Source organism: Streptomyces sp. NBC_00989, assembly GCF_045162655.1.
Lineage (GTDB): Bacteria > Actinomycetota > Actinomycetes > Streptomycetales > Streptomycetaceae > Streptomyces.
In genome coordinates, this window is record NZ_CP108728.1 from 286,946 (window position 1) to 343,861 (window position 56,916).

Sequence of the window (56,916 nt, forward strand, 5' to 3'; positions counted from 1 at the left end):
GCAGGCGCTGCTCGTGATGGATGTTCAGCAGGGCGTGGTCGCACGGGTTCCTGAGCGAGCCGAAGCGATCCTCGCCCGACTGGCCCAGGCGGTCGCCGCGGCCCGGGCTGCGGAAGTTCCCGTGATTCACGTGGTGGTCCGGTTCCGGGACGGTCACCCGGAGATAAGCCCCGCCAACAAGGCGTTCGGGCCGCTGATCGGCACGGACGCACTGACCGAATCGAACCCGCTGTCGCGAATCCACCCGGCGGTGGCGCCGCTGCCGGGCGAGCCGGTCGTCGCTAAGCGCTTCTTCGGCGCGTTCTCCGGGACCGATCTGGATGCCTTGTTGTGCGCCCGTGGCATCAACACGCTGGTGCTGGCCGGCCTTGGGACCAGCGGCGTCGTGTTCGGCACGCTGCGGGAGGCAACCGAGCGCCAATACCGGCAGATCGTCCTGTCCGACGGCTGCGACGACCTGGACCCGGAGGTCAGCAGCTTCCTGCTGGAGAGGGTCTTTCCTCGGGAAGCCGAGGTAATGACGATCGACGAATGGGCGAAGACCCTCCGTTAGCGTCGCCAGGCAGACTGCGTCAGCCAGTCCGACGGAACGGATGGCCACCGAAGGACCGGGTGCGAGGACAGGCGATTTCCACTCGGAGCGGAAGCAGGACAGGCACTGGCTTCCAAGATCATGGAGTTCTCAACGCCCCGTGACCTGCCAGGAAGACCGTGTCTGCCGACGCATCATCCCCGATCCCGCGCGCCCTAGACCAACTCCGCGAGCAGCACGCGGTCGCGCCCGGGGAGGTTCCGGGTCTGCTGGAGCGGCTGGCCCAGGTGCCGGACCCCCGCGATCCTCGCGGCGTGCGACATGCGCTGGCCGTTGTGCTCGCGCTGACCGCGTGTGTGGTGCTGGCCGGGGCGACCTCGCTGCTGGCGGTCGGCGAGTGGATCGCGGACGCGCCAGCGCAGGTTCTGGAGCAGCTCGGCGTGCGCCCCGATCCGGTGCTGCCCAGGCGGCTGGTGCCCGCCGAGGCGACGGTCCGTCGGTTGCTCGCCCGCATCGACGGCGACGCCCTGGACCGGACGGTGAGCGGCTGGCTCGCCGACCGCCGGCCGGCCGCGGCCGGATTGCGCGGCCTGTCCGTGGACGGCAAGTCCCTGCGCGGCGCGGCGAGGGCCCGCGGACGGAAGATTCACCTGCTCGCCGCGGTGGAGCACACCACCGGGCTGGTCCAGGCCCAGCTCGACGTCGGCGAGAAGACCGGTGAGACCACCTGCCTCCAGCCGCTGCTGGACACCGTCGCCGACCTCGCCGGGACGGTCGTCACCAGCGACGCGCTCCACACTCAGCGCGAGCACGCCAGCTACCTCCTCGGTCGCCGGGCCCAATACATCGCGATCGTCAAGGGCAACCAGTGCGCCACGAGGCGCTCTGACACATCCCCGCCGAAGGCGGGACAGACTCGAAGGGAGGTCTGCTGGGTCCGATGGCTTACCTGGATCCGAAAGGTGAAGGGGACCAGAGCATGCCAGGAAACCGGCGACCGGGCCCAGGTGCCTGGGGCGGTGCGCTGGGGGACCCGCGCGGTATGGCGAAAGCTTGACTGCCTGAACCCCAATCTCCAGCGGCAGCAATTTACTGCGACCGGAACGGCACCTGAAACCGGTGCCCGTCGTGACCGGGGACGTACTGGTTCGCCCTGGTCAACCTTCGCGGCGGGAGCGATGCCCAACGAGGGCATTGAAGGAGATGAATGGGGCGCCTGGGCCGCACTGATCGTGTGTCAGAGACGAACGTGGGATCACCGTCCCAGTACGGCTGGCGGTGACGGAGTGCCCGTAGTAGTCGCCGGAGTCACGCCCGGCCGGGGAGAGCGGGAAAGCCGCTCGCAGGGCGAAGGGGCACAGGCGGTACGGACACCGGCGACACCGGGGAGGTATGCGAAATGCAGAGCGCTGACACAGTGCTCGGTGTCCTGAGCGACAGGGGCAGACGCGGTCTGTCTCTGGAACGGTTGTATCGGCAGCTGTTCAGCGAACAGCTGTTCCTGATGGCCTACGGGCGCATCTACGCCAACGGCGGAGCGATGACGCCCGGGGTCGACGGGAAGACACCCGACGGGATGAGCCTGGGAAGAATCCGGGAGGTTATCGGCCTGTTGAAGGCCGAGCGCTACCGGTTCTCTCCGGTCCGGAGGGTGCACATCCCGAAGAAGAACGGAAGTCTGCGGCCCCTGGGGCTGCCGACCTGGTCGGACAAACTGGTCGGGGAGGTGGTGCGTCTCCTGCTGGAGGCGTACTACGAACCGCAGTTCTCGTCTAGGTCGCACGGTTTCCGCCCCGGCCGGGGCTGCCACACCGCGCTCGACGAGATCGCTTCGACATGGACGGGCACCACCTGGTTCATCGAGGGCGACATCGCCGACTGCTTCGGCAGTCTCGACCACGAGGTCATGCTCGCGATCCTGGCCGAACGCATCCATGACGGACGCTTCCTGGCCCTGGTCTCGGACATGCTGCGGGCGGGATATATGGAGGACTGGATCTGGCACGCTACCTACTCCGGTGCACCACAAGGAGGAGTGGTCTCGCCGATCCTGTCCAACATCTACCTCGACCGTCTCGACAGGTTCGTGGAAGAGGAACTGGCACCGGCCTTCACTCGGGGCGCCACGCGCCGCAGGAACCGGGAGCACGCGAACGTCACTGCGACGATCGGCTACTGGAGACGCAAAGGCGACCGCGCCAAGGTGCGGTCGCTGCGCAAGATCCAGCAGTCGATTCCGAGCATCGACGTGAACGACCCCGGCTACCGGCGGCTGAGGTATGTCCGATACGCCGACGATCACCTGCTGGGGTTCGTCGGTCCGAAGACCGAAGCCGAGGAGATCAAGGACAAGCTCGCCGTGTTCCTGCACGACGAGTTGAAACTCCGGCTCTCCGCCGAGAAGACCTTGATCACACACGCCCGCACCCACAAGGCGCGGTTCCTCGGCTACGACATCTGGACCAAGCACAACGACACCTGGCGGACGAAGGGACGACGAGTCCTCAACGGATCCATCGCCCTCGGCATCCCGCCTGAGACCGTCAACACCAGATGCCGGGCCTACCAGCGCGGACAGGGCAAACCTCTGATCCGCAACGACCTGATCCGCACCAGCGACCACAACATCGTCGCCACGTTCGGGATGGAATACCGCGGCTACGTCCAGTACTTCCAGATGGCAGGGAACATCAACTGGCTGAACAAGCTCCGCCAGTACATGGAACGGTCGATGTTCTCGACCCTGGCTGCCAAGCACCGCCGCCCACCCTGGGTCATGCGCAACCGCCTCAAGAGCACCGTCGAGACCCCGTTCGGGAAACGCCGGTGCTTCGAAGCGGTCCAACGCGCGCCCTCGGGCGCGGTGTTCACCGCTAGGTTCGGCGGCATCCCTCTGCGCCGGCGCACACACGCCCGCCCGATCATCGACGGAGCGTGGCCGACCAGAAAGGGACGCCAGCTCACCGCCCGGCTGACCGCCGGCATCTGTGAACTGTGCGAGTCGCACGACGGGATCACCGTCCACCACGTCAGGCGACTCTCCGACCTCAACCGATACAGCTCCACGGCCGCACCCCGATGGGTCGAGACCATGCGGACCAGACGACGGAAGACCCTGATCGTCTGCGACCGCTGCCACGCCGAGATCCATCAGCAGCCGATCGCTCAGTAGCACCGCTGGAGAGCCGGATGCGGGGAAAGCTCGCACGTCCGGTTCGGAGGGAGGCCACGCGGAAAAGGGCCAGCTCGAAACCGGTACCTCGCCGCGTGGCCGACCCTACGAAGAAGCTGCGCAAGCAGCTGAACTCCCTGCACTGGAAGGAAATCCCCCTCCAGGGGCGCACCCGGGGAACCGGCCACGGCCGCGCCGAGATCCGCCGCATCAAGGTCGCCACCGTCAACAACCTGCTCTTCCCCGGAGCCCGCCAGGCCGTCCAGATCAAGCGCCGCCGCACCGACCGCAAGACCGGCAAGACCACGATCACCACCGTCTACGCGGTGACCAGCCTGACCGCCGAGCAAGCCACCCCCGCCCAGCTCGCACAACTGATCCGGGACCACTGGAAGATCGAGGCCCTGCACCAGGTGCGGCGGTGGCTGTCCGCGGCCCACTCCTGGGGCAGGAACAGTCTCCACTGCAGGGGGCAGGAGGCAGTGTCACTGGCAGCGTGGACACTGACCGCGACCTGGCAGTTCGCGCGTTTGCCCAGGGCTCCGCAGTACTGCGGAGCCACACCGACCGACATCCGGCCGTCCTTGGGCATCGACACATCGTCGATCACCCAGGCCACCGGGTCGACCAGGGGCAGCAGCCGTTCGTTGACCCGCAGCTGCACAGGCTCCGGATCCCAGGTCGACTGGTTCACGAACTGCTGCAGGTTTTGTTCGTTGCCGTCCGGCAGTCGCGCAGCCATCGCCTGGATCGACTTGCGGCGGCCGTCCAGCATGAGTCCGCGCAGATACCAGTCGCCCTTGGCCCGCTAATCCTTCCGCGGAACCGAAGCGAACACATCGGCCACGAACAACGCCAACGTCGCCCGAACACGCCTCACTTCATGTAAGTCCACCAACCCAACATGCTCTTGATCAGCGCCAACAGGAAGACCTAACGGAGTCCTACTACGGCCAGTGCTCCGCTCCAGAGCGCAGTGCTCGCGATAGCCGTCGGGCACGGCACCGAGAGCGACGCGTGCGCGACGACCGGTTCCCATACTCTTGGCCGGGTCGACAGGTGTCACCGGAGGCTGAACCGTGCCGCCTCGGCGACTGACCGGCCAGGTCGGATCCTGGGACGTCAGGCGACGCCTGTGTCCGCCAGTTTTTCGAAAAAGAACTCATGCTTGAGGAACGACACGTCGTACTCGTGCCCCGGATACGGAGGAATCAGCTGAGCTGCCTGGAACAGTCTCCAGCCGTCCTCCAGCGCGTGGACGCCCGAGGTGTACGGGGGCTTGTCGCTGTCGCCGGTCGTCGGTGTCGTGAGGCCCGTGCCGTCGTAGAGAGACCAGCCCACCACATCCGCGTCCAGTGCGGAGGTGGCCAGGTAGAGCACCAAGACCTGCTGACGCATGCTCATGCGGCCTGCCTCTCGGGACGGTTGGAGACACGAGACACCCAGTGGTCCAAGTCGAAGGTGTCGTCACCCGTGAGCGAGCGCCACAGGAGGACGCGGTTGTAGATCTCCAGGCGTCCGGTGGCCTGCTCGTACCACGGGAACATCGTCGACAGCTCCGCGGTGACGCGAGGATCTCCCAGGTCCGACGTGTCCCACAACCGGAGTTGACGCACAGTGGGATTGAAGCGGATCTTGAACATGTACCGGACGGCATCACTGTCGTTGCGCCGGCCTCCGTGCCACAGCCCATGGTGCAGAAACACCACGGTGCCGGCGGGGCAGACAAGCCGACTCTGCCCTCTCAGGTTCTGGTAGCGACCTGTGTCCGACTCGTTCGTACGCCGCAGATGACTCCCCGGCACGCTGAGGGTGCCACCCATGTCGAGCGTCACGTCCTGCGGGTAGTACATCAACTGTATGTCGAACGCGTCGGTGCGCACGTCGATGATCGCGTCCCCGTGCAGCGGCTGCGCCTGCCCCTCACGAGGCTCCCGGATGTGGACGGCATGGTGGTCGACGCTGGGTTCGGGCCCGACGAGACTGCGCAACGCCCCTGCAATCTGGGGGATTTCGAGCAAGGTTCGGGCAAAGGACCCCTCAAGGTAGGCGTCCGGCACACTGCTGCCGTAGGGGACCCCCGGTACGCCCTTGCGCAGGGTCTCGATCCCCACGACGTTCAGCTCGGGTGGCACCACGGAGTCCAGCCGCAGGGATCCATGGGACACGAAGTGCGCCATCTGCACCGAACTCAGGAGCTTGGTGTTGGTCATGCGCTCCAACGTAGGACCACCGCCCCAGTCGGGGCGTTGGCTCCGCTCACCACTGCTGGTAATTTTCCACCATGCATGAGACAGAGATCCATCTCGGCGAACCACCCGTCGTGGTGAACATCGGAGTCGGCGTGCATGGAGTCGCCAACCGGACGGATATCTTCAGACTCCCTGAACTGTGGCAACTCCACCTCTACGGATACGAAGCAGAACTGACTGTCGAGGGCACAACGCACGCCATCAGACCCGGCCGGGTGAGCCTGGTGCCGCCCGGCACCACGGTCAGGTACCACTACAAGGGCCGCTCGGAACATCTCTACGCCCACCTGCGCATCGCGCCTGTCGGCCCACCACACCCAGTCGCCGTCATTCAGAACGCAGGCCTTGAATTCCCCGTGCTGACCCGCCTGTTGTTACAGGGGATCGCCGGGTTCCCCGGCGAACCCGAACACAGCCGTGCCGAACTGTGGACTGCACTGTGGCGCATCGTGCGACTAGCGCCGGCCCCGAGAACCGGCCCTCACCCCGCGGTCACGACCGCAATCGCCCACATCGAGGCGCACCTGGCCGCCCCGCTGACGGTGCCCGACATCGCCCGGAACGCCGATGTGTCACACAACCACCTCACCCGCCTCTTCCGGGCCGAGACGGGCACCACGGTCATCGCCCACATCCGCCACCGAAGGATGGAACGGGCACATCACCTGCTGCGCGCCTCCACCCTGTCCATCCCGGCGATTGCCGCCTCGGTCGGGATCCCCGACCTCCAGGCATTCAACAAGGCCTGCCACCGCGAACTGGGTGCTTCGCCACGTGCACTGCGCAACGGGAGACCGCCCGTCGAAACGCAGGAGGGGGCTCCGATCACCTCCGTCACGGACGCGCGTTCCGGCCGAGTACACCCGTAGCAGACACCGAGGTACCCCACGCCCCTGTCGTGAAGGTGACCGCCGCATTCGGGACGGTCGCCAGTAGGGGGTGTCGTGCGGCAGCTTGCCGGAGACCCCGGCCACACATGCCGAACGTCGCGATGAGCAACCCCATGACAAATCTGAACACCACGTTGGCCATGCCGAAGTCGAGGATGTTCGCGAGGCGGTCCAGTACGAAGAGATGGAAAAGCCCGCTCAGCACGAACAGCCCGCCCACCGCCATGTTGAGGGTCGAGGCGAAGTTGCCGCTGATCACAGCTCCGGCGAGCAGCGCCGGCCCCACCACGGTGGAGATGACGCTGAGCGCGACGTTGGTGGTCATGCCCGCGATCGTGTTGCCCGCCGTGCCGAAAGGGCTTAGGACGTCGGCGAAGCCCAGGCCCGCGAAGGCGAGCAGGACGAGGCCGCACAAGGCGGCACCACAGCAGTAGACGGTCGCCAGGTGGTGATCGACGGGAAGTTCACCTCGTAGCTTCACGCACGTTTTTCACGTCACATGACGGACTTCGAAGCATTTCTCCGTTATGTTCACCCGTCCGTCCGGACCGGCGGCGCCTCCCGACGCGACCGGGCCACGCAGGCCGGAGAGGGCGTGCGGGAGCAGCCGTTCAGCGGCTCAGTCGGGCGAGTTCCTGGTTCATCTCGGCGAGGAAGCGGACGACGACCGCCAGTTCGTCGGGGGTGAAGCGCTCGCATGCGGCTGCGGTGCTGTGGGCCAGCGGCCGGAAGTACTCACTGGCGACGCGTCGGCCCGCCGCCGCATAGCACAGGTGCACCACTCGGCGGTCGTCGACCGCTCGGACGCGTTGGATGTGCCCCGCCTTCTCCAGCCGGTCGATGCAAGCGGTCACCGCACCGGACGTGAGGCTGAGCCGCTCGCGCAGTCGGCCGGGCGTCATGGGCCCCTCGTCGGTGTCGGCGTCGAGGATCGCGATCAGGGCCAGTACGTCGGTGAGATGCAGTCCCTGCGCCTGGGCGAACTTGTGCGCGATGCGATTGAACTCGGCGTTCATTCCGCGCAGGAGCACAGCGAAGGACTGCAATCCCGTCGGGTCGTCTCCGGGCAGGGGCGACGAGGAGTTGTTGACGGGCATGACCCCAGTATATGTTCTCTCAATCATTGAGATACTTGATGATTGACTTAATTCCGCAGTAGCTTGAGGATGCTCATGGGAACCACACAGCGCCGGGCCCGGTGGCTCGTACCGCTCGTCCTGCTCCTCGTCTGGCTGGGCACGGGCTCATCGCTCGGTCCTTACGCTGGGAAACTGGGCGAGGTGGCCACCAACGACCAGGCCGCGTTTCTGCCGCAGAGCGCCGAGTCGACCCGGGTGCTCAAGGCTCGTGAGGCGTTCGACCAGTCCGAGACCCTGCCGGCCATCGTGATCTGGACGGCGCGCGGGTACCGGATCAGCGAGGCCCAGCAGACCGCCGCCACCCGCGCGATCGGCGCACTCGCCGGAGAGCCTGGAGTGGTCGGCCCTCCCTCGCCCGCCCTCCTGTCCGATGACGGACAGGCGTTGCAGGCCGTCGTACAGCTGAAGTCCGACCTCGGGGAGACCCTTCCGGATGTCCTCGGCACGGTGCGTGAGGCGGCCCGAAGTGTGCCGGGCACCACGGCACAGGTGGCGGGCCCCGCGGCGAACCAGGCAGATCTGGCCGATGCGTTCGGGGGCATCGACGGGCTGCTGCTGGGGGTGGCGCTCGGCGCCGTTCTGCTGATTCTGCTGCTCGTCTACCGGAGCGTCCTGCTGCCCTTCCTGATCATTCTCGGAGCGGTGTTCGCCCTGGGACTGGCCTGCGCTGTCGTCTACGCGCTCGCGGACCGCGGCATCGTCCGGGTCGACGGGCAGGTGCAGGGCATCCTGTCCATCCTCGTGATCGGCGCCGCCACCGACTACGCGCTCCTACTGACCGCCCGCTTCCGCGAGGAACTCGCCGTGCGCGAGGACCGGAGGGCCGCTGCTGTGGCCGCGGTACGGCGCTCGTTCGGCGCGATCACGGCGAGCGCCGCCACCGTGGCGCTCGGGCTGCTGGCCCTCCTCGCCAGCGACCTCACGAACAACCGTGCCCTCGGCCCGGTCGGCGCCATCGGCATCGTCTGCGCCGCGCTCTCCGCACTCACCTTCCTGCCGGCCGTGCTGGCGCTGCTGGGCGGTGCCGCCTTCTGGCCTTCCCGGCCGAAGGCGTCGGACGCGTCCGTGGAAGCGCACGGTGTGTGGGGGCGGGTCGGCGCGGCCGTGGACGCGCGACCACGTCGGACCTGGGTGGTGACCGCTCTCGTCCTGGCGGTCTTCGCGGCCTTCGCACCCTCCCTGTCCGCCAGGGGCGTCCCCCTCGACCAGATCTTCGTGCGCGACGCACCCTCGGTCGCCGCCCAGAAGGCGCTCGAACAGCACTTCCCCGGCGGATCCGGCAACCCGGCTGTCGTAGTCGCCGATGCCGACCGGACAGCTCAGGTGACTGCCGTGGCCAGGAACACCAAGGGCGTGGCATCAGCCGGCACCGTCTCCGCCTCGGGACGGCCCGACGCCGATGCGCCGCTCGTCGTCGACGGCCGGGTGCGGATCGACGCCGTCCTGGAGGCGGCGGCCGACAGCGACGCCGCCAAGGAGACCGTCGCCCGGCTGCGCACGAACCTGCACGCCGTGTCCGGGGCCGACGCCCTGGTCGGCGGGTACACGGCACAGCAGTACGACACCCAGCGGACCGCCGCACGCGACCGCACCGTCATCGTGCCCATCGTTCTCGGCATCATCCTGCTGATCCTGATGCTCCTGTTGCGCTCGCTGCTGGTACCGCTGCTGCTGGTGGCCACCGTCGGGCTCAACTTCCTGGCGACGCTCGGGGTGTCGGCGCTCGTCTTCGAGCACGTTCTCGGCTTCAGCGGCACGGACGCCTCGGTGCCGTTGTACGGGTTCGTGTTCCTGGTGGCACTCGGCGTCGACTACAACATCTTCCTGATGTCCCGGGTACGGGAGGAGGCCCTCGTACACGGCACACGGCGGGGCGTGCTGCGCGGGCTGACCACGACCGGCGGAGTGATCACCTCGGCCGGCGTGGTGCTCGCCGCGACGTTCGCGGCCCTGATGGTCATCCCGCTCGCCTTCCTGGTCCAGATCGCGTTCATCGTGGCCTTCGGCGTCCTCCTGGACACTTTCGTGGTCCGTTCGCTGCTTGTGCCCGCCCTCGTGATCGACATCGGCCCCCGGGCGTGGTGGCCGAGTTCCCTGCCCCGGGATACCACCGGACACGGGACCGGGCCGAAGCCTCCAGCGTGAAGACGGCGCTGTCCGTCGTACCGCCGTCGTAACCGGGGCAACGCGCTGCCTGGGCGGTGCGCCGACCCCGGATCCGGCCCGCAGTAATCCGAACCCATCGGCAGCGCGGTCACCTCCGGGCGTTCCGGGGAGGGGACCTGTGCCTGATACCGACGGATTTTTTCGGACGTACGGTGCATCCGCCGACCTGTGCCCGTACGAAGAGGTTGTAGAGGCGACCGACGCCGACCCGGACGATGCACGACCCGGACACCGTGCCTCCGGACCCCGTGCCTGTGGACACGTATTCGGCCGTGACGCCGCAGACAGCGGGCCGGCCCGTCGGGCCGCGACGCCCCCGACGGGCACGGTCACCCCGTTGCGGAGATGATTCGGACGACGAGGCAACAGCGTCTGAGCAAGCGCGTGGAGGCAGGATCGTGAGCGCGGACGGACAGCGGAACGCGACCGACGCCGCCGAGGGACACGGCGGCCGCGGGCCCGAGCGGCTGCACTGCCTGGTCACCGGAGCGTCCGGCTACGTCGGCGGACGCCTGGTACCGGAGCTGCTGGAGGCCGGTCACCGGGTACGCTGCCTGGCCCGTTCACCGGACAGACTCCGTGACCATCCCTGGACCGGCGACGCCGAGACGGTTCGCGGGGACGTCACGGACCCCGCGTCGGTCGCCGCAGCCATGCGCGGCATCGACGTCGCCTACTACCTGGTGCACGCCCTCGGATCCGGCGCCGATTTCGAGGACACCGACCGCCGCGCCGCGCACGTCTTCGCCGAGCAGGCACGGGCCGCTGGTGTACGACGGGTCGTCTATCTCGGCGGACTCACCCCGAAGGGCGTGCCCGAGAGCTCGCTTTCCCCCCACTTGCGTTCCCGGGCGGAGGTGGGACGGATCTTCCTGGAGTCGCCGGTGCCCGCCACCGTACTGCGGGCAGCAGTCGTCATCGGCTCCGGATCGGCCTCCTTCGAGATGCTGCGCTACCTCACCGAGCGACTGCCGGTGATGGTCACCCCGAGCTGGGTGAACACACGCACCCAGCCCATCGCAGTGCGCGACGTGCTGCGCTACCTGGTCGGCTCGGCGACCATGCCGGACGACGTCAACCGGACGTTCGACATCGGCGGACCGGACATCCTCACCTACCGCGAGATGATGCGCCGCTACGCCCTCGTCGCCGGACTGCGCCGACGGCTCATCGTGCCCGTTCCGATCCTGACGCCCAGGCTGTCCAGCCACTGGGTCGGTCTCGTCACGCCCGTGCCCGCTTCCATCGCCCGACCCCTCACGGAGTCCCTGCGCCACGAGGTCATCTGCCACGAGCACGACATCGCCCGGTACCTGCCCGACCAGCCGGGCCGGCCACTGCCCTTCGATCAGGCGCTCGCCCTGGCGCTCCAGCGCGTACGGGAGGCACAGGTGGTGACCCGCTGGTCGTCGGCCTCCGTGCCGGGGGCGCCCAGTGACCCGCTGCCCACGGACCCGGACTGGGCGGGCGGCAGCCTCTACGAGGACGAGCGGCAGACGTCGGTCGACGCGTCCGGCCAGGCGTTGTGGAGAGTGATCGAGGGCATCGGCGGCGACAACGGCTGGTACTCCTTCCCGCTGGCCTGGGCGGTCCGGGGCTGGATGGACCGGTTCGTCGGCGGGGTCGGCCTGCGTCGCGGCCGGCGTGACGCCGAGCGCCTTCGGGTCGGCGACTCACTGGACTTCTGGCGGGTCGAGGAGATCGAGCGCGGACGGCTCCTGCGACTGCGTGCGGAGATGCGGCTGCCGGGCCTGGCCTGGCTGGAGATGTACGCCGAGACGGATGCCGAGGGCCGCACCCGTTACCGTCAGCGCGCCCTGTTCCACCCCCGCGGTCTGCTCGGCCACGTCTACTGGTGGTCCGTCTCGCCCTTCCACGCAGTCGTCTTCGGCGGCATGGCCCGCAACATCACCCGAGCCGCCGCCAAGGACACCGACGGGCCCAGGCGTGCCCGTCGCGCAGCCGAGTGACGAGGAGATCAGCGACGGTCGAGCCCACGGTGCGGTGCCAGTGGTCACAGTGGCGGAGCATTGCATGCCCACCGCCCGCCACCAGCGTGGCCTCGGTCCGCGCGCCGACGGCGCGGACTCCGGTTCAGAGGTGATCCGTCGCTGCGCGCCCGACGGCTCGGTCTCCTGACGGCTCGGTCGATGCTCGTCGTCCGCGCTGCCCGACGACGAACGCGCCCTGTTCGAAGCACATCTGCAGCACTGTCGAGCCTGCACGGAGGAGGCCGAGGAACTCGCTGCGACCGCCGCCAAGCTCGCCGCCGCCACAGCCATCACGCCTCCTCCCGCCATGAGACGGCACGTACTCACGCACGCGTCTGCGATCCGGCAGAAACCAGATCGCATGTGGCTGCCGCGCGTGGCCATGGCCGCCTGTCTGATCGTCGCAGCCGTGCTCGGCGCCGACACCGCGCGCACACCACCGGGCCCAGGAGGCCACCGCTGCCGTCCGGCGGGTCCAGCGGCAGACGGACCGGCTCATCGCCATCCTGACCGCACCCGACGCCGGCATACGCAGGGCCCAGCTGCCCGACGGCACCCACATCACGCTCACCATCTCCCACGACCGCGACCAGGCCGCCCTGACCGTGACAGACCTGCCCGCACCGCCTCCAGGCAAGATCTACGAAGTCTGGTACGCCGTCGGCCAGAGCATGCGGCCGGCGGCTCTGCTGAACCTCCACCACACCGTCCACGCCCTCGTCCTGACCGGTTCCACTGCCGCCGCCTCGGCCGTCTGCCTCATCCTCGAACCCGCCGGGGGATCCTCACACCCCACCTCCCGCCCTCTCACGCTGTTCACCCTGCCCGCATGACCGCACCTGCCGACCGGAGGTAAAGGATCATGCCCGTGCTCTTCCGCATCCGTGTCCTCGCCCTCTGCGGCACCCGGCTGTGGTGCGCCCGAGCGGGGCCGGTGACCGCTGGCACCAGCTCGGCCCTGCACGACGAGCTGACCGAACGGTGCGCCGGAATGTCCGTGGTCGGACTCGACCTGCGCGAACTCCGCCTGCCCACCCAGGCGTTCCTGCCCAGCTCCCCCTGGCCTGACGGCCCCGACACCATCCACCTGCTGGCCCCGGACGTGCTGCGCTCCCGCACCGCCGACGATCACCGCGTGCGGTGGCATGCAGATCTGCACACCGCCTGGCAGGCGTGGTCAGCCCTGATGCCCTGACCGCTACCCACCGGGGCCGGGCCCTCCTCCTCGCACACCCCCGACGAAGTGACCCGTCAGCCGCTCTGCACGACGACGGGAACCGGACTGACCCACGCCTGGTGGGGCCCCTGCGCCTGCGGCTGCGGCATCGGATGTACGGCCGCTGCCGCGATGCGGTGCCAGGTACCGGCCCGTCGTATCGTCCACAGACCACCACGCCGGACGACTACCGTCCCGGCCCGGGCGCCCGCTGAGCGCGCGCTCGACATAGCCCGCCGCCCGCGCCCAGGCAGCCGTGCCGTCGTCCCCCTGAACCAGCAGAACGCTCCGGCCGGCCAGCTGCGCGACAGGCTCCCCGACCGGCAGCCACGGCGCCAGCGCCACCACTCCCCGCACATGAGGGTGCACGGCGGCCCGCAACGCCGCACGGCCACCTGTCGCATGCCCCAGCAAAACCACCGGGACATCACCGGCCAGCCGTTCCAACTCGCTCAGCGCCCGCAGCACCTCCTCCAACGACACAGCCGACGCCGCGGACCGCAGCACGGGCCGCATCTGCAAGGCCGCCAACTGCCAAGGGTGCGCGGGGCGATGTCCGAGAACCGGTCCGCCATGCAGGACGATCACGGCAGCGCGTGTCCGGTGCGGCAAGTGGCGCACCCACAGCGCCGAGTCCCACGCCTGCTCCCACCACACCGGCATGACGCCTCTCCCCTCGGCATACGAAGGTCCTGCTCCCTGGGGAATCCGTCGCCGCAGCCGTGTCTGCTTGCCCGCGTCCCGAACTCGATCGGGTGAACCGCGTGAGCGAGGCGACGGCTCCCGCCCCAAGGCCCGTCGGCAAGCGACCGGGAGGAGACTGCGCGTCTGGTGGCCATCTGCCCGGAACCGCCAAGTCCGGTCCCTCATCGACCCGTTGCCCGGCGCGGGCCGTTCGGGCCTTCCCCGGGACCGACCGGCCCTATACGCCACCGTGGCGAACGCTCACCCTGGGAGGGCGAAGGAGATCAGTCTCGATCCCGCGCTCCCCGGTCACCGCCCCACCCGGCGCCGTGCCGGGAGTCATCATGACCAGCCGGCCTCCAGGGGCACCAGCACCCGGATGACCGAACCGAGCCGGGAGGAGTCCCTGTCCCTGCCGGCCGGCATCCCCTTGGCCCGCGTCGGCTTCACCCGCCAGGAACTCCCCGTGATCCGCCCGGTCAACCACATCGTCGACGGCGACACGATCGTCATCCGCACCCACACGGGTTCAGCCCTGATCGGCAGCTCCACCGTCGCCGAGGTGGTCGTGTACGAGGCCGACCACCTGGATCTCCTCTCCCCTACCGGGTGGAGCGTCATGGTGACCGGGCGCGCCGGCCGCGTCACGGCACCCCTCGAAGTGTCCCGCCATCAGAAACTGCCCACGCCCTGGATCGACAAGGAAACGGACCACATCACCTCCATCGCGTCCGCAACCGCACACCCGGCTGGCACAAAGCCCCTTTCGCCTACACGCCGCAGGGGAACAAGCACAGCAGAGTGCGTCCGAGGGCGGTCCGGCTGAGCATCGACAGCCTCCTCGGCCCGCCGCTTCCGCGGCCCAGAAACCACGCCCGTTCCGGCCAGGAAATGTAACGAAAGGACACTTCGCCACAAGGCGCCCCAACATGACCCCTGTGGCTGAGGAACCGTTTCGCGCCCTGCTGGAGGCGGCCCCCGACGCGATGGTCATCGTGGACGACACCGGCATCATCCGCCTGGTCAACGCCCAGACCGAAGCCCTGTTCGGCCATCCCCGCAACGAACTGCTCGGCCACCCCATCGAGATGCTGGTCCCAGAGCGTTTCCGCGCTCAGCACCCCGGTCACCGACTGGGCTACTCCGCCAACCAGCAGGTCCGTCCGATGGGCGCCAACCTGGACCTGTACGGGCTGCGCCAGAACGGGGTCGAGTTCCCTGTCGAGATCAGCCTCAGCCCCCTGGAAACCCCGGACGGCACCCTGGTCTCCGCCGCCATCCGCGACGTCAGCGAACGCAAGAAGGCCAAAGCCCAACTCGCCGAACTCTACGAACAGCAGCGCCACGTTGCCCTGACGCTCCAGCGCAGCCTGATGGGCTCACCCGTCCCCTGCCCGGCATGGACACCTCCAGCCGCTACTTCCCCGCACACCAGGGACCCGGCGTGGGCGGCGAACGTGCGTCCGGACGGGCCGGTACGCCCGACTGTCACTATGCGTCAGCTGGTGACAGGCCAGGTGCGCAGGAGCGCGGCGATCCTTGCGGTGCTGCAGGTGGGGTCGCGTAGCAGGTCGCGCAGACCGCGGGCGTCCTCGCGAGCAGGTTTGACCTGGATCCCGGACGCTTCGAGGTACATCACGCCGGTTGCCGCAGCGACAGCCATGTTGGAACGCTCCAGCCAGCGGCACCGGCCGAGGATGTGAACCAGGGCCGCCGCGCGGGCGTAGGGGCCGTCGTAGACGGGCTGTTCCAGTAGTTCGGCCTTGTGGCAGGCGACGGCGGCGACCGGTACTCCGTAGTCGTCGGGGGCCGGGTCTCCGGCGCCCGCGAGTTCTGCGACTTGGAGGATCCAGGGGACGTCGATGTGCAGGTCCATTAGGCGGCGTGGGCTCCCTGCGTGCCACGGCCTACGTCCTGGTCCTCGGTCTCGTCGAAGAGGGCCTGGTGCTCGTCGAGGAAGCGGGCCGCGGCGTCGAGGCCGCGCCGGCGCAGGCCGTCGGCGTCCTCGATGACGAGGCGCGCGATGTACTCACCCAGGTCCATACCGCGGTCCTTGGCGCGGGCCTGCGCGAGTTCCTTGATGTCAGGGTCGACACGAACGCCGAGTTGAGTCTTCACCCCCACATGGTAACAGCTGTTACCACTCTGATGGAAGTGGAGTCCGGCACGCACGAGGGGGTCCAGCGCGGCGACGAACGCGTTGCGCGGCCCGGGCAGCGCAACGGCGCCGGTCGCGCTCCCTCCTGTCGGGGGCCTCATGGGGGCTGAAGTACGCCGGCGAGGACTGCGGCTCGGGGAACGTCCGCCGGCTGAGCTCGTCCATCGCCCGGCTCTACCGTACGGCCGCGCCCGTGATCGCCGGGTCGACCAGGGAAGGCAGGCGCCAGCGCATCGGGAATCGGCATAAGGGACGAAGGGCAGGGGCTGCTCCTGCCATGTCCAACTGGATCGATACGGGCGATCCCGGCCGTCGTGTCCAGGCCCGACGTTGACCCAGACGACCGACGAAGGGGCCAGCGCGATCACAGCATCCGCGCAGTCCGAGAGGGTGGACACCGGCAACGCCGCCTCGACGCTCTTCGAAAGCCCCAGGATGCTGACCCGTTCAGCACCACGCTCACGCAACAGCCCGGTCGCCTCAACAAGAATCTCCAGCGGAACCTCACAGATGCCCGGCGGCTGCCCGGGCCCGCCGAACCACCGAACCGTCGCCGCGGTCACGCCAGCACGGGCGAAGAGCCGACAACGTTCACGCTCGATGCGGCCACTCGATCCAGACAGCACAAGGCCACCCGCATTGCTGCCATCCACGAGCGGCTCAGCGATGAAACCCGTCCAAGGCTCGGCCAGTCCGAACTCAACGACTTCGGCGGCCATGCCGGCAACCTGGCCGAGGCCACGATGGGCGGATCAGCAACCCCAAGCGCATGTCGGGAACTTGAGCAACAGGAACTCGTCCACCGCGACGGTGCCGGTGACCACCGTGAAGTACCCGGCCTTCGTGGAGACCCGCAGGACCCGGTGAGCGGCCAGGGCCGGGGCCAGCAGCGTCTGCGCCTGCCCGGTCTCGTAGTTGGGGCGGCATCGACTCCGCCTTCGGCTATCCTCCGAAGGATTCCTCAGGGCTGTGCAGGGCCCGCCCGAGCTGGCTTCGCCCCAGAGCCGGGCGACAACTCGCCGGGCGGAGTCCCGTGTTCTCCTCCCCGTCTCGCCGATCGTGCCCAACGGCCTTCCGCCTTCTCGAAGGAGCATGAGTTGCGTGTGCATGTGCGTGTTCGACGGCGCCCGCACCTGACGGGGTTTCGCGCAGTAGCAACAGTTGCGGTGTCCGCGGCCCTCGTCGTACCCCTCGCTGCGACCCCGTCGCGTGCGAACACGGTCCACGAGAGTGCGGCGGTCCGACAGGACGGCACTGCGCAGACACGCGCTCACCTGCGGGAGTTGGCGCGGAAGTTAGTGGAAGAAGGCGTGCCTGGAGTGATCGTGCGGGTGGACGACGGTCACGACAGGCCCATCGAGATCTCCGAGCAGGCCGCCTGGACGAAGAAGGACCATCGGCTCAGGGCGGACGACGAGGTGCGAGAAGCGTCCAACACCAAGACGGTGATGGCCACCCTCGTCCTGCAACTGGTCGCTGAGCACAGACTCGCCCTCACCGACCCGGTCGACAAGTGGCTGCCCGGCCAGGTGCGCAACGGCAGAGCGATCACCCTGCGCATGCTGCTCAACCACACCAGTGGGTTGTTCGACTACACCGAGGACCCCGCCCTCGCACCGGCCCTCACCGGCCGGGACACCCACGTATGGACGTCGACGGAAATCCTGCGCCTGGTGAGCAGACACCCGGCACTGTTCGAGCCCGGCACCGAATGGTCGTACAGCAACACCAACTACATCGCGATCGGCGCCGTCCTGGAGAAGGCCACCGGTAAGAACCTCGCGGCGCTGGTGCGGGACCGGATCGCCCGGCCGCTGGGGCTCCGGCACACCTTCTACGCCACCGGTTCCGCCTGGCACGACCGGCACGCGCACGGCTACGAGCCCGACGCCGCCCACATGCCACCGGACGTCCCCGACGAGTTCAGGACCTACGCCGGACCGCAGCACGACGACCACGTGGACGTGACCGGCGACTACGTCACGGCCGATGGAGCGGATGCCGCGATCGTGTCCACCGCTGGTGACTGGTCCCGTTTCTACAGCGCGCTGATGTCGGGCCGCCTGCTGCCCGCCGCCCAACTGGCCCAGATGCGCACCACCGTGCCGGAGGATGGGCCGGGAGACCCGGACGAACTCGGCTACGGGCTGGGCATCGAGACGGCGAAGACCGGCTGCGGCACGGTCTGGGACCACGTCGGCATCGTCCCGGGCTACGCGACCTACAACGTCACCGACACCACCGGCCAGCGCACGGCCGCCTTCTTCTTTGCCACGTCCACTCTCACCAGAGAGGCGCACCAGACCGGCGCAGCCCTGATGGACGCGGTCAACTGCGCCCTCTTCGACTGACCAGCGCCTTCCGCAGGAGCCGCTTGCTGACCACGATGTGAAACGCTTAACCGAGCGGTTTCAACCTGGTTGATTGGGCGGCGAGTTGGCGTGGGGGCCGGGACCAGGTGAAGCTCCTGGTAGATGGGTTGTTGACCAAGGTCAACCTGTCCTCCTGGATGTGGTCACCAGCGGCGGACAGATCGTGCTGTCGTCTGCGAACCTGTGCGGTCTGGGAGCCCAGGTGTTTGAGGCTTTGTGCGTGATTGACCGTGAGCAAGGCGACGCCGATGCCGTCGCGGCCCAGGGCATCGGGCTGTTGTCGCTGCTGACGGCCGGAGATTCGCGGGCTGCTGCCACCTGACCGGCGGGCGGTCAGTCCGGGGCGTGGGTTTCGGTGATGGCGAGGCCGGGCTGCTGCTCGATCCGGGACAGGGTCGCTGCGGCCTCGTTGGAGTTGCGCGCCGCCTTCCAGGACCCGACAGCGGCAACAGCAGCGACGATCGCCACGGCCAGAGCCAAGGCCGTGATCGTGTCGGTGGTGGTCATGAAGCAGGACGGTATCCGTACCCCGAGCATGCAATTGGCTGCTCGCGGCGCCCGCCCCGCGCCGGGCCCAGTGGCCGTTGCCGTCGCCTGCGACGAAGAAGTGCCGTCGTGCACCCCGCAGGAGGCGGGCGCACTCTGTGGACATGAGCGGAAACAGACCCGCAGGCCCGCCACCTGGACCGACGTCGGATCACACGCCATCCCCTGCCGTCCGTGCCTCATCTCTCCGCGAATGGATCGCTCACACCCCGTCGCCCTCGGCGTACTGCTGATGGGAGTCCTGATCGGCATCGTCGGGTCTGGAGGAGGCAACGACTCTCCTTCCGCAACGGTGACCGTGACCGCCACCGCGACGGGCGCAGACGTACAGGCGGGTGCCGCTTCCCCCAACGCCACTGCCGGGCCGCAGCAGGAAGCCGCGCCCAAGGGAGGGATTCCCGGCGATGGAACCTTCCTGGTAGGCAACGACATCCAGGCCGACACCTAACGCAGCAGAGGCAAGAACACGTACGGCTGCTACTGGGCACGCTTGAGCGACACGACTGGTGAGAACGGCGCCATCATCGCCAACGGCAACGCCCAGGGCCCGGCCATCGTCAAGATCGCCGCAGGTGACAAGGCGTTCCAGACCACCGACTGCAAGCCCTGGAAGAAGATCGGCTAGCCATCAGTCAGCGGAGCTCCGGCCGCCGCGATCAGCGGCGGCCGGTGGCCAGGATGACGAGGAACTGGCCGCCGCCCGCCTCGATATCCGCGGTCACCGGCAGCCCCGGTACCAGTCGAGAGAACCTGTCCACCAACCAATCCGCCGCCTCTTGGGCGTCCCGCCGAGTCGGACAACGGCCCACCATCTCGCGGCCCCCCTTACGCTCCAGCCTCCCCGCAACGGTGATCAACGGCGCGGGTTCGACCACATACAGGCTGTCCGGCCAGGCGATGACCACCTTGACCGCGCCCTTACGAGTGTTGCACCCACGGTGCGCGAGCCGCTCGGCGACCTTGGCCTTCCGGTCGGCCGTCCGGCTATCGACGCTTGGCCCCCGCGGGTCGTTCACCGACTCGTCAGGGTCGACCGCTTCGTCACACACCCAACAGCGCCAGCCGTCACGCTCGGCCACATCATCAAGGAGACTCACCCCAGCAAACTAGCCTGCCCGGCCACCACCCCGCACACCAGGCGCTCGAGGAACGCGGCAACCTGCCAGCACCCGGCACCACGCCCAGATCTCTCGGCTGCCCACTCCACGACGATGACACCCAGGCCAGGACACCGCCGGACCGGCCGCACGGGGCCGGCAAGCGCCGCCCGGCGGGCCTTCACGCCGTGAACGCCGCGCCACAGCAGGGCGGGTGCCCGTGGCCGTCATGATCCGTATCGGCGACGGTGGGGCCGCTCCCCCTTGACGGCCCCACCGGGCGCTCGGCCCGTGCCGCGCTCACCCTCTCCGGGCGTCCGGACTCAACAGCTGGCGAGCCACTTGTGGGACAGCACCTTGAGGCCGGGGCCGCCGCTGACGCCAGGGCCCTTCACGCCCTGTCCTATGCAGCCGAGATACCCCGAGTAGCCCGCTCCGGAATAGAGGCCGACCCCCTCGTACGAGGAAGAAGTGCCGTGGTTGTAGACCGACTTGACGTTGCGGTCGTCGGCCCATGAACACGTCACGGTCCCGCTGGTCCAGTCACTGTCGGCGTTGCTCCAACTGCAGCGGTTTCCCGTGTAGTTGATTTGGTCCCAGACGCACAGGCTGCCGGAAGGGCAGTCGCTCGCGGCGGCTTCGGCCGAACTCGGTGCCAACAGGCCCAGAGCCGCCACTGTCGCGGCGACGACGGTCGCGCTCAGAGTCCTGCGGACTGTAGGTGTTGTGACGTTCATTCATGGTCCTTTCCCGTGGTGATCTTTCCGGCGGAGAACACGTCTCGGGCCGGCCCTTCGGCGGTGCATGCACGGATTGTGGAATACCGACCTTGCCTAAATCTTGTCCGCCCTCTACGCGCCTGCAGACGGCTCCGGGGCGGCGTGGTCCTCACGTTCCGGAAGCACCCGGTACGGCGGCGGTGACACGTCGTGTTCGGCTTGTTCGTGGGTGCTGCTTCGAGCCCGTCCGTGACAACACTCGCGCTATGGACGTGGTCAGTACCGCCGAGGTGCCGGTCGGGGAGCGGTTCGCCTTCTGGCGCGAGGTGAACTCGAAGCTGTGGGTGCCCTACGAGCTGCGGTGCGAGACGGAGGCCGAGCGTGACTTCCGGGCGCAGGTCCACAGCAGCGAGTTCGGATCCGTGCGCGTGGCGCTGATGACCACGATGCCGTACTCGGTCGAGCGCACGCCCAGGCTCATCCGCCAGGCCGATCCAGAGGTGTTCCAGCTCAACTGCATGGTGCGCGGCACCGGCTCGCTGACCCAGAGCGGCAGGCGCGCGGCCGCGGGAGTCGGGGATCTGGTCCTGTTCGACACCTCCCGCCCCTGCCTGGCGGACTTCGCACCGGATACATCGGCGAGCAGGCAACTGCTGCTGCTGAGCTTCCCGCGCTCCTTGCTGCCGCTGCCCGCCCGGGCTCTGCAGTCCCTGAGCGCGGTGCGCATCCCCGGCGATGAGGCCATCGGCGCACCGTCGTCGCAGTTCCTTCTGCAACTCGCCCACCGTATGAACTAGTTCAGCCCTTACAGACCGCCCACCTGTCCACCCTCACCCTCGACGTACTGACCACCGCGCTCGCCGACGCGCTGGAAGCACACAGCACGGTGCCGCCCCACACCCGGCAGCGCGCACTAGAGGGCGTCTGAAAAGCCTGTCAGTGGGCAAGTTGCCTGGTAGCGGGGTGGTGGCGCACTTTCGGGGGTTTGGGTGTGCGGGCTGCGTACCCGTTACTCGACGGATCTGTCTGATGCGGAGTGGGAGATCCTCCGTCCGTTGGTTCCGGCGGTCAAGCCCGGTGGACGACCGGCGAAACACATGCGGCGGGAGATCCTCAACGCGTTGGCGTACTGGCTGCGGGCCGGCTGCGCTTGGAGACTTTTGCCGCATGACCTGCCGCCGTGGCAGACGGTCTACCACTACTGGCGGCGGTGGCAGCAAGAGGGCGTGTGGGAGCGGATGTTGACGGCGCTGCGTGAACGCGAGCGGGTGCAGCTCGGCCGTGATCCCACTCCCAGTGCGGCCATTGTGGACAGCCAGAGCGTGCGGGCCAGTGAGCGCGGTGGCCTGCACGGTTACGACGGTGGCAAGAAGGTCAGCGGCATCAAGCGTCACCTGCTCGTCGACACCCGCGGCACCGTCCTGGTCACCTGCGTGAGCCCGGCCAGCGTCGGCGACCGCGACGGTGCCGCGGTGCTGTTCTCCCTGGCCGCCGATGCCTTCCCACGCCTTCAGCACGTGTGGGCGGACCAGGGCTACCGCGGTGCCGACTTCCACGCCTGGGCCCGGGAAGCCACCGGCATCGCCGTGGAGGTCGTGCAGCGCCGCGACGGAGGATTCCGCTCAACCTGGGCTCGGGTGGGAGCACCGCCTCCGGCAGTGCCCCTCTTCGCAGTGGTCCCTCGCCGTTGGGTGGTGGAGCGGACGTTCGCCTGGCTGGGACGGTGCCGCCGCCTGTCGAAGGACTACGAGTACCTGCGCGTCTGCTCGGAGAACGCCATCTACCTCACCATGGCCATGCTCCTCGTGCGCCGCCTCGCAAGACCAGCCAACTGACAGGCTTTTCAGACGCCCTCTAGTGGCCCAGATCCACGCCTTCGTCCAGGACCACCTCGGCAAAGCGGACCTCACTCCGGACACGATCGCCGCAGCCCACCACACCTCCCTGCGCTACCTGCACAAGCTGTTCCAGCAGGAGGAAGGCCACACCGTCGCGTGCTGGATCCGGTCGCGCCGGCTGGAGGCGTGCCGACGCGATCTCGCCGACCCGCGGCTGGCCGCACGCCCGATCCACACGATCGCCGCCCGCCGGGGGTTCTCCAGCCCCGCCCACTTCAGTCAGGCCTTCCGCGCCGCATACGGAACCGCGCCCCGTGAATTCCGACGGCAGTCCGCGACCGTGCACGGAGACTAAAGACCTGGGCTCACCGCCACCGCGGCCCTGCCTGAACCAGGCCTGTACCGAGTCACAGTGACCACACGCGACAGACGCCGCATCTCCCAGATGCTTCTGGCAGCCGACCACACCTGACACACCCCACCAACGACTCCCGCAATGAGCCGAAGCATCCGTAGACCACCAGGCAACCGTCCCCAGCACGCATCCGCTGCGGCCACCGACATCCCACAAGCCCAGTATGACTTACCGGCTGCGCGGGTGAGGCGGAGGTTGGCCAGCGGACAGTCGCGACGTCATCCCACTACGAAGATCAAAACCACCTGTGATCTTCGAGAGGGAAAAGTTACGTGGGAGTGGAGGTGGGGTGCATGACGGCTCGCGGCCGACCCGACCTGCGACGGTTACTGCGCAGAAGAACTACGCGCCGGCTGTTCGGTGCCGTTCTCTGATCCCGTTGATTAGTTCGGGACGGGGACCGGGGAGGTGGACGGGTGCCAAGTGAGAATCCAGCCGGCGGTAAGCGCCACCGCGCCTCCTGCCAGAGCGATTGCGCCGCCTGTTCCCATACTTGCGGCCACCGAGCCCAAGCAGACCGGCCCAACGCCCTGTAGCGTCATGCTGCCGGAGCCGAGCAAGCCGAAGGCCTGGCCTTGGCCATCGTGCGGCAGGGCGTCCAGGAACGGCCGTTGCAGGCCGAGACCGTAGGCGAATCCGAAGCCACAGAGCAGCAGCAGACAGGACGAGACGCCCACTCCGGGCTCGGCAGCAAAGCCGATCAGCGGCAGCCCCGCCAGCGCAATCAACGGGACTACCAGTCGCTCCCGGGCGCGTGGCCGTAGCAGTCGACCCACCAGCAGGTCACCGACAAGCATGCCCACCGGCAGACAGCCCATCAGCACCGCGTACCAGCCGGGCGCGAAGTGGCGTTCTCCCACGTAGGCGACGATGAGGCCTTCCGCGCCCGCTACGAATGCGGGCGGTAGCCACTGGGCCAGCATCAGTCGTCGCACTGTGCGTCGGCGCAGCAGCAGGCCTGCACCATGGAGGCTTGCACGGACGGCCCCGCTATCGCCCCCAGCGCCGCCGGGTGTGCCGCCGAACTCTCCCGGCTGCAGCCGGGGTAGCCGGATGCGGATAGCAAACGCGCAGCCGAGATAAAGGACGGCGCTGACCGCGAGCGCCCGGCGTGGGCCGAGTGCCGCGACGACCGCACCTCCCAGCGCCAGGCCGAACAATTGCGCGCCGGAGCCAGCGATGTTGTTCAGTGAACGGCCCAGCACATAGGCGTCGCCCTCCAACGACTGCACGACCAGCCGACTCGATGCCCCGTGAAACACCGGTGTGGCGAGAGAAACCATCGCCACGACACCGAGGCTTGCCGCGATCGGCATCCGCACCAGGGCGAGCACCAGGGCGGCGGCGCACTCCAAGGTGTAGCCGCCGGTAATGAGCGCGCGGGGCGGCAGTCGGTCGGCCAGCGAGCCCAGCAACAGTGAGCCGAACAACTGCGGGAGAAAGCCGATGCCGAAGGCCACTGCGCTCAGCAGCGGGGAGCCGGTGGTCGAGAAGACCAGAACCGAGAACGTGGTGATCCGCAGCGCGTCCGCAGTGATCGCGACGGCGCGGGTTGAGAAGAGCAGCCGGAATCGCGGCTCGGCCAGCACCTCCCGGTAGGTGGCACGGTGGTGGCCCTGCGCGGGCTCGGCGGTTGGGGTCATGACGCGCAGCCTCGCCTTGCGTCCACGCCACTCACCAATGATTCGTCGCTGGACGAATCAGAACAATGTCCCGCGGTAGCATGGCGGGGTGCTGCGCTTCGAAGTCTCCGTCGAGGACCTGCTGCGCAGCCGCTTCGCACTGTCGCCCGCGCTGGACCTCTGCCTACTGCTGCGCTCGCTCATCGGCCAGGGCCAGCCGCTGCCGCGAGCCTGGGCCGCCCGGCTCATGCCGGCCTTTGAACGGCTTCGCCGCGAGACCGAACTGAACGCCGCCCTCGCCCTCCAGACCCCGCAAGGCGGACCGAACTTCGTCGCCCCGCCTCCGCGCGGCCTCAACCAGACCTGGGCAGACGACCTGGCCATCATCCGGGCCACACCGTTGGAAGCGGCCCGCCACGAAGTCGCGACCACCGCGACCGGCCCGTCCGCCCGCGATCCCCGCGTACGCGCGGTCCTGGATTCGCCGGACGCCGTCTCCAGGATCGCCGAGGCGATGGACCGGGCATGGCACGAGCTGCTCGCCGCGGACTGGCCACAACTGCGCGCGATCTGTGAGCGCGACGTGGTGCACCGGGTGGGTGTGATCGGCGAACACGGATGGGCCACGACCATCGAGAGCCTGCACCCGAGCATCGCCTGGCGCGTCGGCGGTATCGAGGTCGACTTCTTCCGAGGCGGAACAGTCCGCCTCACCGGCGACGGGCTGCTGCTGATCCCTTCGGTCTTCGTCGGGCATATCGCCGCCCACCTGGAAGACCCGTGGCCCAGGACCCTGGTCTATCCTGCCCGCGGCACCGCCGCCCTGTGGGGCGAACAGGAGACCATCCCCCAACCGGACGCGCTGACTGCTCTGGTCGGCCGGGCCCGAGCCCGGTTGCTGTTGGCGCTGGACGCCCCGGCCAGTACCAGCCACCTCGCCCGCAGCCTCGCCATGGCACCCGGCGCGGTAGGAGACCACCTCGCCATCCTGCGAGGCGCGGGCCTGCTCGTCCGCGCCCGGTCCGGACGGTCGGTGCTCTACCGGCGCACCCCGCTCGGCGAGGCACTGGTCGCCGGTTCGGGCTGAGGGCTCGGGTCAGCACAGCCGCTCTACGACCAACGGTTCGCCCGACTCCCAGGCGTCATGCCTCATGTGCCTCTGCACTGCTCATACCTATGACCTGCAAGGGTCAGGGCCAGGCCGCAGTACCTGGGCGGCGCAGCCAGGACGAGCGATGGGCCACCCACCTCACCGCCGCCCGCCAGTACCACGACGGCGAAGGCCACCTCCATGTCCCCCGCAAACACACCGAAACGATCAAGGTGGGTGGAGCCTGCGATAGCGGCCAGGAGACGGTCGTCAGGCTCGGCACCTGGACCGACAACACCGCGCGACCAGGTTGAACGCGGAACGCCGCGCCGCGCTGGACGAGTTAGGCATGCACTGGTGAGCATGGCCTGGCCGCGCTTGCAGTCGTCGTGCGGGGCGCGCAGTTGATGCCCGTTCCCCTGCGGACTTCCGCCACCCCGCAGGGCCCGCTGGTCAAGTGGTCCGCTGATGGAAGCGACAGTCGTGTGTGAGCGGAGGCTGTGGAGGACGTTTCGATGGTGTTCGAAAGGGTGGCTGGTATCCACGGGCGATACCTACGGTGTGAAGCAAATTCGATAGCTTTGTGGGGGAATGCATGACGACCGAGGCGGATATAGACCGAAACAGCAGACGGGACGGAGGGGGCAGACGGCGTCTGTGGGCGCTCGTCCTGGCCCTTCTGTCCGCCTCCGCGCTGGCCATGAACCTGGGCAGCGCGCCGGCGGCACACGCGGACTACCCTGGCCCCAATCCGCCGCAGGCGCCCGCGGACTGCGCCAAACCGTGGGTGATCCTTTCCGCGTACGGGACAGGCGAGAGCACGGACGACGGGCACCCCAACGGCACCGTGGGCGTCAACAGCACCTACATCACGGCCCTGAAAAACTCACTGTCCAGGGCCGGTGTCGCAGACGGCGACATCGCCGTGCGGAATCTGTACTACCCGGCGTCCGCGGTGGACTGGCCCTGGCTTTACGGCCCTGACGACTACTGGACGTCCATGGGCAAAGGCCGGGACAAACTCGTCGAGGAGATTGCCTTCTACGCCTCCTGCCCGAACCGCCCGACACTGATCCTGCTCGGCTACTCGCAGGGCGCCCAGGTGATCAAAAACGCCATCGCGCAGGGCGCAGTGAAGGGGAACAAAACCAATTCCGACGAGGTCGGCGCCATTGTCAACATCGGTGACGCCTCACGCTACAACGGCCAGATCGGGATGGGGCAGAACGGGCAGATGCTCACCCTCAACCCCGACTACTCGGACGGCGCGGCCGAGGTGGCGCGCGGGGGGCTGATGCAGCGTCTGGCCGTGCCCGACGTGTTCGCGGGGTTCCTCGGCGACGGACGGTACTTCGACGTGTGCCGGACCGACGACGCGGTCTGCAACGAGCAGGCATATCCGGGTTCCGACGAGTGGCTGGACCGCTGGGCGGGAGACTTCGGCGACAGCGCGATCGGGAGCAACGCCCCGCACGTCATGTACCGCAACAACGGCCTGGACCAGAGCCCCGAGGACAAGACGAAGGCCACGGCCGTGGCAGCCCGGGTGGCCGACCGGGCGGTCAGCGCGGCGGTGGCACAGCGCAACGTGGTGCATCCGCCGCCGGACACCCCCGAGCACGTGTGGGCCACCAACGTCAATGTCCGTGCCGAGCCGACAACTGAGTCCGGCATCGTCACCGTGATCCCGGCGCCGACCACCGTGTATGTGCGGTGCCAGAAGCACGGGCAGTCGGTGACCTACGGCGGCATCACCAACGACGCCTGGTCATATCTGCCACAGCAACAGGGCTGGATCAGCAACATCTTCCTGTCCGGGCCAGCCTGGATGCCCGGCGTGCCGGAGTGCCACTGAGTCGTGTACCGGTAACCGCTGGTCCCCGCCACAGTGTGCGGCGGGGACCAGCGCGGTGTGCGGCGAGGACCAACGCGTCGAACGCCGCAAAGGGCAGCTCGGCACATGGACCGTAGACTCGCCCTCTGCGCCGATCCCGAGGCCGACACCCCCCATCCCCGGCACCACCACCCGCCCTCCACTGCGCCAGCACACCGACGACATGGTCACAGGCAAGGTGAGCGGCGCAGTGGCCGCCGCCGAGGGCGAGGTCGCCACTTGTGCTGCCTTGCGCCCGCGTCACGCCCACTACCGGGTGGTCACCTCAGGAGCATCGGCGCATACGCCCCGAGCCACCCCGTCTCCACCCGGCCCCCGCGCGTGAAGACGACCACTCCGCAGCGACCCAGACGCCGAATGTGCGGTCGCGAGCTGACCGTACTTCTTCGCCCCCGGGTCCGCAGAGCTGACAGCGGTGGGGTAGCGGGACAAAGCCCACTCCGGTGGTCGCCCCGCCCCGCGGTCACGGTACGAGGGCGTCGAGATCAATATCGAGGGGGAAGGGTGCAGACACCTTCAACCGACCTCGGTGGATGCCTGTAGGCACATAGGTACTGGTCATGACGTCGAGTTCGTACGTGTGGATAGTAGGGGCACCCGCCTCGTCCTCGATGCGCCAGAAGTGCACGATCTTGGCCTGACCATACTTGAAGGGTTTCAAAGACCGGTCACGGTCCGCCGACTCCTCCGAAACGACCTCGACAACCAGAGCGACATCCTCGGGCGCGTACCAGGTGCGGTCAGGATCATATGCGGCGGTCGAGACCAGGATGTCAGGCTCGGGCCGGCTCTTCCTGTCCAGACGGACCGTCATCTCCCGCTCCGCCTCAAAGCCCGCAGGGGCCGCCTGCCGCAAAGCGAACGTCAGATTCTCCACGAGCCGGGAGTGCCAGGACCTCTGCGGCGACATCATGAAGATCAACGCTCCGTCGATGAGTTCGGTATGCCGCGGCGCCTGCGGAAGATGATCAAGATCCTCCGCCTCCCAGCCACTCGGCCTGGGCGGGATCATCCAGTCAGGAAGTCCGGCTGTCACAGCTGCCTCCAAGCGCCTTTGAAAGTGGTCAAGGGGCCTTGATCCCGGAACACGGACACGGGCCACGCGATCCCTCACAGCCTAGTAGACGAAGCCACCCACCGAACTCCCACGAGTCCGCCGTCGACCTGGCCCCGTAGAGGTCCCAACAGAAGCTGTTGATCATGTAACTGTCGGTCTGGTTGCGCGTTGGTGTTGTCGTGGGAAAGAGGGAGTCGCGGCCGTGGATCGTGTCGGACGAACTGTGGTCGCTGATCGAGCCGTTGCTACCGGAGCCGGGTCCGAAGCTGACGGAGGGCCGACCGCGGATTCTGGACCGGCAGGCGTTGTGCGGGATCTTGTTCGTGCTGCATACCGGCATCCAGTGGGAGTACCTGCCGCAGGAGCTGGGCTTCGATCGGGGATGACGTGCTGGCGGCGCCTGGCCGCGTGGAACGAGGCCGGCGTCTGGGACCAGCTCCACCAGCTGCTGCTGAACAAGCTGCGCTCGAAGAACCATTCTCGAACCCTGACAACACGACGACCATCGCGAGACGCCAAGGCACAAGGGCGCATCAGCACCAACCTCCGATGTCCGCACTTCCGCGCCCCAGAAACCGCGTCCGTTCCGGCCGGGAAATGTCATGAAAGGACACTTCGCCACAAGGCGCCTGCCCTCGGTGCAGTCAATGCTGAGATATGCCATGGAACCAGGCAGGCTCGAGAGGCACCCCAACATGATCCCTGTGGCTGAGGAACCGTTTCGCGCCCTGCTGGAGGCCGCTCCCGACGCGATGGTCATCGTGGACGACACCGGCATCATCCGCCTGGTCAACGCCCAGACCGAAGCCCTGTTCGGCCATCCCCGCAACGAACTGCTCGGCCACCCCATCGAGATGCTGGTCCCGGAACGCTTCCGCGCTCAGCACCCCGGTCACCGACTGGGCTACTCCGCCAACCAGCAGGTCCGTCCGATGGGCGCCAACCTGGACCTGTACGGGCTGCGCCGCGACGGAGCCGAGTTCCCTGTCGAGATCAGCATCAGCCCGCTCCAGACCCCCGACGGACTGCTGATCTCCGCCGCCGTACGGGACGTCAGCGAACGCAAGGCCGCCGAAGCGCGCTTCCGCGCCCTGCTGGAAGCCGCCCCCGACGCCATCGTCATCGTGGACGACACCGGTACCATCCAGCTGGTCAACGCACAGACCGAGGCCCTGTTCGGCTACCGGCGCGAAGAACTCCTGGGACAGCAGGTGGAGATCCTGGTCCCCCAGCGGTTCCACCATCACCACCCCGCCCACCGGCACGGCTATGTCGACAACCGACGGGTGCGTCCCATGGGCGCCGGACTGGAGCTGTACGGGCTGCGCCGCGACGGAGGCGAGTTCCCGGTCGAGATCAGCCTCAGCCCTCTGGAGACCCCGGACGGCACTCTGGTCTCCGCCGCCATCCGCGATGTCACCGAACGCAAGAAGGCCGAGGTCCAGCTCGCCGAACTCTACGAACAGCAGCGCCATGTCGCCCTGACCCTGCAGCGCAGCCTGATGGGCTCACCTGCCCCACTGCCCGGCATGGACACCTCCAGCCGCTACTTCCCCGCACGCCAGGGACCCGGCGTGGGCGGGGACTGGTTCGACCTGATCGCGCTCGGCGGCGGCCGCATGGGCGTCCTGATCGGGGACGTCATGGGCCGCGGCCTGGAGGCCGCCGCCGTCATGGGCCAGCTCCGCTCGGCCTCTCATGCCCTGGCCAAGACCGGCATGCCGCCCTGGCAGCTGATGCGGGCCCTGGACGCGGTCGTCAGCGAACTGCCCGACCAGCTCGTCACCTGCTGTTACCTGGTCCTGGACCCCGACGAGAGCGCCCTGACCCTGTGCTCGGCCGGTCATCTGCCGGTGCTGGTGGTGGATCCCACCGGACAGGTGCGCAGGCTCCCGGTCGATGTCAGTGTGCCGCTCGGCGTCGGCGACGTACCCCACCAGGAGACCCGACTTACCGTGCCGCCGGGCTCGGTTCTGGCCCTCTACACCGACGGCCTGGTGGAAACCCCCACCAGTGACATCGAGTTGCAGATCGACGCCCTCGCCATCGCCCTGGAAAAAGCCATTGCCGACACTCCGTGCCTGGAGCGGGCAGCCGACTGCGTTCTCACCACCCTGCTGCCCGACCCCCAGGACTACAGCGACGACGTGACCCTGCTCCTGGCCCGTATCCCGCCCGCTCCGGTGACCGCCGTGTCCGCGCTCCTTCCGGCACAGCCCATCAGTGTGCGGGAAGGACGCCAATTCCTGCGCCGCACCCTGCAGGACTGGCACTGCGAGACCCTCACCGACACGGCATGCCTACTGGCCTCCGAACTATTGTCCAACTCGGTGCGCCACGCCTGCGACCCCCTGCGGCTGCGCCTGCGACGCACCCGGGACGAACTCCACATCGAAGTCTGCGACGGCAGCCCCGTCCTGCCCCGCGCCCGGACCGCGGGCCCCGACGAGGAATCGGGCCGCGGACTGGCCCTCCTCGACCAACTGGCCTCCACCTGGGGCACCCTGCTCGCCGAGGAAGGCAAAGCCGTGTGGTTCTCGCTCCCCCTGCCCAGCTCTCCTCACCGCCAGGGCGAGAGCACGTCAGGAGACGCGAGCGGCCCCCCGGAATAACCACTCCCCTGCCCCAGGCAGCTCCCCCTATCCCTTCGGAGCTGCTCTGTCGCACGCCGAATCCGGCGAAGTGAGCGCCCGTCGCCGTCCTTTGGAGGGTGGACCAAACCCTTCACGGATCCGAGGCTCTGTGCAGCGATCGTGGACCGGTTGACGTTCGGTGGCAACATCATCGAGACCGGCACCGACTCCTACCGTCTGGCTGTCACCCGCGCCGAAGCAGCTGGCGCGAGTTGACTGCGCGCCCTGAAAAGCCGCCGTAGCAGCGGCCTCTGCCGTCTGTCGGCCCCTGACGCGTCTCAGTCCTCCGCGCCGTCATCATCGTCATCGAGGTCGACTGTGTCCGGGTCACGCAGGGGCCGCAGCCCCTGGCCCCAGAACTTCACGATCGGCACCTGCGCCTGGGCCTCGATGAGGGCGGCGTTCGCCGCGGCGATGGTGTCGCTACGCAGGTAGTACTGGTCGACGTGGACCAGCCGGGAGCGGGTGAGCGCCTCGACGCAAGTCCCCGGGCAGCGCCGCATCCGCCCGCCGGACCTCCTTGGCGACCGTGGCGTGCAGCCGCTGCTCCGCAATCCGGCGAACCTCCGCGACCTCCCGGGCCAGCACACTCACCCCGGGCAGCAGTACCCGGTTCCGGCGCAGCCAGCCCACCGAATGATCGAACAAAGCCTTCGGCCCCTCAGCATGCGCCGTCCACGCCCGTCCGTGCAGGAACGCGCGGAACTTCGGGCCCTGATCATGGTCCTCGTACAGGTGATAGCCGTAAGACTTCCGTATCTCCCACGCGTGGTCATATACCGTCTGACGCCGGTCCGTGTACCGCTTCACACACGACGCGTCCTCGATCCCCAACTGCTCGGCCAGGTGTTGCACCACCGGCCACGGCACGTCCCGCGGATCCTCGCCCAGGAACAGGCCCACATACCGAACCGTGCACATCTGGAGCGCGAACCCGACTTGGTGATGCTGCGTACGCCGCAGCGCGATCAGAGCCCGGTCCACGTCATCTAGGAAGAAGAAGCGTTCCCGTTCGGGCTTCGTCGGCTCCTCGGCGAACTTCCCCCGCACGCCTCGGCCTGCTCGTCAGTCAAAAATTCCACCGGCAGGCGGCGGACGTAACCACCCGGCCACGAGCGGCCGTGAATCTCACCGTCACCAGCACCGACGTCAAGGACGGCGAGCCGCTGGCCCCGCCGCAGCACTCCGCCCGCACCGGCATCCCCACCGCCGCCGACGTCTCACCCCAGCTGTACTGGACCGGCTTCCCCGAGGCCACCAAGAGCTTCGTGGTCACCATGTACGACGCCGACGCCCCCGTCTCTGCCGGTTTCTGGCACTGGGCCCTGGCCGACATCTCCGCCGGGGTCACCGAGCTGGCCACCGGCGCGGGCGCGCCCGGCGGCCAGGGCCTGCCGGACGGTGCGTTCCAGGTCCCCGACGACGCCCGCCTGGCCTTCTATGCCGGCACCATGCCCCCGCCGGGCACCGGTAAGCACCGCTACTTCATCGCCGTCAACGCCCTCGACGTACCCTCCGTCAAGGACCTCGGAGTCACCGACGATCCACCCCCACCCTGCTGTACTTGAGCATCCTCCAGCACACCATCGCCCGCGCCTTGATCACGCCCCGGGGCGGCGAAGGCTGACACCGCCCCCTCAACGACCCGTCGGGGGTCCGCAGCCACACGGCCGCGGACCCCGCACCATTCCCGGCCGAACCATCATGAACGTGTTGCATGCGGCCCGGGTGCGCTCCCATGCGCGTATCGCCCGGAAGACGGGATGCACCTGGACACCGTGCGCCGCTGGCGCAGCTGGTTCGCAGACTGCCGCCTGTCCGCTTCGGCCGGCCGCGAGGTCGGCTGCTGCCGCCACCAGGAGTGTGTCGCGGTCGTTCGACTGCAGGTACACCACCAGCCCGCGCACGTGGATCGGTGACGGAGATCGCGGTGCTCTCACGCTCGGACACCTGCCGTACCACGCCGGCCGTCAGAGCCGGGCGCGAGCGCAGTACACGGCGGTCGCGGTCCTGGCTGCGAGCACAGGTGCCCTCCGAAGGATTCCTACGGCTGATACCGGAAGTCACCCCCGCCGGAGCCGCTGCGCTCAGTGGACATCGGCCGGCGTGTTCAGCACCCGGTCGTGGCCGGCCTCGCGGACCGGTCCGGTCAGGTGGATGGTGCCGGTGAGACGGATGTCGGTGCTGGATGCTCCGATCATGACGGTGATCTCGCCGGGTTCGACGATGCGGTGCAGGTCGGGTCCGGTGTAGGCGAGGCGGTCGGTGTGCAGGCGGAAGGTGACCCTGCGTTGTTCACCGGGGGCCAGCCGGACGCGCGCGAAGCCGGTCAACTGGGTGACTGGGCGCGGGAGCTGGGCGATGGGATCGGCCGTGTAGAGCTGGACCACCTCGGAGCCGGGGACTTCCCCCGTGTTGCGGACCAGGCAGCTGATCTCGGCCTCGCCGTCCGTGCGGATCTCCTGGGCGCTCAGCTCGAACCCGTCGTAGGCGAACGTCGTGTACGACAGCCCGTGTCCGAAGGGGTAGGCCGGGGTGGGGTCGAGGTTGCTGACGCCCTCGGTGTTCCCGCCGAGCGGGGCGTGCAGGTAGGTGCCGGGCTGGCCGCCCGGGGTGCGCGGTATCTGGACGGGCAGTTTCCCCGAAGGCGTGGTCCGCCCGGAGAACACTCCGGCCAGGGCGGGGCCGCCCTCCTCACCGGGGAAGAACGCCTGGACGACGGCGGCCGCACGGTCGGCGTAGGCGCCGAGCGCGTACGGGCGGCCGGAGACGACGAGAAGCACGACCGGGGTGCCGGTGGCGAGCAGGGCCTCCACCAGTTCGCCCTGAACCCCCGGCAGCGAAAGGTCCTCGGCGTCGCAGCCCTCGCCCGAGGTGCCGAGGCCGAAGAGGCCGGCGCGGTCACCGACGACGGCGACGCACACCTGCGCCTGCCGGGCTGCTTCCACCGCCGCGGCGAAGCCGTCACGGTCGGTGTCCTTGACGGGGCAGCCCTGCTCGTAGCGGATCAGGGCGCGGGGCAGTTCCGTTGCCAGGGCGTCGAGCAGGGAGAGCGTCTCGATGCCCTTGTCGTGGCCGGGGTGGTGGGGCAGGACGTGGTTGGGGAAGGAGTAGCAGCCGAAGAACGCGTTGGCGTCGTCGGCGCAGGGGCCGACCAGGGCGATGGACGCCGTGTCCGCGGCGAGCGGCAGGAGGCCCTCGCGGTTGTCGAGCAGGATGATGCTCTGCTCGGCGAGTTCGCGGGCCAGGGCGCGGTGCGCGGGCGGGTCGAGGTCGATCGGTCCCTCGATGTCGATCTCCGGGGTGAAGTCGGCGTCGAGAAGCCCGAGTTCGGCCTTCTGGTGCAGGACGCGGCGTACGGCCCGGTCGACCAGGTCCTCGGAGACGGTTCCCGCGCGGACGAGTTCGGCGAGTGGTTCGCCGTAGCAGAGGGTGTCGGGCAGTTCGACGTCGATGCCCGCCGCGAGGGCGCGGGCGCCGGCCTCGCCGTAGTCGGCGGCGATGCGGTGCATGGTGCGCAGGAACGCGACGGACCAGTAGTCGGAGACGACCGTGCCCTCGAATTGCCAGTCCTCGCGCAGGAGTCGGGTCAGGAGCCCGGCGTCGGCGCCGGCGGGCATGCCGTCGACGTCGGCGTAGGAGTTCATCACAGAGCGGGCACCGCCCTCGCGTATCGCCGTCTCGAACGGCGGCAGGATGACGTCGGCGAACTCGCGGGGTCCCATGGAGACGGGGGCGTGGTTACGGGCGGCCTTGGAGGCCGAGTACCCGGCGAAGTGCTTGAGCGTGGCGACGATCCCCGCACTCTCCAGGCCGCGTACATAGGCGGCGCCGCTGGTGGCGACCAGGTACGGGTCCTCGCCGAGGGTCTCCTCGACCCGGCCCCAGCGGTAGTCGCGTACGACGTCCAGGACGGGTGAGAGGCCCTGGTGGACGCCGACCTGGCGCATGCTCGTGCCGATGGCGTGGGCCATGCGTTCGACGAGGTCGGGGTTGAAGGCGGCGGCCCAGGCGAGGGGGGTGGGGAAGACGCTCGCGTGGTAGGCGGTGAAGCCGGTCAGGCATTCCTCGTGGGCGATGGCGGGGATGCCGAGCCGGGTGCTCTCCATCAACTCGCGCTGGAGGGCGGCGAGTTTACGCGTTCCTTCGGCGGGATCGACCGGCTTGGTGCCGAACGGGCGGGTGATGTGGCCCAGGCCGTCCTTGCTGGCCTGTTCGAAGTCGGTGTGGCGGGCGAACACGTCCTGCATCGGGGCCACGTTGCCGCTGACGCGCTCGACGCCGGGCCAGGCGCTGCCGAGCTGGGCCAGCTTCTCCTCCAGGGTCATCTCCGCGAGCAGGGCCTCGACCCTGTCGGTACGGGGGCAGGCCGGATCGGCCCAAGGTGTGGTCATGGTGCATTCCTCGGGGTGGTGGCGCAGGACGGCGCGTGTGATTCAGGAAGAAGAAGGAGAAGGGGTGGGTGGTGGTGCGGTGGAGGACCGGACGACGAGCTGGGTGGCCAGTTCCACCCGGTGGCTGTCCAGGGGTTCGCCCGCGGCGAGCCGAAGCAGGGTGCGCAGTGCGGCGCGGCCGATCTCGGCGAAAGGCTGCCGGACGGTGGTCAGGGGCGGGGCCGAGGTGCTGGCGGCGGCGGTGTCGTCGAAGCCGACGACGCTGACGTCCTCCGGCACGCGCAGTCCCTGGATCCGGGCGGCCTCGATGACACCGAACGCCTCCAGGTCATTGCCGGCGAAGACGGCCGTGGGCGGCTCGTCGAGGGCGAAGAGCTCCTGGGCGGCCTGGTAGGCGGGTTCGAACCGGAAGGCTCCCCGCTTGATGAGGAGGGGATCGGGGGTGAGGCCGGCACCGCTGAGCGCGGCCTGGTAGCCGTGCAGGCGGGCGGTGTTGCACACGGCGTCATGCCGTCCCTCGATCATCGCGATCCGGCGGTGGCCGAGTTTCAGCAGGTGTTCGGTCGCGGCCATGCCGCCGCTGAAGTTCGTCGCGCCGATGCTGGGCACGGAGTCGTCGGGCACGTTCATCGGGTCGATCAGCACCAGCGGGATGCCGTGCTGCGCGAACTGCGCTCGCTGGCGGGCGGTCACCTCGGACGTCACCAGGATGACTCCCTCCCGCCCCGCGTTGATGACTTTCCGGGCCCAGGCGGCGCCCAGGGGGTCGTCGGGCGCCGTGCCGATGACGACGTCGACGCCGACCTCGGCCGCGGCCTGCGTCACTCCCTGGGTGATCACCAGGTTGTTGGGGTTGACCAGCTGGTCGAAGGTCAGATCGATGGCCCGTACTGGCGACTGCGCGCCGCCCGGGCCACGGGCCACGTAGTCGCGTTCGACCAACAACTGCTCGACGCGTGCCCGGGTCTCGGGCGAGACGTCACTGCGGCCGTTGACCACCTTCGACACGGTGGCCACCGAGACCCCGGCTGCCTCGGCGATGCCGGTCAAGGTCGTCCGCTCGACGGCTCTCTTCGCCATGCTGGTCCTTTCGAAGGTTTACGGCGAAGGTAGCGCAAGGTTTCGGAGCGGTCCAGAGCAGGCCTGGAGCAGAAATTTATTTCGTCCGGCATCTTGACCTGCCACAAACCGGCCCCTAATTTATCGGCCAGAAAACGCAGAGGTTTCGAAAAGTTTCGAGCCGCGTATCGCGCTGCTGGCGAGCCCTACGAGCCGTCCGGCGCGTTCGGACCTCTGAAGAGCCGAAGGAGCTCCCCATGCCCGCGAGAATCCCCTCCCGCGTCCTGATCACCGCCTCGGCGGCGGTCCTGGCCCTGACCCTCACCGCCTGCGGCAGCAGCGGCCGGACCGCCGGCGGCAGCTCCGGTGACGGCGCGCTGGCCTGGGCACTGACCCAGGGCTCCGAAGCGACCTTCCGGGCCTCCGCCACGGAGTGGAACAAGGAGCACCTCAACAGCAAGATCAACTACCAGTACTTCCAGAACGACCCCTACAAGCAGAAGCTGCGCACCGCCGTGGGCGCCGGAAACGGGCCGGTCCTGTTCGAGAACTGGGGCGGCGGCGGCCTGAAGACCTATGTGGACGCGGGCAAGGTCGCCGACCTCACCGCCGATCTGAACGCCGACCCCGAGTGGAAGAACCGCATCTTCCCCTCGGTGCTGAAGTCCACCACCTTCGACGGCAAGACCTACGGCGTCCCGGTCAACGGCGTACAGCCCGTGGTCCTGTACTTCAACAAGCAGCTGTTCGAGAAGGTGGGCGCCGAGCCGCCGAAGACCTGGGACGACCTTCTCGCCCTGGTGAAGAAGTTCAAGGCGAAGGGCATCGCGCCGATCTCCATGGGCGGCGCCTCCAAGTGGCCCGACCTGATGTGGCTGGAGTACCTCGTCGACCGCGTCGGCGGACCCGAGACCTTCGCGAACATCGCCGCCGGCAAGAAGGGCGCCTGGTCGGACCCGGCCGTCCTCAGGGCCGCGGAGATGATCAAGCAGCTCGTGGACGCCGGCGGCTTCGCCAAGGGCTTCACCTCCGTCTCCGCCGACACCGGCCAGGCCGAGGCCCAGCTCTACACCGGCAAGGCCGCGATGATCCTCCAGGGCAGCTGGGCCTACGGCACGATGGCGACCGGCTCGCCGAAGTTCGTCTCAGCCGGCAACCTCGGCTGGTCCGGCTTCCCGGCCGTCTCCGGCGGCAAGGGCGACGCGAGCAACATCGTCGGCAACACGGCCAACTTCTTCTCGGTGTCGGCGCAGGCCAGCGCCAAGGAGAAGAAGACCGCGGTGGCCTACCTCAAGGACGGCGTCTACAACGACACCTACATCGACAGCCTCCTCAAGAACGGCGACGTCCCGCCGGTGAAGGACCTCGACGCCAAGCTCAAGACCACCGACAACGCGGACTGGACGACGTACGTCTACGGCCTCGCCCGCGACGCCAAGAGCTTCCAGCTCTCCTGGGACCAGGCGCTCACCCCCGAGCTCGGCAACGACCTGCTCACCCACCTCGACCAGCTCTTCCTCGGCGAGATCAGCCCGCAGCAGTTCTGCGCCCAGATGGACAAGGCGGCGCAGGGGTGAGCGCCTCCACCGCCGCCAAGGCCCCGTCGGCGCGTTCCGGTGCCGGCGGCCCGCCGTTCCTCATGGCCCTGCCCGCCCTGCTGCTGTTCGCCCTGTTCGCCCTCGTGCCGATGGCGATCGTGATCTACCTGAGCTTCACCCGCTGGGACGGTCTGGGCAGCCCCGCGTGGGCAGGAGCAGACAACTGGCGCGAGGCACTGACCAGTGAGGTCACCCGGCACGCCCTGTGGCTCACCGTCAAGATGATGGTGTTCTCCTGGATCGTGCAGACCCCGATCAGTCTCCTGCTGGGCGTCTTCGTCGCCGGAAAACAGCGCTACCGCGCCCTGTTCGCCGTCTTCTACTTCGTCCCGCTGCTGATCTCCACGGCCGCGATCGCCGTCATCTTCAAGAACCTCCTCGACCCCAACTTCGGCCTCGGCGCGGCCCTGAACCTGCCCGTCCTCGGCCAGGACTGGCTCGGCGACCCCCAACTGGCCTTCTACGCGGTGGTGTTCGTCATCACCTGGCAGTTCGTGCCCTTCCACACCCTGCTCTACCAAGCCGGAGCCCGGCAGATCCCCGCCTCGCTCTACGAGGCCGCGTCGATCGACGGCGCGGGCCGCCTCGCCCAGTTCTGGCACATCACCCTGCCCCAGATGCGCTACACCATCGTCACGTCCTCGACGCTGATGGTCGTCGGCTCGCTCACCTACTTCGACCTGGTCTTCGTCCTCACCGGCGGCGGCCCCGGCTATGCCACCCGCATCCTGCCGCTCGACATGTACATCACGGGCTTCCAGAGCAACGAGATGGGCCTCGCCAGCGCCATCTCCGTGGTGCTCGTCGTGGCAGGACTCGTCGTCTCCCTCGCCCTCACCCGGTTCTCCGGTTTCAACCGGATGCGCAGCCAGCAGGCAGGTATGTGATGTCCGTGCTCTCCCAAGCCCCCTCCACCCCGTCCCCCGGCACACCGCCCCAGGACGAACCGCCGCCGGCACACACGCGGCGCAACCCCCTCACCGGCCTGCGCCGCGCCAACCCGCTCGGTGCAGTGGGCGGACTGCTCTGGCTGGTGATCGTCCTCGTGCCGGTCTACTGGGTCCTCGTCACCAGCCTGCGCACCCGCGAGGGCTTCTTCGATGCCAACCCGCTCTCCGTCCCCTCACACCCCACCCTGGACAACTACCGTCAGGTCCTCGACAACGGCTTCACGCACTACCTCCTCAACAGCACACTGGTCACGGTCGGCGCGACGCTACTGACCGTCGTCGTCTCCCTCCTGGCGGCCTACGCGATCGTGCGCGGCACCAGCCGGGCCCTGCGCTGGGCGTTCAGCGTCTTCCTGCTGGGCCTCGCCATCCCGCTGCAGGCGACGATCATCCCGGTCTACTACCTGATCGCCAAGGCGCAGATGTACGACACCCTGGGCGCGATCGTGCTCCCGTCGGCGGCGTTCGCGATCCCGCTGACCGTGATCATCCTGGTCAACTTCCTGCGCGACATCCCCGACGAACTGTACGAGTCGATGCGCGCCGACGGCGCCGGCCACTGGCGCATGCTGTGGAGCCTCGCACTTCCCCTGTCCCGCCCCGCTCTGATCACGGTCGTCATCTACGACGCCCTGAACGTCTGGAACGGCTTCCTCTTCCCGCTGATCCTCACCCAGAGCCCGGACAAGAGGACACTGCCCCTGTTCGTGTGGAGCTTCCAGGGCGAGTTCACCATCAACGTCCCGGCGATCCTGGCCGCAGTGGTCCTCTCCACGCTGCCCATCCTCGTGCTCTACGTCCTGGGCCGCCGCCAGCTCATCGGCGGACTCACCGCCGGCTTCGGCAAATGAGCGGCAACAGGCCGACAACGCGGAGTGACTCGGCTCCGCCCGACCCGGGACAGGGGACAGGGGACAGCAAGACGTTCAGTGCACCTCCCTGTCGTGGAAGAAGGGACAGCCTCCGCCCCGGATGGCCCGACGAATATCGTCGACTCAGAGGACTCGCGGCGGTCAGGGCTGCCCTGAGCCTCTGGCCAACGGGCTTTCCTGGCGTTCAGGGATGGCTAGCCAAGGTCGGTCGCGTCGATACGTGAGGCGAGGTCGCGCGCGTATTCCTCAAGGAGGCGTCTGAGCCCGATGTAGGGGCTGCTGGTCCTGGACAGTTTGGTATGTGACAGCTGCCGCCAACTCCATGCCGCCCTCCCGCCCCTCCCGGTCTGTGCAGTGTACGGAGCAAGGCGCCGCTCACTGCCTGTGACGCGAGTCCAGTTGAAGTCGGACGCGGCCATACGTTTGTACTCGTCGAGTTCTATGCCTCCCCGTACACCTCGGACTGGGTGCTGGTCGTGGATCGTCCACCACTCGTCCTCGGTGAGGATCCAGTCGGTGAGGCCGAGCGGACCACGCCAGCGAACTCCAGGCCGAGACCGACCGCTCTCCGCCTGTTCCTGCGGCTCAGCGAACGCGGGTCGTCGTTCTGGACGAACCCCTTCTCCCACGCACTCAGGGCCACGGCCTTCACCTCGACGAGCACCTCACCGTCGGAGGGCCGTGGGGTGGGTACCGTACCGAGGTAGAACTTCTCGGCGCCCTTCTCGGCGGGGAGACTACGGCGACGAAGACCGCTTCCGGGAACTCTTCCCCGCCCTGCACCGCCTCGGCCTGCGCTCCCGCTACCTCATCGGCGTACCCCTGCCACCCGAGCTGTGGTGGGGCTACTGGGCCGTCCACGTCGACGACATCCGTTTCTCCCCGGACCCCAACCCCCTTTACCAGCGCCTGAGTTCCCTCGTCGACGGCACGGACCACTGGGTGATGACATCCAACGTGGACGCCCTCTTCGCCCGCAACGGCTTCGCCCCCGACCGGATATTCACCCCCAAGGCGACTACGGCCGCTACCAGTGCACGACCCCCTGCACCCCGACCACCTGGGACACCCACCCCCCTCGTCGCACAGCTCCTCGCCACGTACGACCGGGCCACCGGCGCCGTGACCGGCCCCCTGCCCAGCTGCCCGAACTGCGGCGGCGAGGTCGAGATCAACGTCCGCATCGGCCCCGAGTTCATCGACGCCCCCTACCTCCCCGCAGGCCGCCGCCTCCAGGACTGGCTGGGATCCACCGCCGGTGCCCGTCTGCTCATCCTCGAATTCGGCGCGGGATTCAACACCCCCGGCGTCATCCGATGGCCGGGTGAACACCTCACCCGGCAGATCCCCCACGCACGCCTCGTACGTGTCAACCCCACCCACCCCGAGGCCCCCGTCGACATCGCCGACCGGACCCTGTCCGTCCCCGCCGACGCCGATCACCTGCTCGACGCACTCAACGTGCCGCAACCGGCACCCGACCCCACGGTGGCATCATGAGCGACCCCGAGAAGAACAAAGCCACGGCTCAGGCGTTCTACGACCTGATGTTCAACCAGTGCCGCCCCGCGGAGGCCATCGACCGGTACACGGGCGACACCTACATCCAGCACAATCCGCACGTCGGCGACGGCAAGCAGGCCTTCGTCGACTACTTCGAGCGCATGGCCGCCGAGTACCCGGGCAAGCGGGTGGAGGTCAAGCGCGCCTTCGCCGAAGGCGATCACGTGATCCTGCACTGCCACCAGACCTGGCCTGCCGAGGAATACGCCGGCATCGACATCTTCCGTTTCGACGCGGACGGCAAGATCGTCGAACACTGGGACGTCCTCCAGGTGATCCCACCCACCTCCAACAACGACAACACCATGTTCTGACCCCCGCCCCGCGCACTCCACACCGGCCATGAGCCCTGGTCTCCGCCAACTGCCGCCCCGGAGCGACCCGTTCGCGCGGGGCCGGCAGGGCGGTCGGGTCAGTGTCGGGCGAACTGGACCCGCGTGGGCTGCACGACGTCAGGCCGCACCGCGATCCCGTTGACGGTCAGTTGTTCTCCGTAGATGTCGGTGAGCCTGATGGCGCCGCCGCATCCGCTGCCGTCCGGGGAGAGGAAGTAGTTGTAGTCGGTGCGGGCCAGCTGGCGCCAGCCGCCGCTGGTACGGACCTCCAGCCGAGCCAGCGGGTTGCGGTGGCCGATCGCCTGGATGCCGCACCAGTAGGGGCTGGACCCGGTCTTGTAACGGATCGAGATCGTGCCCACCGCGTCAGGGCTCAGCAGGCTCCAGGTGATCGCGAGCCGGCCGGTCGAGACAGGGGCCAGCTTGGCGAAGGCCTGTTCACTGAGATCGAGTTGCCCCGGTGCACAGGGCAGCGGGCACTCGTTGGTGATCCGGACCGTGACGGAGGCGCCGTTCGCCGCGCGGACGCGTATGTACGCCCCGCACGCCCTGGACGTCTCGTAGTCGGTGGTGTTCATCGCCGCGATCATCATGTCGCTGCTCGGGCCGTACGAGCAGGCGCCATCCCCGACCCCGGCCTTGTAGACCGTGGCGACCCCCGGGTAGGTGACCTTGGGCCGGATCCGCCCGGCCAGCGAAGTCGTGACGGGAGCCTTCCGCGGGGAGACCTTTGACGCCGCCGCCGACCTGGGCGGGGAAGCCTTCGCAAGCGTCCCACTGGCCGACGGTGTCGCGGAGGTCGCAGATGGGGACGGGGATGCCGAGGAGGGCTCGTGCCCCGGTGAGGCCGACGGGAGAGTCTCCTGGGCGTTGGTGACGGCCGTGGCCGTCGCCTGCCCTGCATCCTCCTTACGGTCTGGTTGCATCGTCATGACCAGGCAGACGAGAAGTCCTGTGACGATCACCCCCGTGGTGGTGCCCACCAGCAGCCGGCGTCTGCGCCTGCGCTGCCGCGCCGCCTGACGTGTTGTCTCGTGCATGTCCATCCGTTCGAAAGAGCGAGTCGGTGTTGCACTGCTCAGTGGTCACAGGCGGCGAAAAGGTTGCCGCCTATTTTTCGGCGGGCTGGTTCCCGGAGCACGAGCAGCCGGACAGAAGTGCCGGGCACGGTCTTTGTGGTTCCCGTGCTCCCGCCCTTGGATCCTCAGACGGGAGCACGGCCTGCTCCTCGGGCGCGGGTCACTGACTTAGCAGGTTGGTGAGGCGGGGTGAGCGGGCAGCCTGGTGGGACGGCGCCGTGACGGACGGCCCCTGGCCCCGGAAGAGGATCCGCTCGCCGTCGACGCGGTCCTGGTGACCGGTCAGCCGATCGCATCCAGCGCTGTCACCGCCAAGGACTCTTCCGCACGTATCCGCTGAACTCCGCTGACCGCACCGACCGCTGTCACTCTCGGTCCTGACGGAGGGTCGCACCCTCCATACGCGCGGGATCAGCGGCGTTCCTGGCCGGAGTCGGCTGCGGGCAGAACCAGGCGGAAGGTACAGCCGCGGCCGGGGGTCGTATCGAGTTCGAGGCGGCCGCCGTGGCCCTCGGCGATGGTCGCGGCGATGGCCAGGCCGAGGCCGCTGCCGCCGTGGATGCGGGAGCGCGCGGGGTCGGCGCGGTAGAAGCGCTCGAAGACGAGCTCGGCGTCGACGGGTTCGAGGCCCTGCCCTTCGTCCGCCACCTCGATCACACCGATCGGCAGGCCCTCCGGCAGCGGGGGTGAAGCGGTGGTGCGTCCGAGCCGGTCAGTGCCGCCGGTTCCGGGACCCGCCTCGGTCGTGCCGACACGAACATGGACCCGGGTGCCCGGCGGGGTGTGGGTGCGGGCGTTGGAAAGCAGGTTCTCCACGATCTGCTGCAACCGGTGCGGGTCGCCGAGCGTCTCCGCGACATCGAGTTCCTCCCCTCCGGTGGGATCGGCCAGGGTGTGCAGCGGGCCGAGGTCGACGGGATGGGACTCGCTGTGGACGGCGGCGGCGCTGACGGCGTCCGCCGCGAGGGACACCAGGTCGACCCGCTCCCTGCGGTAGGAAGGTTCTTTGTCCAGGGTCGCGAGCAACTGGAGATCGTCGACGAGCAGACTCATGCGTTCCGCGTTCTGTGCGATGAACCGGTTGGCCTCGTTTCGTTCGAGGGCCGAACGCGGTTCAGGGCGAAGGGCGAGCTGGGCGTAGCCCTGGATGGCGGTGAGCGGAGTGCGCAGCTCGTGCCCGGCGTCGGCGACGAACCGGCGAAGGCGGGCCTCCGAGGCCTCTCGGGCAAGCAGCGCCTTCTGCAGGCGGTCGAGCATGGAGTTCAGGACCCGGCCGAGTCGTCCGATCTCGGTACGCGCATCGGTGTCTGCCAGGCGCAGATCGAGTCGGCCCGCGGTGACGTCCTGAGCCGTCCGTTCCATTCTGGTCAGGGGCAGCAGCCCCAGACGAACCACCCACCGGCCCAGGGCGATCAAAGCGACGACCGTGACGGCGAGCAGTACGGCGTTCAACCACAGGAGCTTCGATGTGGCGCCGTCGACGGTGTCGAGCGGAAGGGCGACCACCGCGCTCATGCCGTCCGGACCGGGGTTCAGCAACACCCGCCAGCGGCCGTCACCACTGACGGCGGACACGGTTCCGGGGTGCCCGTCCTGCAGCCCGAGGCCCTCCGCTTGACCAGCCAACCGAGGTCCTGGCTTGGCCTCGGAGCCCAGGGAGTTGTTCAGGCGGCTCCCGGAGGAGTCGTAGAAGTAGATGTGGAAGTCCGAGGGAAGCACATCCTGTTGTCCTCCCGGATCCGGGAGCCTGCCTTGGAGCGCGTCGTAGTAGACGAGAGCCGGTGGATGGAACTCGACGAGCTGCTCGTCGACGCGGTCCAGCAGCCAGGAGCGGAGCACTACATAGCCGATCGCCTGGGAGGTCAGCACTGCCGCGGTGGCGAGCAGAGTGGCGCCGAGGACTAGGCGCCGGCGCAGCGACTTGGGCGGCCGGGGCAGGAACCGGGTCACTGGTCCGGCGTCCCTGCGTGGTCGCGGGGAAGCCTGAGGCAGTAGCCGACGCCGCGCACGGTGTGGATCAGCGGCGGCTCGAAGCGGTCGATCTTCCTGCGCAGGTACCTGACGTACGTTTCGATGATCCGGGCGTCGCCCGCGAAGTCGTAGCTCCAGACGTGGTCGAGGATCTGGACCTTGCTCACCACCTGTCCCGCGTTCGACAGAAGGTAGGCCAGGAACTTGAACTCCGTTGGCGACAGGGCGATGTACTGTCCGGCGCGGTGCACCTCGTGGGCGCCCTCGTCGAGTTCGAGGTCGGCGTAGCGCAGCACACTCGGCGCCGCCCGCCATTCGGCGGCCGGCGCCGTGCGGCGCAGAATGGCCTCGATGCGCAGCAGCACCTCCTCGATGCTGAAGGGTTTGGCAACGTAGTCGTCCCCTCCGGCGCTGAGGCCGGTGATGCGATCGTCGGTGCCGGTGCGGGCGGTCAGGAACAGGACCGGACAGTCGTCGCCTGCCTCCCGCAGCCTGCGGGTCACCTCGAAGCCGTCCAGGTCGGGCAGCATCACGTCCAGCAGCACCAGATGCGGTTGAAAGCGTTCGACCTCCAGGAGGGCCGCCCGGCCGGTGTCGGTGCCGCTCACCTCGTATCCGGTCAGGCGAAGCGTCGCCTCCAGCAGGTTGCGAATGCTGGGCTCGTCCTCGACCACGAGGAGCCGATGCCGCGGCCGTGCGACTGCGGGCTGCTCGGTCATGCGTCTGCTGGTCCATTCTGCCGTGTCGCGACCGGCGTTCGGGCGTCGGTTACTTGGTGGCGCAGTCGTAGAGCACGTTGCCTCCTCCCGATCCCATCGCACCGCCGCCGTTGTTCTGTGACGAGGTGCCGGAGGTGCCGCCGTATGCCGACGCCGGAACCTTGGTGCAATGGTCGGCGATCCAGTCGGAGCGCTGCTTGGTGTAGCCGCCGGACAGGCCCGGCATGCCGCCGCCCGTGCCGGAGCCCAGGATGTAGCGTAGTTCGCCGTTCTTGGTCCACTTCTCCAACTGGGCCACCGAAGGCGCGTTGTCGCTGTTGGTGAAGCCACCCATACCGATGACGGTTTCGTCGGTGCCCAGGATGAAGGCACTGGCGTTCAGGGCACCGCCCTCGACGGCGAGCTTGATGCGTGCGTCGGGTGCATGTTCGACGGCGTACTGCAGAATCTTGCGCTGCTCGGCGGTGAGTTCCCCGTCGCCGAAGCCGCCGCGCCCACCAGGGGCTCCTCCCGAGCCGGTACCCGGGAACGAGGGTGCACCGCTGTCGTTCGAGCCCGCTTCCCCGGATGCACCCGGCATACCGTTCGCTCCCCCTGTGGGCATGCCGGAAGGCACTCGGCCGGACGGGGGCTCACCCGTCTGTCCCGAAGAGGCGCCCCCGCCGGGAAGGCCCGGCATGTTCGACGGCATCCCGGACGGCATGCCCGAGGGAAGGCCTCCGCTGTCCGCGCCCTGCGAGGGCATGCCACCGCCGCCGAACCCGAGCGTCGTCGGCCCGGCCGTCGGGTTGGAGCCTCCCATGCTGGTCGAGCCGGGTACGGTCACCGCCCAGGCTCCCGGTGCCAGCACGACCGAGGCGACCGCGGCACAGCCGGCGACCGTCAGCAGTCTGCCACGGCGCTGTGAGAGCACCAGCAGGACGACCGCGGCGCAACCGGCCAGCAGCACGGGCCACACCAGCCAGCCGTGCCAGTCGGGCTCACGGCGCACCAGGACAACGGCCCAGGTCACACTCACCACGACCGCGGCTACGCCCACCAGGGGCGCCCAGCGCAGGCCGGCCCGGTGGACACGGACGAGGGCAGCCATGAGTCCGCCGCACAACGCGGCGATCGCCGGTGCCAGTTGAGTGGTGTAGTACGGGTGGAAGATGCCCTTCTGGGTCGAGAACACGGCCGCGCAGACCACCAGCCAGGTCCCCCACAACAGCCAGCCGGAGGCCGGCAGCACGGCGGTGTCCGACAGCCTGCCGCGCCGGCGCAGTACCGCACCGACGACGGCGACGACCAGAGCCAGCCCGCAGAGCGGCAGCAACCAACTGATCTGGCCGCCCACTTGTGCCTCGAACAGGCGGCTGAGGCCGGGTTGACCGCCGAATCCGCCGGCGAATCCGCCGCCTGATCCGCCCATCCCCTGGGGCATCCCGTCGCTGGAGCCGAAAACCCGTCCCAGTCCGTTGTAGCCGATCACGAGGTCCCAGGCCGAGCCGTCCTTGCTGCCGCCGATGTAGGGGCGGTCGCCCGGCCACAGGGCGACCATGGCGACCCACCCCAGGGAGGACGCCGCCAGGATGGCCCCCGCGCCCAGCAGACGCCGCACTCGCGGTATCCAGGCGCCGCTTCCTCCCACGAGCCAGGCGACGGCGAACGCGGGAACGACCATCCAGGCGGCGAGCATCTTGGTGAGGAATCCGCACCCGATCAGAAAGCCGCTCGCGCACAGCCACCAGGTCGCGGCCCGGCCCTCGGCCTGCAGCGCACGGGTGAGCGCGTACGCCGCCGACACCAGCAACAGGACCAACAGTGTGTCCGGGTTGTTGTCCCGGTTGATGGCCACGGTGATGGGGGTCAGGGTGAGCACGAGAGCCGCGACCAGCGCCGCCCTCTCCCCCGCCCAGCGGCGCACGGTGCGGTGCAGCACCAGCACCCCGGCCACGCCTTCGAGGAGTTGCGGCAGGATCAGCGCCCAGCCGTGCATCCCGAAGATCTTGCTGCTGATCACCTGCGGCCACAGCGCGGCCGGCGGCTTGTCGACCGTGACGACGCCTGCAGGGTCGAAGGAGCCGAAGAGGAAGTTGGTCCAGCTCCTCCCCATCGACTTCACGGCCGCCGAGTAGTAACTGTTCCCCCAGCCCAGGGAGTTCAGGGCCCAGCCGTACAGGACGGCCGCCAGCACGAGGATGGCTCCGAGCGCGGCGGGTGCCGCCCACGCGGGGAGTCGACGGACGGACGTACTCGAACTCGCGCGCTTCCCGTCGTGTGCCGATGCCGCCGGTGCGGGCCTGATGTGCGCGTAGTTGCTCATGTCTGGATTCGCTCTCATCAACGGATACGGCTACGGGGGTCGGCGAAGACAGCCAGTCGCAGCACGGCGAAGCGCATGCAGGTGACCAGGACGGACGCCATGGTGAGGACCGCGGTCTCCGCGGCCGGTGAGGCACCGAGATCGAGCCACTTGAACCACAGCACCGCCGCGGACGTGACCACGTAGCCGAGCACGAACAGGCCCCCGGCACCGAGGTGCGCACGGGCGGGCCGGGCCGTGGAGTGCCGGAAGGTGAGGCGTCGGTTCGCCTCGGTGTTGAGGACGGTGAGACCGAACAGCGAGATCAGGTTGGCGACGGCCGGAGACCACCAACCGCGCAGCAGCCAGTACAGCAGGGCCTGTCCGACCGTGGAGATGACGCCGATCGCGACGAAACAGCCGACCTCCCACGACAGCACACCGCGCCGCGCGAGGGGTGCGAGGACGGCGTCGGGATGTTCGGCGGTCGGCTCGGGGCGCGACTGCACCTCGACCCGGGCCTCACCGGACGCCTTGAGCCGCGCCATGCGCCACAGGCCCCGCAGGTCTTCCCTGGCGGTGGTCACCACGTCCACCCGGGTGTCGACGTCCTCGACCCAGTCGACCGGGATCTCCTGGATACGCAGTCCGTTGTGTTCTGCGAGCAGGAGCAGCTCGGTGTCGAAGAACCACGCGTCGTCGCGGGTGGCTTCCAGCAGCGGCCCGAGCACCTCGGTGCGGGCCGCCTTGAATCCGCACTGGGCATCGGTGAAGCGGACCCCGTGGGTGAGCCGGATGATGCCGTTGTAGCAGCGGGAGACGAACTCGCGGCGCGGCCCGCGCACCGTGCGCGCGCCGGGAGCCAGCCGGGATCCGATCGCGAGGTCCGAGTGCCCGCTGGCCAGAGGTGCGACCAGCGGGAGCAGTCCGTCGAGGCCGGTGGAGAGGTCCACGTCCATGTACGCCACGATGTCCGCGTCGCTCGCGCCCCAGACCGTGCGCAGTGCGAGTCCGCGGCCCTTGCGGTCCAGGTGGACGACACCGACCCCGGGCAGCTCGTCCGCGAGGCGACGTGCGGTCGCCAGGGTTTCGTCGGTGCTCGCGTTGTCGGCGACAGTGATCCGCCAGGCGAAGGGGAAGCCCCGGGACAGGCGGGCGTGGAGCGTGCGCAGGCACCCGGGCAGGGCTCGTTCCTCGTTGTAGACCGGAACGACGATGTCCACCGTCGCGGTGCCGGAGTTGGGGAGAAGCGAACCTTCGACGGGCTGGAAGGGGGCGGGACGCTCCACACGGGCGCCGAGTTCGGTGAGGTGGGGGGTGGGGGTCATAGCTTCCTCAGGCGTGAGGGGACGGCAGACTGCGGCTCAGGACCCTGGCCCGGGGCCGCGGCCTCACTGTTGCCGTCACGCCTGTGGAGGTCAGGAGAGAACAGCGAGAACTGATGGGGAGTCAGATCAATGACCGAAAGCGCTCCCGAGACCCGCCTGGAGCGCGACCGCACCAGGGGGTTCCATCGCGCGATGACGGTGGCGACACCGCAGAGCGGCTCCGAGGTGTTCACCTTCCGTGCCACGCGCCCGTCAACGAGGCGGTTCATCGTCAGGCCACCTGGCCACGACACATCCCGCGACGCGGCTCGGGGCCGTCTCAGCCGTCGCCATGAACGACGAGGGCAACCCGGACAGATGCCAGGGGCAAAGCCGCCACTCATGAAACCAGCCTCCGGCGCAGCGGCAGCCGACCGAGATGCTGGAGCGCACACAAGGCGACCGCTCGGGAGCGGGGCGAGGAGCGGCCTGGAAACAGTCCCGGCAGCCTTTGCTCCTGCGTCTCCCGCTGTTCGAGGGCGATTCCCTCTCTGTCGAACGCGCGGAAATCTGTGTTTGTTGGAGTAGACATTGGACCTGGGGCGTGGTTATGGTTCTCTCGTAGCCCAGAGAGACAGCAGGGCCTGGCAGACACGAACTGCGAGGCGGCAGTACATGCAAGTGCAGTTCGCAGGACGGTGCGGTGGTGGAGTCGCGAAGCCAGAGCGGTTGCAGGACGGCGACGGGACTGGCGACCGTACCGGGTGGCCCGCAGTGATCAGGGGCCGCCATGAGCAGGACCCAGCAGTACGCAGTACCCGAAAGTGCAGTTCGCGGTACCCAGCAGTGAAGTAAGTGAGCAGCACCTCGGTGAAGGCGTCGGCTGCGGACGCGCGCACCGGGAGGTTCGGCAGTGGGGTTCCAAGCCAGGGCAGACGCAGGACGGGCGACGGGGCTGGCTGCCGGAGAGCGGCGCTGTCACAGGCCGCTGAGCGGTTCGCATCACCAGCAGTACGCAGTACCCCGCTTGTAAGTAGTTGATCCCAGAGGGAAGAACGGAGGAGCCGAGCGCCATCAGGATCGCCCGGGCCGACATCTTGAACCCGGGTACCGCAGGACATCGATAGTGAGGTGGTCTCCGGTCAAGCAACCGCGATCCCAGCAGCCCCGGCAGCATGCCGGTCGGGGCTGCGGAAACAGAGGGCCGGCGCAGTACGAGGGCCGGCAGATGGTGTAGCAGTTCCTTCGGGGCCCTGGTGCGATCCAGCACCAGGGCCCCTCGACGCGTTCCACAGAGAGGTGCAAATGACAGCAGACGACTCGTTCGGCCGTATCGACGACGAGGACTACCCCGCCTACACGATGGGCCGGGCCGCCGAACTCCTCGGCACCACCCAGGGCTTCCTGCGCGCCATCGGCGAAGCGCGCCTGATCACCCCGCTCCGCTCCGAGGGCGGGCACCGCCGCTACTCCCGCTACCAGTTGCGCATCGCGGCCCGCGCCCGGGAACTCGTCGACCACGGCACTTCCGTCGAGGCTGCCTGCCGCATCATCGTCCTCGAAGACCAGCTCGAAGAAGCCCAGCGCATCAACGCCGAATACCGCCGCACCGCAGAAGCGGCGAACCCGACCGCCACAGCCTGAGACGAGTGCCCGTCGGCACCGGCGGGCACCGTACTCCCGATCCCGGTGTTCGGAGTGATCGCTTTGTCGGATGACGCGGAGTGTGGGCAGGTAGCGTCTGTGTCAGCTTTCACGGTTCAGAGTCGCCGTCCTCGCATAGCTCACGCAGGCACTTGTGGACGGTCGTCTCGGCGGCCCCCCGTCAGCGCCGCCATCTCCGGTTGGGCCAGTCGGCAGCCGACGACAACGCCACCGTCCTGCGGACGCCCGTAGGCAGTGGCGACTTCCACCAGGAGCCGGGCCAGCCGCACCTTCGCCGGATAGCCGCGAAAGTCCAGCCGCCGCCTGTTGGCCGACCGCAACCGGTCCGAGACGATCACGGTCAGGGCCACGGACACCTCCGGCCGGCGCATCAACAGGCCGTGCGATACGCCGGTTGGAGCACCTGTACCGGCATCGGCCCGCAGGCCGCCACCGCGGCGGAGCACGGCACCCCGTCCATGGCCGCCGCCTCCCCGACTGTGTCTCCTCCCACCCTCACGGCCAGCAGGGACATCCCGCCGTTCTCCACGGTCGCCGTCACCTTGGCGAAGCCGGAGAGCAACAGCAGAACGTGCCGGTCCTGTGCGCCCCCGCTCAGCAGCACCGCGCCCGACTCGAAGCGCGCCTCATCGGTGCGGGCGGTGCCGCACTCGGGGCCGGTTCGACGTAACAGTTCACGCGTGTGGCGGTCAGGTTCCTTCCACGTGTTTTTGCGACACATGTTTTCGATGACGCATCACGTGGAGTGCTCCGGAGCAGCGGTGGACTGCCCCTGCTCCAGTCGCGCGTAGTACGGCTGGCTCGTCACGGCGACCACTGCCAGTTCCTCGCGGCGCAGACCGGCCACACCCCCCGAGGGACATCCGTCTCGGGGTGCGCACAGGGAGAAGGCGAAGCCGCGCCCACCCGGACAGAGCGTCGGGGTGGGCGCGACATGAACGGGTGGCGGTGGGGTCAGGTCGCGGTCAGCGACAGGTCGGCCGTCGTGGCGCGGCCCGGCAGCAGGGTCACCTCCTTGGATGTCGGGCGGTGGCCCGCAGCCGAGGCCGTGATCCGCAGTGGGCCCGGGCGGGTGTCCAGCCAGAGGTCGTAGTGGCCGTCGGAGTCGGTGCGTACCGTGCGTACGGTGTGGACGCGGCGGTCGCAGCCGGTCGCTCCGGCGTGTGCTGCCGGGCAGATCTGGACGGTGGCCCCGGCGAGCGGCGCTCCCGTGTGCCTGTCGGTGATCGTTCCGGAGAGATGTCCCCAGGTCCGCGGGATCGTGACCTTGAGGCTGATCTTGACCGATGCTCCGGCGTAGGGGGCGTCGGTGCTGTAGGTGAGCCGCGCGGTGTAGGTGCCGGCCGTGGCGACGGCGGAGGCGTCCGCGCGGACGGTGACCGTGGTGGAACGGCCGGGGGCCAGGTCGAACGAGGTCCGGTCCGTCGACAGCCAGGTGACGTCGTCGCCGTCGCACTGGTCGTGCCCGGGCAGGACCTCGGCCGAGGAGACGGTCTCGGAGAGCGAGATCATGCCGCCGACGCGGTAGATCCCGCAGCCGCCGCCGGCCCGGAAGACGGTGGAGCCGGAGTTGGGCAGGTCGGACCAGGTGTTGGACACCGGGTCGTATTCGACGACGGTGTTGACCGCGTCCTGTGCGGCGATGCCGCCGACGGCCTGGAGCCTGCCGTCGTTCCCACTGGCGATGGCGCCCCAGCGCGGGTCGGGCATGTCGGCCGCACGGGTCCAGGTGTCGGCGGAGGGGCTGTAGCGGTAGGTCTCCTCCTTTGCGTCGCTGCCCGAGAGGCCCCCGGCGCAGACCAGTTCACCGGTGATGCCGGCGCAGGCCGCGCGTTCCATGTCGAACGGGTAGTCCGCGAGGCGGGTCCAGGTGTCGGTGGCCGGGGTGTACCGGTAGACGGTGCTGACCATGTCGTTGCAGCCGGATCCGGTGCAGCCTCCGATGGCATACAGGCTGCCGTCGAGGACGGTCACATTGGGCATGCCGACCGCCTGGGGCAGATCCGTGAGGCGGGTCCAGGTGTCGGTGGTGGGGTGGTACGCGTAGAGCGAGGCGCTGGCATGGTCCCTGCCCCAGCCGCCGGCGACGTACATGGTCCCGTTGATGAACGCCCCGCCGGGTGACTCCAGGACCTCGGGGAGGTCCGCGATGGGCGTCCAGGCGTCGGTGGACGGGTCGTGCACATAGCTGTGTGTGAGGTACTCCCCGCCGAAGATGCCGGAGACTCCGGCGACGGAGTAGACCTTGCCCTGGTAGGTGCCCACCGCGTTGTCCATGACGGGCTCGGGGTAGTCGGCGATGCCGGTCCAGGGCCCGGTCGACGCTGCTCCTGCTCCTGCTGCCGCTGCCGACTGGTCGCTCGACGCGCCCTTCGACGCCGACGAGGTGGAACTCATCGGTCCGGGTGCGTAGTTGCCCTTGACGCGCAGTGTCGGGGCGCCTGCCGAGGAGTCCGACGTGGTGGTGGGGGTGCCGGTCGGTGAGGTGTAACCGGTGCTCTGCTCACCGAGGTTGACGTGCAGCGGCGCCTGTCCCTTGTTGGTGAAGGTGATCTTCCTGCTGCCTGATCCGCCGAGCGTCTCGCTGACGGAGAGGGCGTCCGAACTCACCTTCAGGCGGCCCGCCTTGAGCGTGCGGTCGAACCGGTTGACCTTGTCCGGCCGGGTGGTGAGGGTGCCGGTCGAGGTGGAGTAGCGGGCGGCGGCCGTCCGGTAGGTGTGACGTCCGGTGGGCTCGCTGAACAGCCAGTAGTAGCCGTCGGCCAGCGCCAGGTCGTCGGGGGTCGCGACGGTGGTCGCCGTCGCGTAGTGGTCGGCGGTGTCGGTGACGGTGGCGGGCGTGATGGCGTCGCCCGTGTTGCCGTCGACGACCTGTCCGGCGACGATGCCTCCGCTCACGGCGGCGCAGGAGCCGACGGTGACGGTGTCGATCTGCCAGAGCGACAGGCCGCTGCCGGAGTAGTGGAAGCGCACCTTCACGTGCTGCGCGCCTGCCGCCTGGGGCAGGGGAACCTCCGCGTGGCCCAGGTACTCGGCCGTGTCCCGGTGCCACACCGTGGTCCATGTCGCGCCCGAGTCGAGGCTGAGGTCGACGGTTGCCGTCGAGTCCTTGCTGGGGGCGTAGGCGGCGTCGAAGCCGAGGACGGGTGAGGTCTGGCCTGCCAGGCTGAAGGTGGGTGAGACGAGTTCGGTGTCTTCCGGGACACCGCCCCGGCCGTAGGGGTTCGCGGAGGCCCAGTTCCCGGTTCCGCCCGTGAAGTTCCACACCGTTTTGTCGGCGAAGTCCCAGGCGGCGCCGTCCGTCCCGTGATTGACGACGGTCCAGCCGTGCTCCGGAGTGGTGCCGGTCCAGCCCTCGAAGCCGGTCGAGGCCGGGTAGGCGTGGCCGGGTGCGACGCAGGCCGTCAGGTCCACGTCCGGCGCGACGTTGGTACGTACGTCGGCCGTGCCCACCGGGACACTCAGGTCCGTGCTCCGGTAGCCGGGGTAGACCGGGGCCACATGGAGGGCATAGGTGGCCTTCTCCGGAAGCTCCACGCTGTACTTGCCGGTGTAGGGGTCGGTGTAGAGGGCGCCGTTCGGATAGCCGGCGATGGTGATCTTCGAGTACAGGGGCCAGCCGTGCCCGCTGCCGTCCTTCACCGTGCCGGACACCGTGCGGGTGGGCAGTTTCACCAGGGCCAGGTCGGCGGTGGTGCTCTGGTTCTCGGCGACGCTGACCCCGGAGCGGGTGTTCTCCCCATAGCCGAAGTCGGTGGCGGCAATCCGGTAGTTGCCCACCGCGACGGGGAGGCTGTACGCACCGTCGGCGTCGGTGGTGACGCGGTACTCCCGGCCGTTTGTCGCCTCCTCGGAGACGGCCAGCGCCGCGCCGGCTAGCGGGGCGCCGGATTTGCTGTCGGTGACCCGTCCGGACAGCGTTCCATGGACGCCGAAGGCCAGCGCGGACACGCGGACCGGGGTGCCGAGACCGGTCGGGCCGTCCCAGCCGGTGCCGGCGGTGCACGTCACCGTGCCGCAGTCGTCGTTGGCACCTTGGGTGACATCGGTCAGCCCGGAGGCGTTGATGTACGGGTAGGTCACCGGGTAGGTGTCCTCGACGGGGGTGCCCGCCAGCGCGTACATCGCCGCGATCAGCGGCGCGGAGAGGCTGGTGCCGCCGACCTGCAGCCAGCCGTCCCTGCCCACCGTGCTGTACACGGCCAGGCCGGTCGCGGGGTCGGCGACCGCGGAGACGTCAGCCGTCGCGCGGGTGTCGCAGCCGGTGCCGAGCCCCCTCTGATAGGCGGGCTGGGCCTCGTACAGCGAGCAGCCCGATCCACCGGAGGTCCAGGCGGACTCGGTCCAGCCGCGCTCGGTGTCCGCGGTACGGGTCAGCCGGGTACCGCCGGCGGCCACCACGTTGGGGTTGGTGGCGGGCCAGTTCTGGACATGGCCGGTGTCGCCGGTGGACGCGACCACGGCCACACCGGGATGGTCGTAGTGGTGGTCGTACGCGGTCTGGAAGGCGCCCTCGCCGGGCAGTCCGTAGGAGTTGGAGACGTACTTGGCGCCCAGGCGTACGGCGGTGTCGACCGCGGCGCCCAGGTCGTCCAGGCTCGCCGAATCACCCTGCACCAGAAGGATGTTGCACGCCGGGCAGGCGGCGGAGACGGCGTCGAGGTCGAGCGCGGTCTCCAGTGCCCAGCCCGCGTCGTCGGCGGGGTAGTCCGTGCCGCCGTTCTGGTCGACCTTGCGGAAGCAGCCGTTGGCGGTGGTGCACTCCGGCAGCCCGTAGTGCTCGCGGTACTCGGCCAGGTCGGCCTCGGCGTGGGAGTTGCCGTACGCGTCGACGATCGCGACCGTCCTGCCCTTACCGCTGGCGGGAAGGCTGTAGGCCGCCTGGATGTCGGCCGGGCCCAGCGCCGTGGACGGGGGCGCGGTCGCCTGCGGCCGGACGATGTGGTCGGAGGCGGTGCGTACGTCGGCGAAGCACTGGGCCACGCCTTCCTCGACGCTCGGGTTGTTGCAGCCGGCCGGGACGTAGTTCTGCGGGACGTTGTCCTGCGGCACGGCGTTGAGCAGGTCGGAGGCCTTGGAGGAGTCGGCGTCGGAGGAGGCCGAGGAAGTGGGGGTGGCCGCGGCGGCGGTGGCCGGTGATATCGCGGCGAGAGCTCCGGCGCCGAGACAGCCGGCCATGAGAAGGGAGAGGGGTGCGCGTACGCGCGCACGTCTTGAAGACAACAAGGAGGACAGCAAGGGGGACAGCAAGGAGCACCCTTTTCGTCGCGTTCGGGCCCGATCGGGCCGGGATCAGAGGGGTTCGTAACCGGTGTACGGGTCGTTGTACGGGTCGTCGCCGCAGGCGGGGTCTGGCGTCGCGTCGTCGGCAAGTACGCCCGGTGCGGCGGGCGTTGGTTCGGGGTGTCGCTCTTCGGCGGGCGGCACGTCGGACTTCGGTTCAGGAGGTGTGCTGCTCATCCGACGGATGGATGCCTCTCCGGTCATGTCCAGGTGAAGGCGGGCTCGCGGACCCTGCGCGCACTGAGTATCGATGCCTGCCGCGGGTCCTCGCGATGGGGCGGATGACCTAAAGATCGGACCGAGGGGACTCCGCGCCGGTGGCATGGCCTTCCGCCGGGGTGATTCCCGCCTGGG

General features: G+C 68.8%; 49 protein-coding genes and 8 pseudogenes (2 of these 57 only partly in view). 31 read left to right on the forward strand and 26 right to left on the reverse strand.

Annotated features, from left to right (window positions below):
• The 4 genes and pseudogenes from OG714_RS01375 to OG714_RS01390 form a co-directional block, all read left to right on the forward strand.
• A protein-coding gene (locus OG714_RS01375; protein WP_406117919.1) for a cysteine hydrolase family protein crosses the window boundary here: on the forward strand, positions 1–553 show its 3' portion. The gene continues 2 nt to the left of window position 1, outside the view; the window shows 553 of its 555 coding nt (coding positions 3–555); only part of the start codon is in view: it crosses the left edge, with 1 base visible at position 1; it ends in the stop codon at positions 551–553.
• Between the two features lie 293 nt (positions 554–846).
• A complete protein-coding gene (locus OG714_RS01380; protein WP_406117920.1) occupies positions 847–1,965 on the forward strand; it encodes an ISAs1 family transposase in 1,119 nt (372 codons plus the stop codon).
• Positions 1,932–3,704 carry a reverse transcriptase/maturase family protein gene (locus OG714_RS01385; RefSeq protein WP_406117921.1) on the forward strand — a complete coding sequence of 591 codons (1,773 nt, stop codon included), beginning with the start codon at positions 1,932–1,934 and terminating at the stop codon, positions 3,702–3,704. Before OG714_RS01380 ends, OG714_RS01385 begins: the two co-directional genes overlap by 34 nt.
• Positions 3,705–3,721: 17 nt before the next feature.
• Positions 3,722–4,159 (forward strand): annotated as a pseudogene (locus OG714_RS01390) (hypothetical protein); the annotation flags it as partial.
• Here OG714_RS01390 and OG714_RS01395 read toward each other — a convergent pair.
• From OG714_RS01395 to OG714_RS01405, 3 genes and pseudogenes are all read right to left on the reverse strand, one after another.
• Positions 4,120–4,599 (reverse strand): annotated as a pseudogene (locus OG714_RS01395) (transposase); the annotation flags it as partial. The pseudogenes OG714_RS01390 and OG714_RS01395 overlap by 40 nt on opposite strands.
• A 227-nt stretch (positions 4,600–4,826) precedes the next feature.
• On the reverse strand, positions 4,827–5,102 hold the full coding sequence (locus OG714_RS01400; protein ID WP_406131687.1) for a hypothetical protein: 276 nt from the start codon (positions 5,100–5,102) through the stop codon (positions 4,827–4,829).
• Between the two features lie 2 nt (positions 5,103–5,104).
• The gene (locus OG714_RS01405) at positions 5,105–5,917 is read right to left on the reverse strand and encodes a phytanoyl-CoA dioxygenase family protein (protein ID WP_406117923.1); all 813 of its coding nucleotides are present in this window, start codon (positions 5,915–5,917) and stop codon (positions 5,105–5,107) included.
• 71 nt (positions 5,918–5,988) lie between these two features.
• Here OG714_RS01405 and OG714_RS01410 point away from each other — a divergent pair, with 71 nt between their 5' ends.
• Positions 5,989–6,825 (forward strand): helix-turn-helix domain-containing protein, encoded by an 837-nt coding sequence (locus OG714_RS01410; protein ID WP_406117925.1) that lies wholly within the window; start codon positions 5,989–5,991, stop codon positions 6,823–6,825.
• 27 nt (positions 6,826–6,852) lie between these two features.
• Here OG714_RS01410 and OG714_RS01415 read toward each other — a convergent pair.
• A pseudogene (locus OG714_RS01415) lies at positions 6,853–7,327 on the reverse strand (DUF4383 domain-containing protein); the annotation flags it as partial.
• A gap of 130 nt (positions 7,328–7,457) precedes the next feature.
• A complete protein-coding gene (locus OG714_RS01420) occupies positions 7,458–7,943 on the reverse strand; it encodes a MarR family winged helix-turn-helix transcriptional regulator (protein ID WP_406117927.1) in 486 nt (161 codons plus the stop codon).
• A gap of 75 nt (positions 7,944–8,018) precedes the next feature.
• Between OG714_RS01420 and OG714_RS01425 the strand changes: the two genes are divergently transcribed.
• From OG714_RS01425 to OG714_RS01450, 6 genes and pseudogenes are all read left to right on the forward strand, one after another.
• Entirely contained in the window at positions 8,019–10,130 is a 2,112-nt protein-coding gene (locus tag OG714_RS01425) for an MMPL family transporter (protein ID WP_406117928.1), read from the forward strand.
• A gap of 419 nt (positions 10,131–10,549) precedes the next feature.
• Entirely contained in the window at positions 10,550–12,121 is a 1,572-nt protein-coding gene (locus tag OG714_RS01430) for an SDR family oxidoreductase (RefSeq protein ID WP_406117930.1), read from the forward strand.
• Positions 12,122–12,591: 470 nt separating this feature from the next.
• Positions 12,592–12,975, forward strand: a pseudogene (locus tag OG714_RS01435) (anti-sigma factor); the annotation flags it as partial.
• A 29-nt stretch (positions 12,976–13,004) separates the two neighbouring features.
• Positions 13,005–13,337: a hypothetical protein gene (locus OG714_RS01440; RefSeq protein ID WP_406117931.1), complete on the forward strand. Its 333-nt coding sequence runs from the start codon at positions 13,005–13,007 to the stop codon at positions 13,335–13,337.
• 1,084 nt (positions 13,338–14,421) lie between these two features.
• The gene (locus OG714_RS01445) at positions 14,422–14,868 is read left to right on the forward strand and encodes a pyridoxamine 5'-phosphate oxidase family protein (RefSeq protein ID WP_406117932.1); all 447 of its coding nucleotides are present in this window, start codon (positions 14,422–14,424) and stop codon (positions 14,866–14,868) included.
• A 103-nt stretch (positions 14,869–14,971) separates the two neighbouring features.
• Positions 14,972–15,498 (forward strand): annotated as a pseudogene (locus tag OG714_RS01450) (PAS domain-containing protein); the annotation flags it as partial.
• 42 nt (positions 15,499–15,540) lie between these two features.
• On the opposite strand, the gene OG714_RS01455 reads toward OG714_RS01450, so the two are convergent.
• A complete protein-coding gene (locus tag OG714_RS01455) occupies positions 15,541–15,918 on the reverse strand; it encodes a fic family toxin-antitoxin system, toxin component (protein ID WP_406117933.1) in 378 nt (125 codons plus the stop codon).
• Positions 15,918–16,160 (reverse strand): hypothetical protein, encoded by a 243-nt coding sequence (locus OG714_RS01460; RefSeq protein WP_406117935.1) that lies wholly within the window; start codon positions 16,158–16,160, stop codon positions 15,918–15,920. Before OG714_RS01460 ends, OG714_RS01455 begins: the two co-directional genes overlap by 1 nt.
• A gap of 1,350 nt (positions 16,161–17,510) precedes the next feature.
• Here OG714_RS01460 and OG714_RS01465 point away from each other — a divergent pair.
• Together OG714_RS01465 and OG714_RS01470 are read left to right on the forward strand one after the other, a co-directional pair.
• On the forward strand, positions 17,511–18,551 hold the full coding sequence (locus OG714_RS01465) for a serine hydrolase domain-containing protein (RefSeq protein ID WP_406117936.1): 1,041 nt from the start codon (positions 17,511–17,513) through the stop codon (positions 18,549–18,551).
• Positions 18,552–18,711: 160 nt separating this feature from the next.
• Positions 18,712–18,894 carry a hypothetical protein gene (locus OG714_RS01470; RefSeq protein ID WP_406117938.1) on the forward strand — a complete coding sequence of 61 codons (183 nt, stop codon included), beginning with the start codon at positions 18,712–18,714 and terminating at the stop codon, positions 18,892–18,894.
• 11 nt (positions 18,895–18,905) lie between these two features.
• Here the strand turns inward: OG714_RS01470 and OG714_RS01475 are convergent, their stop codons facing one another.
• A complete protein-coding gene (locus OG714_RS01475; RefSeq protein ID WP_406117939.1) occupies positions 18,906–19,079 on the reverse strand; it encodes a hypothetical protein in 174 nt (57 codons plus the stop codon).
• 232 nt (positions 19,080–19,311) lie between these two features.
• On the opposite strand from OG714_RS01475, the gene OG714_RS01480 reads away from it, so the two are divergent.
• Entirely contained in the window at positions 19,312–19,566 is a 255-nt protein-coding gene (locus OG714_RS01480; RefSeq protein WP_406117940.1) for a hypothetical protein, read from the forward strand.
• Between the two features lie 42 nt (positions 19,567–19,608).
• The gene (locus OG714_RS01485; RefSeq protein WP_406117941.1) at positions 19,609–19,743 is read left to right on the forward strand and encodes a hypothetical protein; all 135 of its coding nucleotides are present in this window, start codon (positions 19,609–19,611) and stop codon (positions 19,741–19,743) included.
• Positions 19,744–19,774: 31 nt separating this feature from the next.
• On the opposite strand, the gene OG714_RS01490 is transcribed toward OG714_RS01485, so the two are convergent.
• Together OG714_RS01490 and OG714_RS01495 are read right to left on the reverse strand one after the other, a co-directional pair.
• A complete protein-coding gene (locus OG714_RS01490; protein ID WP_406117942.1) occupies positions 19,775–20,215 on the reverse strand; it encodes a hypothetical protein in 441 nt (146 codons plus the stop codon).
• 323 nt (positions 20,216–20,538) lie between these two features.
• Positions 20,539–20,952 carry a peptidase inhibitor family I36 protein gene (locus tag OG714_RS01495; RefSeq protein ID WP_406117943.1) on the reverse strand — a complete coding sequence of 138 codons (414 nt, stop codon included), beginning with the start codon at positions 20,950–20,952 and terminating at the stop codon, positions 20,539–20,541.
• Positions 20,953–21,200: 248 nt separating this feature from the next.
• On the opposite strand from OG714_RS01495, the gene OG714_RS01500 reads away from it, so the two are divergent.
• The 3 genes from OG714_RS01500 (at position 21,201) to OG714_RS01510 (ending at position 23,127) form a co-directional block, all read left to right on the forward strand.
• A complete protein-coding gene (locus OG714_RS01500) occupies positions 21,201–21,731 on the forward strand; it encodes a hypothetical protein (RefSeq protein ID WP_406117944.1) in 531 nt (176 codons plus the stop codon).
• Positions 21,732–21,923: 192 nt separating this feature from the next.
• Entirely contained in the window at positions 21,924–22,769 is an 846-nt protein-coding gene (locus tag OG714_RS01505) for an IS5 family transposase (RefSeq protein WP_406117946.1), read from the forward strand.
• Positions 22,770–22,791: 22 nt separating this feature from the next.
• Positions 22,792–23,127 (forward strand): helix-turn-helix transcriptional regulator, encoded by a 336-nt coding sequence (locus tag OG714_RS01510; RefSeq protein WP_406117948.1) that lies wholly within the window; start codon positions 22,792–22,794, stop codon positions 23,125–23,127.
• Between the two features lie 443 nt (positions 23,128–23,570).
• On the opposite strand, the gene OG714_RS01515 is transcribed toward OG714_RS01510, so the two are convergent.
• Positions 23,571–24,830, reverse strand: a complete 1,260-nt coding sequence (locus OG714_RS01515) for an MFS transporter (protein WP_406117950.1) — start codon at positions 24,828–24,830, stop codon at positions 23,571–23,573.
• Between the two features lie 88 nt (positions 24,831–24,918).
• On the opposite strand from OG714_RS01515, the gene OG714_RS01520 reads away from it, so the two are divergent.
• The 3 genes from OG714_RS01520 (at position 24,919) to OG714_RS01530 (ending at position 27,754) form a co-directional block, all read left to right on the forward strand.
• Positions 24,919–25,896 carry an ArsR family transcriptional regulator gene (locus OG714_RS01520; RefSeq protein WP_406117952.1) on the forward strand — a complete coding sequence of 326 codons (978 nt, stop codon included), beginning with the start codon at positions 24,919–24,921 and terminating at the stop codon, positions 25,894–25,896.
• A gap of 89 nt (positions 25,897–25,985) precedes the next feature.
• Positions 25,986–26,213, forward strand: coding sequence for a helicase associated domain-containing protein (locus tag OG714_RS01525; RefSeq protein ID WP_406117954.1), 228 nt, complete (start codon positions 25,986–25,988; stop codon positions 26,211–26,213).
• Positions 26,214–26,494: 281 nt separating this feature from the next.
• On the forward strand, positions 26,495–27,754 hold the full coding sequence (locus OG714_RS01530; protein WP_406117956.1) for a cutinase family protein: 1,260 nt from the start codon (positions 26,495–26,497) through the stop codon (positions 27,752–27,754).
• Between the two features lie 502 nt (positions 27,755–28,256).
• On the opposite strand, the gene OG714_RS01535 is transcribed toward OG714_RS01530, so the two are convergent.
• Positions 28,257–28,829, reverse strand: coding sequence for a Uma2 family endonuclease (locus OG714_RS01535; RefSeq protein WP_406117958.1), 573 nt, complete (start codon positions 28,827–28,829; stop codon positions 28,257–28,259).
• A 227-nt stretch (positions 28,830–29,056) separates the two neighbouring features.
• Between OG714_RS01535 and OG714_RS01540 the strand changes: the two are divergent.
• From OG714_RS01540 to OG714_RS01550, 3 genes and pseudogenes are all read left to right on the forward strand, one after another.
• Positions 29,057–29,319 (forward strand): annotated as a pseudogene (locus OG714_RS01540) (transposase); the annotation flags it as partial.
• Between the two features lie 226 nt (positions 29,320–29,545).
• Positions 29,546–31,462, forward strand: coding sequence for a PAS domain S-box protein (locus tag OG714_RS01545; RefSeq protein ID WP_406117960.1), 1,917 nt, complete (start codon positions 29,546–29,548; stop codon positions 31,460–31,462).
• Positions 31,463–31,549: 87 nt separating this feature from the next.
• Positions 31,550–31,699: pseudogene (locus tag OG714_RS01550) on the forward strand (ATP-binding protein); the annotation flags it as partial.
• A gap of 62 nt (positions 31,700–31,761) precedes the next feature.
• On the opposite strand, the gene OG714_RS01555 reads toward OG714_RS01550, so the two are convergent.
• Complete coding sequence (locus OG714_RS01555) at positions 31,762–31,986, reverse strand: Tn3 family transposase (RefSeq protein ID WP_406117962.1); 225 nt, start codon at positions 31,984–31,986, stop codon at positions 31,762–31,764.
• A pseudogene (locus OG714_RS01560) lies at positions 31,964–32,571 on the reverse strand (DUF4158 domain-containing protein); the annotation flags it as partial. The gene OG714_RS01555 and the pseudogene OG714_RS01560, both read right to left, overlap by 23 nt.
• Positions 32,572–32,604: 33 nt before the next feature.
• Between OG714_RS01560 and OG714_RS01565 the strand changes: the two are divergent.
• Positions 32,605–33,051, forward strand: a complete 447-nt coding sequence (locus OG714_RS01565; protein ID WP_406117963.1) for a YbhB/YbcL family Raf kinase inhibitor-like protein — start codon at positions 32,605–32,607, stop codon at positions 33,049–33,051.
• A 519-nt stretch (positions 33,052–33,570) separates the two neighbouring features.
• Here the strand turns inward: OG714_RS01565 and OG714_RS01570 are convergent.
• Complete coding sequence (locus OG714_RS01570) at positions 33,571–35,877, reverse strand: glycoside hydrolase family 3 N-terminal domain-containing protein (protein ID WP_406117964.1); 2,307 nt, start codon at positions 35,875–35,877, stop codon at positions 33,571–33,573.
• Positions 35,878–35,919: 42 nt separating this feature from the next.
• Positions 35,920–36,957: a LacI family DNA-binding transcriptional regulator gene (locus OG714_RS01575; protein ID WP_406117965.1), complete on the reverse strand. Its 1,038-nt coding sequence runs from the start codon at positions 36,955–36,957 to the stop codon at positions 35,920–35,922.
• 236 nt (positions 36,958–37,193) lie between these two features.
• Here OG714_RS01575 and OG714_RS01580 point away from each other — a divergent pair, with 236 nt between their 5' ends.
• From OG714_RS01580 to OG714_RS01600, 5 genes are all read left to right on the forward strand, one after another.
• Positions 37,194–38,513, forward strand: coding sequence for an ABC transporter substrate-binding protein (locus tag OG714_RS01580; RefSeq protein WP_406117966.1), 1,320 nt, complete (start codon positions 37,194–37,196; stop codon positions 38,511–38,513).
• A 62-nt stretch (positions 38,514–38,575) separates the two neighbouring features.
• Positions 38,576–39,421: a carbohydrate ABC transporter permease gene (locus OG714_RS01585; protein ID WP_406131688.1), complete on the forward strand. Its 846-nt coding sequence runs from the start codon at positions 38,576–38,578 to the stop codon at positions 39,419–39,421.
• On the forward strand, positions 39,421–40,335 hold the full coding sequence (locus OG714_RS01590; protein ID WP_406117968.1) for a carbohydrate ABC transporter permease: 915 nt from the start codon (positions 39,421–39,423) through the stop codon (positions 40,333–40,335). The genes OG714_RS01585 and OG714_RS01590 overlap by 1 nt, the downstream gene beginning before the upstream one ends.
• A gap of 702 nt (positions 40,336–41,037) precedes the next feature.
• Positions 41,038–41,856: an NAD-dependent protein deacetylase of SIR2 family gene (locus OG714_RS01595; RefSeq protein ID WP_406117969.1), complete on the forward strand. Its 819-nt coding sequence runs from the start codon at positions 41,038–41,040 to the stop codon at positions 41,854–41,856.
• Complete coding sequence (locus OG714_RS01600; protein WP_406117970.1) at positions 41,853–42,233, forward strand: nuclear transport factor 2 family protein; 381 nt, start codon at positions 41,853–41,855, stop codon at positions 42,231–42,233. Before OG714_RS01595 ends, OG714_RS01600 begins: the two co-directional genes overlap by 4 nt.
• A 98-nt stretch (positions 42,234–42,331) precedes the next feature.
• Here OG714_RS01600 and OG714_RS01605 read toward each other — a convergent pair whose 3' ends face one another.
• The 5 genes from OG714_RS01605 to OG714_RS01625 all read right to left on the reverse strand — a co-directional run bounded on the left by OG714_RS01605 (position 42,332) and on the right by OG714_RS01625 (position 49,635).
• Positions 42,332–43,294, reverse strand: coding sequence for an expansin EXLX1 family cellulose-binding protein (locus OG714_RS01605; protein WP_406117971.1), 963 nt, complete (start codon positions 43,292–43,294; stop codon positions 42,332–42,334).
• Positions 43,295–43,744: 450 nt separating this feature from the next.
• Complete coding sequence (locus OG714_RS01610; protein WP_406117973.1) at positions 43,745–45,283, reverse strand: sensor histidine kinase; 1,539 nt, start codon at positions 45,281–45,283, stop codon at positions 43,745–43,747.
• On the reverse strand, positions 45,280–46,023 hold the full coding sequence (locus OG714_RS01615) for a response regulator transcription factor (protein WP_406117974.1): 744 nt from the start codon (positions 46,021–46,023) through the stop codon (positions 45,280–45,282). The genes OG714_RS01610 and OG714_RS01615 overlap by 4 nt, the downstream gene beginning before the upstream one ends.
• 49 nt (positions 46,024–46,072) lie before the next feature.
• Positions 46,073–48,328 carry a glycosyltransferase family 39 protein gene (locus tag OG714_RS01620; RefSeq protein WP_406117976.1) on the reverse strand — a complete coding sequence of 752 codons (2,256 nt, stop codon included), beginning with the start codon at positions 48,326–48,328 and terminating at the stop codon, positions 46,073–46,075.
• Between the two features lie 17 nt (positions 48,329–48,345).
• Positions 48,346–49,635, reverse strand: a complete 1,290-nt coding sequence (locus OG714_RS01625; RefSeq protein WP_406117978.1) for a glycosyltransferase — start codon at positions 49,633–49,635, stop codon at positions 48,346–48,348.
• Between the two features lie 1,284 nt (positions 49,636–50,919).
• Here OG714_RS01625 and OG714_RS01630 point away from each other — a divergent pair.
• Entirely contained in the window at positions 50,920–51,258 is a 339-nt protein-coding gene (locus OG714_RS01630; protein WP_406117979.1) for a MerR family transcriptional regulator, read from the forward strand.
• 140 nt (positions 51,259–51,398) lie between these two features.
• Here the strand turns inward: OG714_RS01630 and OG714_RS01635 are convergent, their stop codons facing one another.
• The 5 genes from OG714_RS01635 to OG714_RS01655 form a co-directional block, all read right to left on the reverse strand.
• Positions 51,399–51,629: a hypothetical protein gene (locus OG714_RS01635; protein ID WP_406117981.1), complete on the reverse strand. Its 231-nt coding sequence runs from the start codon at positions 51,627–51,629 to the stop codon at positions 51,399–51,401.
• A gap of 20 nt (positions 51,630–51,649) precedes the next feature.
• Complete coding sequence (locus OG714_RS01640; RefSeq protein WP_406117982.1) at positions 51,650–52,000, reverse strand: cyclic nucleotide-binding domain-containing protein; 351 nt, start codon at positions 51,998–52,000, stop codon at positions 51,650–51,652.
• Positions 52,001–52,233: 233 nt separating this feature from the next.
• Positions 52,234–56,457, reverse strand: a complete 4,224-nt coding sequence (locus tag OG714_RS01645; protein WP_406117984.1) for a carboxypeptidase regulatory-like domain-containing protein — start codon at positions 56,455–56,457, stop codon at positions 52,234–52,236.
• 114 nt (positions 56,458–56,571) lie between these two features.
• A complete protein-coding gene (locus OG714_RS01650) occupies positions 56,572–56,739 on the reverse strand; it encodes a hypothetical protein (protein WP_406117985.1) in 168 nt (55 codons plus the stop codon).
• A gap of 109 nt (positions 56,740–56,848) precedes the next feature.
• Positions 56,849–56,916, reverse strand: partial view of a helix-turn-helix transcriptional regulator gene (locus OG714_RS01655; RefSeq protein WP_406117987.1) — the 3' end only. 2,944 nt of this gene lie beyond the right edge of the window; 68 of the gene's 3,012 nt are visible here — the last part of the coding sequence; the start codon falls outside the window, past its right edge; its stop codon occupies positions 56,849–56,851.

Excerpts from the sequence above, each read along its gene's own strand:
- OG714_RS01385 (WP_406117921.1), top strand. The coding sequence starts at position 1,932 with ATGCAGAGCGCTGACACAGTGCTCGGTGTCCTGAGCGACAGGGGCAGA.
- OG714_RS01400 (WP_406131687.1), bottom strand. The coding sequence starts at position 5,102 with ATGCGTCAGCAGGTCTTGGTGCTCTACCTGGCCACCTCCGCACTGGAC.
- OG714_RS01405 (WP_406117923.1), bottom strand. The coding sequence starts at position 5,917 with ATGACCAACACCAAGCTCCTGAGTTCGGTGCAGATGGCGCACTTCGTG.
- OG714_RS01410 (WP_406117925.1), top strand. The coding sequence starts at position 5,989 with ATGCATGAGACAGAGATCCATCTCGGCGAACCACCCGTCGTGGTGAAC.
- OG714_RS01420 (WP_406117927.1), bottom strand. The coding sequence starts at position 7,943 with ATGCCCGTCAACAACTCCTCGTCGCCCCTGCCCGGAGACGACCCGACG.
- OG714_RS01425 (WP_406117928.1), top strand. The coding sequence starts at position 8,019 with ATGGGAACCACACAGCGCCGGGCCCGGTGGCTCGTACCGCTCGTCCTG.
- OG714_RS01440 (WP_406117931.1), top strand. The coding sequence starts at position 13,005 with ATGCCCGTGCTCTTCCGCATCCGTGTCCTCGCCCTCTGCGGCACCCGG.
- OG714_RS01445 (WP_406117932.1), top strand. The coding sequence starts at position 14,422 with ATGACCGAACCGAGCCGGGAGGAGTCCCTGTCCCTGCCGGCCGGCATC.
- OG714_RS01455 (WP_406117933.1), bottom strand. The coding sequence starts at position 15,918 with ATGGACCTGCACATCGACGTCCCCTGGATCCTCCAAGTCGCAGAACTC.
- OG714_RS01475 (WP_406117939.1), bottom strand. The coding sequence starts at position 19,079 with ATGACCACCACCGACACGATCACGGCCTTGGCTCTGGCCGTGGCGATC.
- OG714_RS01480 (WP_406117940.1), top strand. The coding sequence starts at position 19,312 with ATGGATCGCTCACACCCCGTCGCCCTCGGCGTACTGCTGATGGGAGTC.
- OG714_RS01495 (WP_406117943.1), bottom strand. The coding sequence starts at position 20,952 with ATGAACGTCACAACACCTACAGTCCGCAGGACTCTGAGCGCGACCGTC.
- OG714_RS01500 (WP_406117944.1), top strand. The coding sequence starts at position 21,201 with ATGGACGTGGTCAGTACCGCCGAGGTGCCGGTCGGGGAGCGGTTCGCC.
- OG714_RS01515 (WP_406117950.1), bottom strand. The coding sequence starts at position 24,830 with ATGACCCCAACCGCCGAGCCCGCGCAGGGCCACCACCGTGCCACCTAC.
- OG714_RS01525 (WP_406117954.1), top strand. The coding sequence starts at position 25,986 with ATGACCTGCAAGGGTCAGGGCCAGGCCGCAGTACCTGGGCGGCGCAGC.
- OG714_RS01530 (WP_406117956.1), top strand. The coding sequence starts at position 26,495 with ATGACGACCGAGGCGGATATAGACCGAAACAGCAGACGGGACGGAGGG.
- OG714_RS01545 (WP_406117960.1), top strand. The coding sequence starts at position 29,546 with ATGATCCCTGTGGCTGAGGAACCGTTTCGCGCCCTGCTGGAGGCCGCT.
- OG714_RS01555 (WP_406117962.1), bottom strand. The coding sequence starts at position 31,986 with ATGCGGCGCTGCCCGGGGACTTGCGTCGAGGCGCTCACCCGCTCCCGG.
- OG714_RS01570 (WP_406117964.1), bottom strand. The coding sequence starts at position 35,877 with ATGACCACACCTTGGGCCGATCCGGCCTGCCCCCGTACCGACAGGGTC.
- OG714_RS01575 (WP_406117965.1), bottom strand. The coding sequence starts at position 36,957 with ATGGCGAAGAGAGCCGTCGAGCGGACGACCTTGACCGGCATCGCCGAG.
- OG714_RS01580 (WP_406117966.1), top strand. The coding sequence starts at position 37,194 with ATGCCCGCGAGAATCCCCTCCCGCGTCCTGATCACCGCCTCGGCGGCG.
- OG714_RS01585 (WP_406131688.1), top strand. The coding sequence starts at position 38,576 with ATGGCCCTGCCCGCCCTGCTGCTGTTCGCCCTGTTCGCCCTCGTGCCG.
- OG714_RS01590 (WP_406117968.1), top strand. The coding sequence starts at position 39,421 with ATGTCCGTGCTCTCCCAAGCCCCCTCCACCCCGTCCCCCGGCACACCG.
- OG714_RS01600 (WP_406117970.1), top strand. The coding sequence starts at position 41,853 with ATGAGCGACCCCGAGAAGAACAAAGCCACGGCTCAGGCGTTCTACGAC.
- OG714_RS01605 (WP_406117971.1), bottom strand. The coding sequence starts at position 43,294 with ATGCACGAGACAACACGTCAGGCGGCGCGGCAGCGCAGGCGCAGACGC.
- OG714_RS01615 (WP_406117974.1), bottom strand. The coding sequence starts at position 46,023 with ATGACCGAGCAGCCCGCAGTCGCACGGCCGCGGCATCGGCTCCTCGTG.
- OG714_RS01620 (WP_406117976.1), bottom strand. The coding sequence starts at position 48,328 with ATGAGCAACTACGCGCACATCAGGCCCGCACCGGCGGCATCGGCACAC.
- OG714_RS01625 (WP_406117978.1), bottom strand. The coding sequence starts at position 49,635 with ATGACCCCCACCCCCCACCTCACCGAACTCGGCGCCCGTGTGGAGCGT.
- OG714_RS01630 (WP_406117979.1), top strand. The coding sequence starts at position 50,920 with ATGACAGCAGACGACTCGTTCGGCCGTATCGACGACGAGGACTACCCC.
- OG714_RS01640 (WP_406117982.1), bottom strand. The coding sequence starts at position 52,000 with ATGTGTCGCAAAAACACGTGGAAGGAACCTGACCGCCACACGCGTGAA.
- OG714_RS01645 (WP_406117984.1), bottom strand. The coding sequence starts at position 56,457 with ATGGCCGGCTGTCTCGGCGCCGGAGCTCTCGCCGCGATATCACCGGCC.
- OG714_RS01650 (WP_406117985.1), bottom strand. The coding sequence starts at position 56,739 with ATGAGCAGCACACCTCCTGAACCGAAGTCCGACGTGCCGCCCGCCGAA.